The sequence below is a fragment of the Pseudomonas sp. E6002 genome (genome assembly GCF_013385565.1).
Lineage (GTDB): Bacteria > Pseudomonadota > Gammaproteobacteria > Pseudomonadales > Pseudomonadaceae > Aquipseudomonas.
The window spans coordinates 248576-301190 of record NZ_JACAPT010000001.1; the positions used below are offsets into that span (position 1 = coordinate 248576).

At 60.9% G+C, this 52615-nt stretch carries 54 protein-coding genes and 1 tRNA gene (1 of these 55 only partly in view); 37 read left to right on the top strand and 18 right to left on the bottom strand.

Annotated elements, in window-relative coordinates; genetic code table 11:
* Positions 1 to 84, top strand: partial view of an amidotransferase gene (locus HX815_RS01270; RefSeq protein ID WP_087692757.1) — the final stretch only. The gene continues 645 nt to the left of window position 1, outside the view; the window shows 84 of its 729 coding nt (coding positions 646-729); its start codon lies off the left edge, out of view; the stop codon is at positions 82 to 84.
* Between the two features lie 165 nt (positions 85 to 249).
* On the opposite strand, the gene HX815_RS01275 is transcribed toward HX815_RS01270, so the two are convergent.
* The 3 genes from HX815_RS01275 to HX815_RS01285 all read right to left on the bottom strand — a co-directional run bounded on the left by HX815_RS01275 (position 250) and on the right by HX815_RS01285 (position 2953).
* The gene (locus tag HX815_RS01275; protein ID WP_004371189.1) at positions 250 to 1221 is read right to left on the bottom strand and encodes a magnesium and cobalt transport protein CorA; all 972 of its coding nucleotides are present in this window, start codon (positions 1219 to 1221) and stop codon (positions 250 to 252) included.
* A 71-nt stretch (positions 1222 to 1292) separates the two neighbouring features.
* On the bottom strand, positions 1293 to 2048 hold the full coding sequence (locus tag HX815_RS01280; protein ID WP_177027707.1) for a 1-acyl-sn-glycerol-3-phosphate acyltransferase: 756 nt from the start codon (positions 2046 to 2048) through the stop codon (positions 1293 to 1295).
* A gap of 215 nt (positions 2049 to 2263) precedes the next feature.
* Positions 2264 to 2953, bottom strand: a complete 690-nt coding sequence (locus HX815_RS01285) for a crotonase/enoyl-CoA hydratase family protein (protein WP_102604813.1) — start codon at positions 2951 to 2953, stop codon at positions 2264 to 2266.
* Positions 2954 to 3286: 333 nt separating this feature from the next.
* Between HX815_RS01285 and HX815_RS01290 the strand changes: the two genes are divergently transcribed.
* The 3 genes from HX815_RS01290 to HX815_RS01300 all read left to right on the top strand — a co-directional run bounded on the left by HX815_RS01290 (position 3287) and on the right by HX815_RS01300 (position 4183).
* A tRNA-Ser gene (locus HX815_RS01290) sits at positions 3287 to 3376 on the top strand.
* Positions 3377 to 3487: 111 nt separating this feature from the next.
* Entirely contained in the window at positions 3488 to 3721 is a 234-nt protein-coding gene (locus HX815_RS01295; protein ID WP_087692755.1) for a DUF4160 domain-containing protein, read from the top strand.
* Between the two features lie 3 nt (positions 3722 to 3724).
* A complete protein-coding gene (locus tag HX815_RS01300) occupies positions 3725 to 4183 on the top strand; it encodes a DUF2442 domain-containing protein (protein ID WP_087692754.1) in 459 nt (152 codons plus the stop codon).
* A 75-nt stretch (positions 4184 to 4258) separates the two neighbouring features.
* On the opposite strand, the gene HX815_RS01305 is transcribed toward HX815_RS01300, so the two are convergent.
* From HX815_RS01305 to HX815_RS01325, 5 genes are all read right to left on the bottom strand, one after another.
* Positions 4259 to 4528, bottom strand: a complete 270-nt coding sequence (locus HX815_RS01305) for a short-chain dehydrogenase (RefSeq protein ID WP_087692753.1) — start codon at positions 4526 to 4528, stop codon at positions 4259 to 4261.
* Positions 4529 to 4771: 243 nt separating this feature from the next.
* Positions 4772 to 5125, bottom strand: coding sequence for a gamma-glutamylcyclotransferase family protein (locus tag HX815_RS01310; RefSeq protein ID WP_087692752.1), 354 nt, complete (start codon positions 5123 to 5125; stop codon positions 4772 to 4774).
* 17 nt (positions 5126 to 5142) lie between these two features.
* Positions 5143 to 5805: a M24 family metallopeptidase gene (locus tag HX815_RS01315; RefSeq protein ID WP_177027708.1), complete on the bottom strand. Its 663-nt coding sequence runs from the start codon at positions 5803 to 5805 to the stop codon at positions 5143 to 5145.
* A 68-nt stretch (positions 5806 to 5873) separates the two neighbouring features.
* A complete protein-coding gene (locus HX815_RS01320) occupies positions 5874 to 6452 on the bottom strand; it encodes a DUF4337 domain-containing protein (RefSeq protein ID WP_008434886.1) in 579 nt (192 codons plus the stop codon).
* A 54-nt stretch (positions 6453 to 6506) separates the two neighbouring features.
* Positions 6507 to 7391 carry a LysR family transcriptional regulator gene (locus tag HX815_RS01325; protein ID WP_032899338.1) on the bottom strand — a complete coding sequence of 295 codons (885 nt, stop codon included), beginning with the start codon at positions 7389 to 7391 and terminating at the stop codon, positions 6507 to 6509.
* A gap of 96 nt (positions 7392 to 7487) precedes the next feature.
* On the opposite strand from HX815_RS01325, the gene HX815_RS01330 reads away from it, so the two are divergent.
* Positions 7488 to 8456, top strand: coding sequence for an SDR family oxidoreductase (locus tag HX815_RS01330; protein ID WP_177027709.1), 969 nt, complete (start codon positions 7488 to 7490; stop codon positions 8454 to 8456).
* Here the strand turns inward: HX815_RS01330 and HX815_RS01335 are convergent.
* Entirely contained in the window at positions 8443 to 8799 is a 357-nt protein-coding gene (locus tag HX815_RS01335) for a DUF2784 domain-containing protein (RefSeq protein ID WP_177027710.1), read from the bottom strand. The genes HX815_RS01330 and HX815_RS01335 overlap by 14 nt on opposite strands.
* A gap of 24 nt (positions 8800 to 8823) precedes the next feature.
* Positions 8824 to 9720, bottom strand: a complete 897-nt coding sequence (locus HX815_RS01340) for a LysR family transcriptional regulator (RefSeq protein ID WP_004371170.1) — start codon at positions 9718 to 9720, stop codon at positions 8824 to 8826.
* Between the two features lie 97 nt (positions 9721 to 9817).
* Between HX815_RS01340 and HX815_RS01345 the strand changes: the two genes are divergently transcribed.
* Positions 9818 to 10666, top strand: coding sequence for an oxidoreductase (locus HX815_RS01345; RefSeq protein ID WP_177027711.1), 849 nt, complete (start codon positions 9818 to 9820; stop codon positions 10664 to 10666).
* 104 nt (positions 10667 to 10770) lie between these two features.
* Positions 10771 to 11457, top strand: a complete 687-nt coding sequence (locus HX815_RS01350) for an HAD-IA family hydrolase (RefSeq protein ID WP_004371166.1) — start codon at positions 10771 to 10773, stop codon at positions 11455 to 11457.
* 117 nt (positions 11458 to 11574) lie between these two features.
* Here the strand turns inward: HX815_RS01350 and HX815_RS01355 are convergent, their stop codons facing one another.
* Together HX815_RS01355 and HX815_RS01360 are read right to left on the bottom strand one after the other, a co-directional pair.
* Positions 11575 to 11967 carry a YbaN family protein gene (locus HX815_RS01355; protein WP_004371165.1) on the bottom strand — a complete coding sequence of 131 codons (393 nt, stop codon included), beginning with the start codon at positions 11965 to 11967 and terminating at the stop codon, positions 11575 to 11577.
* A gap of 20 nt (positions 11968 to 11987) precedes the next feature.
* Positions 11988 to 12575, bottom strand: coding sequence for a YecA family protein (locus HX815_RS01360; RefSeq protein WP_004371163.1), 588 nt, complete (start codon positions 12573 to 12575; stop codon positions 11988 to 11990).
* Between the two features lie 276 nt (positions 12576 to 12851).
* On the opposite strand from HX815_RS01360, the gene recQ reads away from it, so the two are divergent.
* Positions 12852 to 14978 carry a DNA helicase RecQ gene (recQ, locus tag HX815_RS01365; RefSeq protein WP_004371161.1) on the top strand — a complete coding sequence of 709 codons (2127 nt, stop codon included), beginning with the start codon at positions 12852 to 12854 and terminating at the stop codon, positions 14976 to 14978.
* A gap of 121 nt (positions 14979 to 15099) precedes the next feature.
* Positions 15100 to 15534, top strand: coding sequence for a MarR family transcriptional regulator (locus HX815_RS01370; protein WP_004371158.1), 435 nt, complete (start codon positions 15100 to 15102; stop codon positions 15532 to 15534).
* A gap of 131 nt (positions 15535 to 15665) precedes the next feature.
* Here HX815_RS01370 and HX815_RS01375 read toward each other — a convergent pair whose 3' ends face one another.
* A complete protein-coding gene (locus HX815_RS01375; protein WP_177027712.1) occupies positions 15666 to 17855 on the bottom strand; it encodes a patatin-like phospholipase family protein in 2190 nt (729 codons plus the stop codon).
* A gap of 83 nt (positions 17856 to 17938) precedes the next feature.
* Between HX815_RS01375 and HX815_RS01380 the strand changes: the two genes are divergently transcribed.
* Entirely contained in the window at positions 17939 to 18226 is a 288-nt protein-coding gene (locus HX815_RS01380; RefSeq protein WP_003214624.1) for a SelT/SelW/SelH family protein, read from the top strand.
* Here the strand turns inward: HX815_RS01380 and HX815_RS01385 are convergent.
* Positions 18220 to 19110, bottom strand: a complete 891-nt coding sequence (locus HX815_RS01385; protein ID WP_177027713.1) for a DMT family transporter — start codon at positions 19108 to 19110, stop codon at positions 18220 to 18222. The genes HX815_RS01380 and HX815_RS01385 overlap by 7 nt on opposite strands.
* Positions 19111 to 19264: 154 nt before the next feature.
* Positions 19265 to 20056 (bottom strand): AraC family transcriptional regulator, encoded by a 792-nt coding sequence (locus HX815_RS01390; protein ID WP_102606513.1) that lies wholly within the window; start codon positions 20054 to 20056, stop codon positions 19265 to 19267.
* Positions 20057 to 20189: 133 nt separating this feature from the next.
* On the opposite strand from HX815_RS01390, the gene HX815_RS01395 reads away from it, so the two are divergent.
* Positions 20190 to 20999 (top strand): UDP-2,3-diacylglucosamine diphosphatase, encoded by an 810-nt coding sequence (locus tag HX815_RS01395; RefSeq protein WP_003214618.1) that lies wholly within the window; start codon positions 20190 to 20192, stop codon positions 20997 to 20999.
* A gap of 149 nt (positions 21000 to 21148) precedes the next feature.
* On the opposite strand, the gene HX815_RS01400 is transcribed toward HX815_RS01395, so the two are convergent.
* The 3 genes from HX815_RS01400 to phhA all read right to left on the bottom strand — a co-directional run bounded on the left by HX815_RS01400 (position 21149) and on the right by phhA (position 23597).
* Positions 21149 to 22345, bottom strand: a complete 1197-nt coding sequence (locus HX815_RS01400; RefSeq protein WP_177027714.1) for an amino acid aminotransferase — start codon at positions 22343 to 22345, stop codon at positions 21149 to 21151.
* Positions 22345 to 22701 carry a 4a-hydroxytetrahydrobiopterin dehydratase gene (locus tag HX815_RS01405; protein WP_003214616.1) on the bottom strand — a complete coding sequence of 119 codons (357 nt, stop codon included), beginning with the start codon at positions 22699 to 22701 and terminating at the stop codon, positions 22345 to 22347. Before HX815_RS01405 ends, HX815_RS01400 begins: the two co-directional genes overlap by 1 nt.
* A gap of 104 nt (positions 22702 to 22805) precedes the next feature.
* Positions 22806 to 23597 carry a phenylalanine 4-monooxygenase gene (gene phhA / locus HX815_RS01410; RefSeq protein ID WP_177027715.1) on the bottom strand — a complete coding sequence of 264 codons (792 nt, stop codon included), beginning with the start codon at positions 23595 to 23597 and terminating at the stop codon, positions 22806 to 22808.
* 266 nt (positions 23598 to 23863) lie between these two features.
* On the opposite strand from phhA, the gene HX815_RS01415 reads away from it, so the two are divergent.
* The 26 genes from HX815_RS01415 to HX815_RS01540 all read left to right on the top strand — a co-directional run bounded on the left by HX815_RS01415 (position 23864) and on the right by HX815_RS01540 (position 52488).
* Positions 23864 to 25429, top strand: a complete 1566-nt coding sequence (locus tag HX815_RS01415; protein WP_003214613.1) for a sigma-54-dependent phenylalanine hydroxylase transcriptional regulator PhhR — start codon at positions 23864 to 23866, stop codon at positions 25427 to 25429.
* Between the two features lie 307 nt (positions 25430 to 25736).
* Positions 25737 to 26477: a flagellar basal body rod protein FlgF gene (locus tag HX815_RS01420; protein WP_003214611.1), complete on the top strand. Its 741-nt coding sequence runs from the start codon at positions 25737 to 25739 to the stop codon at positions 26475 to 26477.
* A 63-nt stretch (positions 26478 to 26540) separates the two neighbouring features.
* The gene (flgG, locus tag HX815_RS01425; RefSeq protein ID WP_003214609.1) at positions 26541 to 27326 is read left to right on the top strand and encodes a flagellar basal-body rod protein FlgG; all 786 of its coding nucleotides are present in this window, start codon (positions 26541 to 26543) and stop codon (positions 27324 to 27326) included.
* A 53-nt stretch (positions 27327 to 27379) separates the two neighbouring features.
* On the top strand, positions 27380 to 28075 hold the full coding sequence (flgH, locus tag HX815_RS01430; RefSeq protein WP_003214607.1) for a flagellar basal body L-ring protein FlgH: 696 nt from the start codon (positions 27380 to 27382) through the stop codon (positions 28073 to 28075).
* Positions 28076 to 28102: 27 nt separating this feature from the next.
* Positions 28103 to 29191 carry a flagellar basal body P-ring protein FlgI gene (locus tag HX815_RS01435; protein WP_032899355.1) on the top strand — a complete coding sequence of 363 codons (1089 nt, stop codon included), beginning with the start codon at positions 28103 to 28105 and terminating at the stop codon, positions 29189 to 29191.
* A gap of 4 nt (positions 29192 to 29195) precedes the next feature.
* On the top strand, positions 29196 to 30458 hold the full coding sequence (gene flgJ / locus HX815_RS01440; RefSeq protein WP_003214604.1) for a flagellar assembly peptidoglycan hydrolase FlgJ: 1263 nt from the start codon (positions 29196 to 29198) through the stop codon (positions 30456 to 30458).
* Positions 30459 to 30468: 10 nt separating this feature from the next.
* Positions 30469 to 32505: a flagellar hook-associated protein FlgK gene (flgK, locus tag HX815_RS01445; protein ID WP_008434859.1), complete on the top strand. Its 2037-nt coding sequence runs from the start codon at positions 30469 to 30471 to the stop codon at positions 32503 to 32505.
* A gap of 14 nt (positions 32506 to 32519) precedes the next feature.
* The gene (locus tag HX815_RS01450) at positions 32520 to 34103 is read left to right on the top strand and encodes a flagellar hook-associated protein 3 (RefSeq protein ID WP_003214602.1); all 1584 of its coding nucleotides are present in this window, start codon (positions 32520 to 32522) and stop codon (positions 34101 to 34103) included.
* A 303-nt stretch (positions 34104 to 34406) separates the two neighbouring features.
* Complete coding sequence (locus tag HX815_RS01455; protein ID WP_003214601.1) at positions 34407 to 35336, top strand: ketoacyl-ACP synthase III; 930 nt, start codon at positions 34407 to 34409, stop codon at positions 35334 to 35336.
* Positions 35337 to 35602: 266 nt separating this feature from the next.
* The gene (locus tag HX815_RS01460; RefSeq protein WP_177027716.1) at positions 35603 to 37063 is read left to right on the top strand and encodes a flagellin; all 1461 of its coding nucleotides are present in this window, start codon (positions 35603 to 35605) and stop codon (positions 37061 to 37063) included.
* 74 nt (positions 37064 to 37137) lie between these two features.
* Complete coding sequence (locus HX815_RS01465) at positions 37138 to 37497, top strand: flagellar protein FlaG (protein WP_102369676.1); 360 nt, start codon at positions 37138 to 37140, stop codon at positions 37495 to 37497.
* Positions 37498 to 37577: 80 nt separating this feature from the next.
* Positions 37578 to 38957: a flagellar filament capping protein FliD gene (gene fliD / locus HX815_RS01470; RefSeq protein WP_177027717.1), complete on the top strand. Its 1380-nt coding sequence runs from the start codon at positions 37578 to 37580 to the stop codon at positions 38955 to 38957.
* 129 nt (positions 38958 to 39086) lie between these two features.
* Positions 39087 to 39482: a flagellar export chaperone FliS gene (fliS, locus tag HX815_RS01475; protein ID WP_003214591.1), complete on the top strand. Its 396-nt coding sequence runs from the start codon at positions 39087 to 39089 to the stop codon at positions 39480 to 39482.
* Positions 39483 to 39506: 24 nt separating this feature from the next.
* Entirely contained in the window at positions 39507 to 39803 is a 297-nt protein-coding gene (locus HX815_RS01480) for a hypothetical protein (RefSeq protein WP_008434847.1), read from the top strand.
* A 171-nt stretch (positions 39804 to 39974) separates the two neighbouring features.
* Entirely contained in the window at positions 39975 to 41450 is a 1476-nt protein-coding gene (locus HX815_RS01485; RefSeq protein WP_003214588.1) for a sigma-54 dependent transcriptional regulator, read from the top strand.
* 110 nt (positions 41451 to 41560) lie between these two features.
* The gene (locus HX815_RS01490; protein WP_218168885.1) at positions 41561 to 42772 is read left to right on the top strand and encodes a PAS domain-containing sensor histidine kinase; all 1212 of its coding nucleotides are present in this window, start codon (positions 41561 to 41563) and stop codon (positions 42770 to 42772) included.
* Positions 42773 to 42778: 6 nt separating this feature from the next.
* Positions 42779 to 44161: a sigma-54 dependent transcriptional regulator gene (locus HX815_RS01495; RefSeq protein ID WP_087694335.1), complete on the top strand. Its 1383-nt coding sequence runs from the start codon at positions 42779 to 42781 to the stop codon at positions 44159 to 44161.
* A gap of 129 nt (positions 44162 to 44290) precedes the next feature.
* Positions 44291 to 44623: a flagellar hook-basal body complex protein FliE gene (gene fliE, locus HX815_RS01500; protein ID WP_003214581.1), complete on the top strand. Its 333-nt coding sequence runs from the start codon at positions 44291 to 44293 to the stop codon at positions 44621 to 44623.
* A gap of 14 nt (positions 44624 to 44637) precedes the next feature.
* Positions 44638 to 46413: a flagellar basal-body MS-ring/collar protein FliF gene (gene fliF / locus HX815_RS01505; protein WP_008434839.1), complete on the top strand. Its 1776-nt coding sequence runs from the start codon at positions 44638 to 44640 to the stop codon at positions 46411 to 46413.
* Complete coding sequence (gene fliG, locus HX815_RS01510; RefSeq protein ID WP_003214577.1) at positions 46406 to 47425, top strand: flagellar motor switch protein FliG; 1020 nt, start codon at positions 46406 to 46408, stop codon at positions 47423 to 47425. The genes fliF and fliG overlap by 8 nt, the downstream gene beginning before the upstream one ends.
* A 10-nt stretch (positions 47426 to 47435) precedes the next feature.
* Entirely contained in the window at positions 47436 to 48200 is a 765-nt protein-coding gene (gene fliH, locus HX815_RS01515) for a flagellar assembly protein FliH (protein WP_008434837.1), read from the top strand.
* On the top strand, positions 48190 to 49548 hold the full coding sequence (gene fliI / locus HX815_RS01520) for a flagellar protein export ATPase FliI (protein WP_087694334.1): 1359 nt from the start codon (positions 48190 to 48192) through the stop codon (positions 49546 to 49548). Before fliH ends, fliI begins: the two co-directional genes overlap by 11 nt.
* A 3-nt stretch (positions 49549 to 49551) precedes the next feature.
* Entirely contained in the window at positions 49552 to 50001 is a 450-nt protein-coding gene (fliJ, locus tag HX815_RS01525) for a flagellar export protein FliJ (protein WP_008434833.1), read from the top strand.
* Positions 50002 to 50089: 88 nt separating this feature from the next.
* Positions 50090 to 50395, top strand: a complete 306-nt coding sequence (locus HX815_RS01530) for an STAS domain-containing protein (protein WP_177027718.1) — start codon at positions 50090 to 50092, stop codon at positions 50393 to 50395.
* Positions 50392 to 52110, top strand: coding sequence for a fused response regulator/phosphatase (locus HX815_RS01535; RefSeq protein WP_177027719.1), 1719 nt, complete (start codon positions 50392 to 50394; stop codon positions 52108 to 52110). The genes HX815_RS01530 and HX815_RS01535 overlap by 4 nt, the downstream gene beginning before the upstream one ends.
* 30 nt (positions 52111 to 52140) lie before the next feature.
* Positions 52141 to 52488: an Hpt domain-containing protein gene (locus HX815_RS01540; protein ID WP_003214564.1), complete on the top strand. Its 348-nt coding sequence runs from the start codon at positions 52141 to 52143 to the stop codon at positions 52486 to 52488.
* The last annotated feature ends 127 nt before the right edge of the window (positions 52489 to 52615 follow it).

Below are 52615 nucleotides of genomic sequence, written 5' to 3' on the forward strand. Positions count from 1 at the left end.
CTGGAACGAGACCACCACGGCGTCACCGTGGCGGAATGGATGATGCGGTTTGTGGCGCACAAACCAAAAGCAGGAGCGGCCTGAAACCGTCCAGGGCAAGAAGCACGCTCTTCAAGGCAAAGCAGATTAATGTAGGAGCTGGCTTGCCTGCGATAGCATCACCTTGGTGTAACTGACAAACCGAGGTGCCTGCATCGCAGGCAAGCCAGCTCCCACACTTTTGATCTTCAGCAAATTGAGCTGGGTTTGTTACAGCCAGCCTGAACGCTTGAAGCTGGCCCACAAACTTGTACACCCCACCGCAATAAACCCCAGCACCGCAAAATAGCCGTAGTGCCATTGCAGCTCCGGCATGTTCTGGAAGTTCATCCCGTAAATCCCGGCCACCGCCGTCGGGAACGCCAGAATCGCTGCCCACGCGGCAAACTTGCGTTGCACCACGCTTTGGCGCGAGGCTTCCAGCAACACCCCAATCTCGATGGTCTGGCTGGCGATATCCCGCAAGGTGGTCAGGTCTTCCATCTGCCGGGTGACGTGAATCTGCACATCGCGAAAGTACGGACGCATGTTCTTGTCGATAAACGGGAAGCTCAGTTTCTGCAATTCCTGACTGATCTCCACCATCGGTGCCACATAGCGCTTCAGTCGCAGCACATCGCGGCGCAGGCCGTGGAGCTTCTGGATATCCGCTTCACTCAGGGAGTTGCACAACACGTTGCGCTCCAGTTCATCGACCTCGGCATGAATCGCCTCGCTCACCGGCTGGTAGTTCTCGGTAACAAAATCCAGCAGCGCATAGAGTACGAAATCTTCCCCATGCTCCAGCAACAGCGGTCGCGCCTCACAGCGCTGGCGCACATAGCCGTAGGATGCCGAGTGGCCGTTGCGGGCGGTGATGATGTAGCCGTTGCCGGCAAAGATATGGGTTTCGATAAACTCCAGCTTGCCGTTATCGCGCACCGGCGAATAGGTCACGATAAACAGCGCGTCGCCGAAGGTTTCAAGCTTGGGGCGGCTGTGTTTTTCCAGGGCGTCTTCGATGGCCAGTTCGTGCAGGTTGAACTGGCGCTGCAGGTTGGCCAGTTCCAGTGCGCTGGGCTCTTCCAGGCCGATCCACACAAAGTGGTCAGGCTTGGCGGCCCACGCGGCGCCTTCGTCGAGGGTGATATCAGTGACTTTCTTTCCGGCGCTATAGACGGCGGCCGCAACAACTCTACCCATAGTGCTGATCGCTTCTTCTTGAATGGCAGATGACAACTGTCAGGCAGCTTAGCTGCCCTGCCCAATCAGAGTCAGCAAATTCGGCGGGGTTCAGCCGTGATTGCAGGTGTGGTTTGCAGCTCGCGGTCCATCGCCTCGATGCAGTCGCGCATTTGCTCGCGACAGGTCTGCATTAACAGCGGCATGTCATCCATCGTCAGCCCCTTCGTAGGAATCGGCGGCAACGAGCGAATCAGAATATCGCCACTGTTCCAGCGATTGAGCTTCATCTGCTTCACATAGGTGCTGACACACACCTGCACAATCGGCACGCCTGCGGCGATCGCCATCTGGAACGCGCCTTTCTTGAACGGCAGCAGGGTTTCACCGAAGTTGCGCGTGCCTTCCGGGAACACCCAGATCGAGGTGTCGGCATGCGCCAAGGTGTGGGTGGTGGTCAGCATCGAACGCCGCGCCTTGTGCGCATTGCCCCGGTCGATCAACACATTGCCCGCCAGCCAGAACAACTGTCCGAACAACGGCACCCACTTCAGGCTCTTCTTGCCGATACACACCGTGCGGTACGGCACCACGGTGCCGAACACAAACAGGTCGTAGTTGGATTGATGGTTGGCGATGATCACGCAACTGCTGGGCTTGTTACGCAGCGAGTCGACATCGGCCTTCACTCGCAGGCGCAATAGCCACATCGCCGGCACCGCATACAGGCGCGCGCAGTAACGGCTGTTGTCCGGATTGAACGGCCGACAGATCCCCAGCAGCACGCCCAGTACGCCCGCAATCATAAAATGCAGGCCCATCAACAACATGCGTAACAAAAAAAGCATCGACACAGCCCATCGGGACAAAAGGTGGCGCAGTGTACGGATGTGCACTGTATTCGGCAATTGCCCCTATAGAGTCAGAAGATAGGCGATGTTTAAGCGCATGTTTCAACATGCTGTGACAGACACTGTCTAGAGCGGTTGTAGGCAAACCGGAATTCTTTGTAAGAAAAAGCCCGACTCAAGGTCGGGCTTCGATTCAGCAGGCGTAGGTTTAATTAACCCAAGTGGCCTTGGTCCTGAATGATCGCGTCATCCAGGGCTTCCAGCAGCGCCTTACGCACCTTCAGCTTGGTGTGCTTGTGGGCGTTCATATTGATCTTCTTCAACTGGCGAGCCGCTTCCAGTGCGGCTGCCTGCAACGCTTCCGGCGCCACCACCTTGTCCAGGAACCCGGCGCTCAACGCGTCCTGCGGGTTAAACATCTCGGCATTGATCACCGAACGGTGGAACGCCGACTTGCGCAGACGATCCCGCGCCAGCTCGATCCCGGCGTGGTGCATGGTCATGCCGATCATCACTTCATTCAGGCCAATGCTGAACGGTCCGTCTACACCGATCCGGTAATCCGCCGACAACAGCAGGAATGCCCCCTTGGCCACCGCGTGCCCGGGGCACGCCACGATCACCGGGAACGGGTGCGACAACAGGCGGCGGGCGAGGGTGGAGCCTGACGTCACCAGGCTCACGGCTTCTTTAGGGCCGGCGGTCATCACCTTCAAATCATAGCCACCGGACAAAATCCCCGGCGTGCCCGTGATGATCACCACCGCCCGATCCTTCTCGGCCTGATCCAGCGCTTGATTAAACGCACTGACCACTGCCGGCGAAATGGCATTCACCTTGCCGTTGCTCAGGGTCAGGGTCGCGATACCGTCTTCGAGGTGGTAGGCAATCAACTCACTCATGACGCGATTCCTTGTAATGCTTGTAATAGAAGGACAGACGGCAGACGTTACCCACCGCGCCCGCCCTGGTAAAGCGCCATGACTGACTACCCAGTCAGACTTTTCCCCCATGCCCACCCGCAGGCGGCCTTCGGCAAGGCGCAGCAGCTACTATAGACAAGCGCCGCGAGTGCCCGAGAATGGCAGAATCGCCGTGGTGTGCGTGGCGCCGCAGAGGGCTGGAACGGCATAACCGCCTAAGCGCATGAAAATTCTGAAAAAAACCTTTGCCATCGGAAAAGCTTTCGACTACATTAGCGCGCCTCGACAGACTGAATCAGTTTGACGAGATACGGTGAAGTGTCCGAGTGGCTTAAGGAGCACGCCTGGAAAGTGTGTATACAAGAAATTGTATCGAGAGTTCGAATCTCTCCTTCACCGCCAAATTCGATGTAAACAAAACCCCTGGTTTCGAGAGAAGCCAGGGGTTTTGTGGTTTCTGGGGTTTGAATACAGGGTTGTGCTAGAGAAAAATTTTCTCTAGCATCTGTCCCCATGGCTACCCTTCACAGTGAACGAAACTGGAAAATAAAAATCTATCCCGACGACCACGCGCCGCCGCACTTTCACGTGCAAACGCCGGACGGAGAGTCGTTGGTTCAGATAGAAGGGCTGGTGGTTCTCGGCAAAGGTGCCGAAACCAAGGCCTTGAAAGCTGCCCTGCTTTGGGCAAAAGTCCATACCACTGATCTTTGGCGCGTATGGAATGAACAAAACCGGAGGAACTGACTTATGACCAGCAAGCTTCGCATCTCTGCTGTGCAACCAGTTGCCGGCAAGCATGCCATCGAAATTGAGTGGAATAACGGTAAGCGGCACACCGTTGATCTCACTGATCACATAAATACCTTCCCGATTCTAAAACCCCTTCAGGACTTGGCTCTATTTGGTCGGGTTGAAGTCGGTGAGTGGGGCTTTGACGTGACTTGGGGCAATGACCTGGAGTTGTCCTCCGTCACCTTGCATCGTTTGGCGCTGGAACAGTCCGGCGAGGTCATGCTGACGCAGGACTTCAGAAAGTGGATGCTCAGCAACAATCTGTCGCTCTCCGCTGCGGCTGTGGAACTAGGCTTCACTCGTAGGACCATTACTTCCTACAGCAGCGGGGCCGCTCTGATTCCCAAGCATGTAGGGTTGGCGTGTAAGGGGTGGGAGTACGAGCATAAGGCTCGTGGCACACGTTGCGTTTAGGTTGGGTAATGTTCGCAAAAAGGGATGACTGAGAGGTCGTCCCTTTTTCGTTTTTGCGGGGTCAAGCCAATGGGTTCAGGAATACTGCGCTGCCATCCTCCGACCTATGACATCCAGCAGATCGCATCCATCGCGTAACGGAATTGCGCAGAGCAAGGAAAAGTCGCCCAGCACGACCGTATCACTACTGATTTCTGCACGCAGCGCCAGGTTTTCTAGAACTTGGGTTACGGCGCGAATCCGATAGTTTGCAGCATCAAGCAGGACATCCAGCGGTGCTGTTGTGTCTACGAAAAGGGCGGGTGTGGTGCAGTCGTTGCTGGTGAGTGCCATATATTGATTCATACGGGAGTCCATCTGAGACAAATAGAAAAATAGCTAACCTTTTTTCAAGTTAGACCTTCATAAAACAGCCGCCGCCTGAAAAACTGGTTCGCAGAGTTTTAGTTTTCAGATTTGTCTTCGAGTCGCCAAACTCGGTCGCCATGACGGCGACCGAGGAACTATAGACCTAGCATTACGAGGCGGGCAGGGCATGCTTTCAGATTGATCTGTAGGAAATCACTCCGACTGACCAACTGCACCCCCTCAAGCCTGCACATACACCCAAGCCGTCAACCCCGAAGCCAACCCCACCGAAACCCGCTTATAGTCCGACACCTCATACGCATCCGCCGCCGCCAGCTCCTTCTCGGTAATCTGAAACACCATCCCCTCAACACTGTCTTCATTGCGCCCGCTGGGAGCAACGATCGGATGATGGGTCTTGCCGCTGGCCGCCAATACCTCAGGATCGGTAATCTCCACCCAGCTTTTTGAATACCCCAGCATCGCATCCTGCTGACCCACCAACTCCCGCCCAAAGTTGGACAGTTGCACAGCCTTGTCCTGCAGCGTGCCGTAGGAAAACAACAGCACGGGAAATTCGGTCGAGCGTTCCATCTTTATTCCTTGAAAAATTAAGCCAGCAAATCTTCGTAAAACGCACCATAAGCCGCGCTCGGGTGCGCAATCTGGATCTCCAGGATCCACAGCCCTTCATTCGGATACTGGTCAAAATCCCCAAGATCACCGCCACGGTAAATCGCATGGGGGAAATCGCTGACGCGGTGCCCTTTGATGTCGAGGTTCAGCACCCAACCCATTTCCTTCGCTTGCTCTTCGGCAAAACGATACAGCTCCAGGCCGACGACTTTGTCGTTCCTCCAGCGCCGCTCAACCCGATCAAACAGCGCTTTTGCCGCGCTCGCACATGCCTTCATCTCGGGGTCGTTACCGGTGCTGAATGTCGCCCCCGCATCACCTTCATGGCCTTGCCACACGGCGCCCATGTCGATGAAGTAGATGTCGTTTTCCCCCAGCACCGGGTCGCCGTCGGAGCGTTCCTTGAAGGTCTTGAGGGTGTTGGCGCCAAAGCGCACCAGCAGGGGGTGCCAGATGCGCTGCATGTCGAGGTCGGCGAGGACTTTTTTGCCGAGTTCGCGGGCTTCGGATTCGAGCATGCCGGGGCGGATGAGCCTGGACAGCGCTTCGATGGCGCGCCAAGTCATGGCCTGGGCGTAGCGCATTGAGTCGATGCTGTAGGCGACGCCCACAGCTTCCTTGAATGATTGTGCGGTCACCGGCTTTTCCTCGGCTTTATAGTGTCAGGCGTTATGCGTTTTACTATATAGCGATGGCAGGATGGAACCTAAATATGCAACCACGCCATCCCACCCAACACCACACTCACACCACCGGCGGTATACGCCATGCGCTTCAACCATTCCTTCCTTGTCAGCAAGGTAATCGCCGCCAACGAAATCGCGATCTGAATCGCGGTCATCGCCTGTGCCCAGCGGTGATGTTGGTGCAGTGCCTGTTCGGACTTTTCATCCCATTCTTTCGAGGTGGCTTCAAGCTTTTCGGCTTGTTTGCGCACGTCTTCCTTCTGGGTTTTATAACGCTCGATCTCGTCGGTGTAGTGCTTGGCGTCAACACCCGGAATATGCGTTGCCAGCTCCGCAAGGTTCTGCCGGCTGGATTTGGCCTGGTAGTAGTTCCACTGGTTGGCGGCTTCGGTCTTGAAGATGGCGGCGTTGTTTTTGTCCATCGCCGCTTCGCTTTCGGTGGAGCCGGCCTGGTAGCTGAGCATGGCGCCGACGGTGGCCATGATGGCGGTCATCACGGCGATGCGGCTGGCGAAATTGTCCCCGCTGCGGTGGGCATGTTCGGTGGCGTGTTCGACGTGTTTTTCGTGGGGGCTGGGGACTTCGAAGGCTTCGGACATGGGGGCGTCTATGAAGGGTTTGAGGGACTCTGATTCTTCACCAGCGAAGCTGTCTCAATCCTGTACGTAATGCTGCAAACCGGCCACCAGGGCGTCAAAGGTGACGCGGCAGCGCGGGCTGTTGCGCAGGTCTTCGTGCATGGTGACCCAGGTGTCCAGTTGCAGGGCAAATGCGTCCGGCAGCACTCGGCTCAGGCGGGCGTCTTGCCGGGCCAGTTTGACCTGGCAGCCACCGATACCGGCACCGGCGCGGATCAGGGCCAGTTGTGCGAGGTCGCTGTCGCTGCTGAGGGAAAAGGCGCTGCGGTCGAAGCCTTTGACGGCCAGGCTGCGGATGAAGGCGCTTTCCTGGTCGTAGCCGATGACTGAATGAGCTGAGAGATCATTCAGGCTCTGGGGTGTGCCATGTTGTTGCAGGTAGTCGTTGCGCGCATGCAGGCCGACTTCAATAACGCCGATCCTTTTCGCCAGAAGTTGTTCCTGGCTGGGTCGGACCATTCGCACAGCGATGTCGGCCTCCAGTTGCAGCAGGTCCAGCAGGCGATTGCTCAGCACCAGTTCGACCCTGAGGTGCGGGTGCTGTTGGCGCAGGCGGGTGATGATCGGCGGCAGGACTTCCACGCCGATCACTTCGCTGGCAGACACTCGTACCACGCCGCGCACTTCGGGGCCTTGGGGCGACGCGGCGCGCTCGAGTGCGGCGGCGGTGGTTTCCATGGTTTCGGCATGGGTGCGCAGGGTGAGGGCGACCGCCGTGGGCAACAGGCCGCTGGCGGAGCGGGTGAACAGCACCACGTTGAGGGATTTTTCCAGCGCAGCGATGTGCCGCCCGACCGTGGGCTGCGTGATGCCGAGCTGCCGTGCGGCCCCCGACAACGATCCTTCCTTGAGTACCCCGAGGAACGACCGGTAAAGCTCCCAACCAATATTTGATGCCATGCATAAATGTATAGCGTCTGGATGATCTTCGGCAATTCCTCTATAGCTCGCCGGCGAACAGAATCGCCCCATCACACAACCCTCAGGGGAAAAAGCATGAACAAGGTTCTGGTAATGGGCGCGACAGGCGGGATTGGTGGTGAGGTGGCACGGCAGTTGTTCGCTGCGGGCTGGCAGGTGTGCGCCCTGACGAGGGATGTGGATAAGGCTCACAAGCAGAATGCCGATTTCACCTGGATAAAAGGTGATGCGCTGAACCGTGGGGAAGTCGTCGCAGCGGCCCGGGGTTGTTCGGTGATCGTGCATGCGGTGAATCCGCCCGGTTACCAGCGCTGGGCGGAGCTGGTGCTGCCGATGATCGACAACAGCATCGCGGCGGCAGTCGCGGAAGGGGCGACGATTGTCTTGCCGGGCACGGTGTACAACTTCGGGCCTGATGCATTCGCGCGGTTGGAGGAAGATTCGCCGCAGCATCCCCTTACCCGCAAGGGCGCGATCCGGGTAGAGCTGGAGCAGCGTTTGCTTGAGGCGACCCGGCAGGGCGCACGAGCGCTGATCGTGCGGGCAGGCGATTTTTTCGGCGCCAAGGCCGGCAGCAGCTGGTTTTCCCAAGGCCTGGTCAAACCCGCAAAACCGGTGGCCAGCGTGAGTTATCCGGGAGCGCCAGGCGTGGGGCATCAGTGGGCTTACCTGCCTGATGTGGCGAGGACCATGGTCGAGTTGATTGCACGCCGCGACAGCCTTGATGCCTTCGCCCGCTTTCATATGGCGGGGCACATAGATGCGGACGGTCGGCAGATGAGCCAGGCGATTCAGCGGGTGGTGTCACGCAGGACCGGCCAACAGCCTTCTGTACGTGCTTTCCCGTGGTGGCTGCTGAAACTGGCCGCGCCCTTTGTCACCACCTTCCGCGAGATGCAGGAAATGCGTTACCTGTGGCAAACCGAGGTGCGCATGGACAACCGCCGCCTCGTACAGATATTGGGCAGCGAACCGCACACGCCTTTGGACGAGGCGGTTGAGGCGACATTGGTGGGTATCGGCTGCTTGCCTAAGCGCGCCTGATCAATCGCACATACACCGCGATGTTGATCAACAGCACCAGCGCGCCCAGCCCCAATTGAATCTGCGGCGTCAGCCCGGCCGGGTAGATCATGGCCAGGATGTAATGCTCGATAAACCCGCCGCCATAACCGTCCTGCCCGGCCAGGTGGCGAAACAGGTTTTCCCAGCGGGTCAGCGGGCAGGGCAGGTGGAACACTTCCACCGCAACGCCCCAGGCAGCAGCGGGCAAGTGCAGCCACATCACGGGCCGCCATCTCAGGGCGAGCAAACCGCCAAACAGCACGAACAGAATGAACGACAAATGAAACAGCACCAGGCCGTCGGCGGCGAAGCGGTAGAGCATGATGGGGTTCGCTTTTTGAATGGATCAGGTCCCGAATTCTTCCTTCAGGAACTCGATAAACACCCGCAATTTCTTCGGCGTGTTCGTACGGTTGAAGTAATACAAATACAGCGCGCTGTGGGCAATCCAGTCGTCCAGCACCTCCACCAACTCACCGCGTTGCAGGTACTGCTCGACGCTGGAGCGCGCCACGTAGGCAAAGCCAAACCCGTCCAGCGCACCGCGCACCATCAATTCAACATCGTTGGTCGCCAGCCGGCCTTTTACCGTAACCCGCATCTGCTTGCCGGCTTTTTCAAAGTCCCAGCGGTGCAGCGAGCCGGTCTGCGCACTGCGGTAGTTGACGCACTCATGCTCGAGCAAGTCGTGGGGATGAGTGGGCAGTTTGCGCCCCTGCAAATACTGCGGCGTGGCGACGATGACGAATCGCAACTGCGTCGCCACCGGCACCACCACCATGTCTTCGGCCAGCACATGGTCATAGCGGATGCCCGCGTCAAAACCCTGGGCGACGATGTCCACCAGGCTGTTGTCCACCGCCACTTCCAGGTTGATGCCCGGGTATTTGCGCAGGAAGCGCTGGAGCAACGGTTGCAGGACCATTCGGCTGGCGGTGGAGGGAATGTTCAGGCGCAAGGTGCCGGCGGCGTCGACCGTCGCCGCTGCTACGCTGTGCAGGCTGGTTTGCAGTTCTTCCAGCAGCGGCGTGATCTTCTGGATCAACTGCTCGCCGGCCTCGGTCACGCTGACGCTGCGGGTGGTGCGGTTTAGCAGTTGCACACCCAACTGTTTCTCGAGGGCGCGCACGCGATGGCTGACGGTCGACACCGACAGGCTGCTGGCGTCGGCCGCCTGGGTGAAGCTTTTCGAGCGGGCGACCTGCAGGAACAGTCGCAACTGCTGAAAATCGGGCGTGTCCATTGTGTGGTATTTCCGAAAGGGCCTTGCAGATTATGCATCTTTTTAGCAAGAACAGCGGCGCGCATACTTTTCCTACACACACGAGGATTGGCCCTTTATGACGACTTCCACCGCAAAACCCGTCTGGTTCATCACTGGCTGCTCCACCGGTTTCGGCCGCCAGCTGGCGTTGCACACCCTGAGCCTCGGCTACCCGACCGTGGTCACCGCGCGTAATCCGCAGCAGGTGCAAGACATCGTTGCCGGTCACGAAGAAAACGCCCTGGTCCTGACGCTGGACGTTACCGACCAGGCCCAGGTCGAGGCGGCTGTCAAAGCGGCTGAAGAACGTTTCGGCCATATCGACGTACTGGTCAACAACGCCGGTGTCGGCTACTTCGGCTCCTTCGAAGAAAGCGACCTGGATGACGTGCGCAACATGTTCGAAATCAACGTGTGGGGCTTGAGCGCCATGACCCGCGCGGCCTTGCCCGGCATGCGCGCCCGGCGCTCGGGCAGCATCGTGAACATTTCCTCGGTGGGCGGTGTGGCGGCGTTCCCGTCGCTGAGTTTCTACAATGCGACCAAGTTTGCGGTGGAGGGCCTTTCCGAGGCGCTGTCCCAGGAAGTCGCGCCGTTGGGGATCAAGGTGTTGCTGGTCGAGCCGGGCCCGTTCCGCACCGACTGGGCCGGGCGTTCGGCCAACGAGGCGGCTCACGGGATTGTCGACTACAAGGAAACGGCGGTGGCACGGGCCAATATGGTTCGCAACTACAGCGGCAAGCAGCCGGGTGATCCGGTGCGCGCGGCGATTGCCATCGTCAAGGCGGTGGAGGCTGAGCAACCGCCATTGCGCCTGTTGCTGGGCAAGGCTGCGTTGACCTTTGCGCGGACCAAGGTGAAGGCGCTGAGTGCGGATTTTGATGCGTGGGCTGAGGTAACTGAGGGGGCGGATTTTCCCGAGTGAAGCACTGACTGGATTCGGCACAAGGCCGTAACGGTTGCTTGCAGGTAACGCTGGCCGTTATTGTGCTGAATCCTTTTAGTCCTTTTGCCCACGGATCTGTAGTGATGAATGCACCGCGTACCGCTGTCCCGATCAAGGCTGTCATTTTCGATATGGACGGGTTGTTGCTGGATACAGAAGGCATCTACACCGAAGTCACACAGATCATTGCCGAACGCTATGGCCGTACCTATGACTGGGGGATCAAGCAGCACATCATTGGTCGCGGCGCCCAGGACCTGGCGGATTACGTGGTCAAGGCGCTGGACCTGCCGATTACCCCCGCAGAATTCCTGGTGATCCGCGAGCCGCTGATGAGCGAGCGTTTCCCCAAGGCCTTGGGCATGCCGGGTGCTGAGGCGCTGGTGCGGCACTTGAAGGCGCATAACATTCCGATTGCCGTGGGCACCAGTTCGTCGCGCAATTCGTTTGGCCACAAGACCACGCTGCACCGTGAGTGGTTTGGGCTGTTCGACACCATCGTCACGGCGGATGACCCGGAAGTCGGGGCGGCCAAGCCGGCGCCGGATATCTTCCTGACGGCGGCGCGCCGCTTGGGTGTGGCACCAGAGGATTGCCTGGTGTTTGAGGATTCGCCGTTTGGCGTGACAGCGGCGAAGGCTGCGCACATGACCGCGATTGCGGTGCCGGATGAGGCGATGGCGGACAGCAAGTATCACCATGCCGACCAGATTATTCGCAAGTTGGCTGACTTTGATTTGGCGGCGTATGGCTTGCCGCCGATGCGTTGATCCCTCTGAAGCGACTGGATTAAAAATGTGGGAGCGGGCTTGCTCGCGAATACGGTGTGTCAGCCGATACATGTGCTGACTGATCCACCGTATTCGCGAGCAAGCCCGCTCCCACATTTAGTCCTGCGGTGCCTTGGGCAAGGTCTTCTGCCGCAAAATATAAACCGTCACCAACACCGCACTGGTCAGCATGAACCCTCGCGCCCAGATCAGCGGCACCAGGTAGCAGGAAAACCCGATACTCACCCACATCAACCCAATGGCATACACCTTGCCCTTGAGCGGAATCCCGTTGCCATCCAGATAGTCACGAATCCACGGCCCCAGGCGCGGGTGTTCCACCAGCCAGTGGTAGAAGCGCGGGGAGCTACGGGCAAAGCAGGCGGCAGCCAGCAGAAGGAAGGGGGTAGTGGGCAGCACCGGCAGGAAGATGCCGATTACCCCGAGCGCCACGCTCAACCAGCCGATGGCCAGCAGAACGTAACGCAGGATCACGGAACGGTTGCCCATGGGCGCCACGGGCAAAGGTCTTAGTGGTGGCGAGGCTTGAGGATCGCCGGCTTTTCGTCAGGTGCGTTGCACAGCAGGTACAGGGCGGTCAGCGCTTCCGGGATCTGAACGATCATGTCGTCCATCAGGTTGGCGTCGGCGGCGATGTCGGAGAACTCAGGTTGCTCGTCGAACAGGCCGGAACCGACCATGATCGGCAGCAGCATTTCGCTGACTTCTTCTTCAGCCGTTTCGAACCAGGCCTCTTCACGCAGGAACACGCCTTCCATGAAACCGATGCACCAGCCGCGCAGTTCGGAGTCGTCCGGGTCTTCGCCCAGGTCCAGGTCGCAAGGCAGTTCGAACTCTTCATCGGAAGCCAGTTGGCGGCCAATGTGAGCCTTGAGGGCCAGCAGGGTCGATTCGATTTCTTCGCGCTGGGCGGCATCACTGTAGTGAGGCTCTTCGGAGAACAGGGCGTCGATCCATTCACGGTCGGGAACGACATCGGAGCATATCGACAGCGCGGTCAGATAGCCGTGGGCGGCCACGTAGTCCAGCGCCTCGTCGTGCAGCTCATCGGCATCGAGGAAGGCTTGCAGGCGGGTTAGTTGCTCAGCGAAGGACATTGACGGACTACCTTGGGAATAAACGATGGGCAATTCTAGGCTTTCTTGAGCTGCCAGGCCAGCCGCAGCACAGATTGGAGAGGTATTTGAGCCCGGCGGCAATTCACCAACGGCACCCTTTGCCGGGTAACGCTCGGGTATACTGCCGCGTTTTGTGATGCCCCTGCAGGCCAAGCGCCAGTCGCGGGAAAAGTTCGCTTACGGATTATTTCCCGCTCAAGCGTGCTTTTTCGACCAGCCTGTACAGAGGGATTTCGGCGATATTTGGAGTTTTTCATGCTCGAGCAGGCTCAACGCGTCCTCAAGGACATCTTCGGCTACGACAGTTTTCGTGGCCGCCAGGGTGCGATCATTGAGCGCGTGGCCAACGGCGGCGATGCCCTTGTCCTGATGCCTACCGGCGGCGGCAAGTCGCTGTGCTTCCAGGTACCGGCACTCCTGCGGGAAGGGCTTGCGGTGGTGGTGTCACCGTTGATCGCCCTGATGGACGACCAGGTGGCCACCCTTGAAGAGCTCGGCGTGGCGGCTGCTTCGCTGAACTCCACCCTCAGCGCCGAACAGCAGCGCGACCTCGCTGCCCGGATCAAGCGCGGCGAAGTGAAGATGCTTTACCTCGCCCCCGAGCGCCTGGTGCAGCCACGGATGCTGGCGTTCCTGCAGAGCCTGGAAATCGCCCTGTTCGCTATCGACGAAGCCCACTGTGTGTCCCAATGGGGCCACGATTTCCGTCGTGAATACCTGCAACTGGGCCAGCTGGCGGAACTGTTCCCCAACGTCCCGCGCATCGCCCTGACCGCCACCGCCGACAAGCGGACCCGCGAAGAAATCGTCGAGCGCCTGCACCTGCAGAACGCCGAGCGCTTCCTCTCGAGCTTCGACCGGCCGAATATCTTTTACCGCATTGTGCCCAAGGAACAGCCGCGCAAGCAGTTGCTGGCGTTCCTCTCCGATCGGCGCAGCGACGCCGGCATTGTCTATTGCCTGTCGCGCAAGAAGGTCGATGAGGTCGCCGCATTCCTCAGTGAACAAGGATACCCGGCACTGCCGTATCACGCGGGTTTGCCCAACGAACTGCGGGCCTACCACCAGAAGCGCTTCCTCAACGAGGAAGGCCTGATCATGGTCGCCACCATCGCGTTCGGCATGGGCATCGACAAATCCAACGTGCGCTTCGTGGCCCACATGGATTTGCCCAAATCCCTTGAGGCGTACTACCAGGAAACCGGGCGTGCCGGCCGTGACGGCCTGCCGGCGGATGCCTGGATGGTCTACGGCCTGCAAGACGTGGTGATGCTCAAGCAGATGCTGCAGAACTCCGAAGGCGACGAGCGCCACAAGCGCCTGGAGCAGCACAAGCTCGACGCGATGCTGTCGCTGTGTGAAGAAACCCGCTGCCGTCGCCAGACCTTGCTCGCCTACTTCGACGAAGACATGCCCAAGCCCTGCGGCCACTGCGACAACTGCGTGGACGGCGTGCAGACCTGGGACGCTACCGAGCCGGCGCGCCAGGCGTTGTCGGCGATCTACCGCACCGGTCAGCGCTATGGCGTCGGCCACCTGGTGGACGTGTTGCTGGGCAAGGACAATGAAAAGATTCGCAGCTTCGGCCACGAAAAACTCTCGGTCTACGGTGTGGGCAAGGCTCGCGCCGAAGGTGAGTGGCGCTCGCTGTTCCGGCAGATGGTCGCCCGTGGCCTGGTGGACATCGACCTGGAAGGCTACGGCGGCCTGCGCCTGAACGACAGTTGCCGGCCGCTGCTCAAGGGCGAAGTCAGCCTGGAGCTGCGCCGCGACCTCAAGCCGCAAACCACCGCCAAGAGCAGCACCAGCCAGGCCAGCCAACTGGTGCGCTTCGAAGAGCGCGAACAGTGGGAAGCCCTGCGCGCGCTGCGTAAGAAGTTGGCGCAGGAACACAGTGTGCCGCCTTACGTCATCTTCCCGGACTCCACCTTGCTGGAAATGCTCCGCGACCATCCCACTACCCTCGGCGAGATGGCCAGGGTCAGCGGCGTCGGTGCGCGCAAGCTGGAGCGTTATGGCCAGGCCTTCCTCGAAGTGCTCGGCGGCCAGGTCGAGGCGCCAAAAGAGGTCGCCGATATCCGCCACGAGTTGATCAGCCTCGCCCGTGCCGGCATGACCCCGATCCAGATTGCCGGGCAGCTGCAGTGCTCGGAAAAGAACGTCTACACCTTGCTCGCCGAATCCATCGGCAAGCAGCAGTTGTCGTTGGAGCAGGCCCTTGATCTGCCGGAAGATTTGCTCGGTGAAATCCAGGATGCATTCCTGGATGGAGAAGGCGAATTGCCACCTGTTTCCGAGATTGCGCCGCTGTTTACCGGCCGCGTTCCCGAGGGCGTTTTGTACTGCGTAAGGGCCGCTTTGCAGTCGGAATTCGAGATTTGATGTGCCAATTACGACAATGTAACGAATCAGTACATACCGGGTCTTGCCTACTGGCATGGGTCATGCTTAGCTGACTAATAATTAGCCACACTTTATTTTCAGTCTAATCCATGAGTTTTTTATGCCGTTAACCGATCAACACCGTTTTGGCATGCAGTTGGCGCATATGTCCCGAGGATGGCGTGCCGAGCTGGATCGCCGCTTGGCAGGTTTGGGCCTGTCCCAGGCACGCTGGCTGGTGCTGCTGCACCTGGCCCGTTTTACCGAACCGCCTACCCAGCGTGAGTTGGCGCAGAGTGTCGGGGTAGAGGGGCCCACCTTGGCCCGTTTGCTCGACAGCCTGGAAAGCCAGGGCCTGGTGCAACGCCAGGCCGTGGTGGAAGACCGCCGCGCCAAGCGCATTGTGCTGTGCGACACCGCGAAGCCGCTGATCGAGCAGATCGAGACCATCGCCACGGCCTTGCGCCATGAGCTGTTTGTGGGTGTTGATGAAGAGGATCTGCGGGTGTGCATGCGGGTGCATGAACACATCCTCGGAAATCTCGAGAAGTCCTGACCCCAAGTACACAGAAGATAAAAAATGTGGGAGCGGGCTTGCTCGCGAAGGCGGAGTGTCAGTGAATACATGCGCTGACTGACACACCGCCTTCGCGAGCAAGCCCGCTCCCACATGGGTTTGCGGCGTAGTTAGAAGGTTTGCCCCAGGTTCAGGTACACCGCCTGCTGACTGTCATCGTTAAACCCATAACTGAAATTCAACGGCCCCAGTGGCGTATCAAACCCCAGGAAAATACTGGCGGCGTTGATGTACCCGCTGTCGTATTCATTGTCGTTGTTCCACGCTCTCCCACGTTCCAGTGATGCGCCCAGGTACAACGGGAAATCCAGCGGCAAATAAGACCGCGGCGTCAGCCGGCGATAGTAGACCGCGCGCATCAGGCTGATGTTCTGCCCGGCAATCGCATCCTCCCGGAAGCCCGACAGCTGCCGCGCGCCCCCCAGCAGGAAGCTGGAAATCACCACGTCCGACTTATCCAGGGTGCGCCCATAGCGCCCGCCGAGGATCAGTGTGTCCGGCCCGCTGCTCATGGCCTTGTCCAGCTTGAACTCCCACTGGCGATAGCGCTGGTCCGAACCCAGCCCCGGTTCGAACTCCCGGAAGGCCAGGCCAATGTCTTCGCCGGTATGGGGGAAGTACACGTTGTCGAACGAGTCGAAGGAGTACTTCAGCTCATAGAAACCCTCGCTGAAGTTGATGCTCGGTGAATTCCGGTCGCCAATGCGCACATCCGCCTTGCCCCAGGCCTCGCCGACGCCGAAACGAATCTCGCCGCTGTTGCCGATCTGCCGGCCCACGTTCAGGCCGAAGCCGTAGCGTTCCAGGCGGTATTCGGAGATCGGGTTATTGTCTTCAATCAGTTCGACGTTCTGTGCCTGGGCACTGATATAGGGCGCGACGAAGTAGCGTGAACCGGTGTCCATCGGCTGATAGAACTCGCTGTACAGCTCCTGCTTGTCCCCGATCTGCACCCGCGTCAGCCATTCGGCGCCGAGGCGGTTGATGCCGTTCATGCGGTAGCTGGCGCCGAGGTTGAAGGCGCTGTCGCCGCGCATGTCATCCGACAGGTTCAGGCCCAGGCGCAGGTAGTCGGTGCCGCTGCGTTTGCCCCGGGCGCTGATGACCAGGGTGTTGTCCTTGCCCTTTTTCACCACGCGGTATTGCACCTGTTCGAAGTAATCCAGGCCGTACAGAGTGCCCATGTCGGTTTGCAGGCGGGCCAGGTCCAGGGGCTCGCCGAGGTTCTGGCGGATGTAGTAGCGGATCACCTCGTCGCCCACTTTGGAGTCGTTCTCCACCTTGATCGCGGTGATCACCGGGTTGCGCTCGCCGGCCGTTCGCGCGGCCACCAGCGACGGGTCCACCGGTTCGGCCGGGCGCAGGTGCGCCAGGCGCACGTCGAGTGCGCGGGTGGCGCGGTAGCCCGCGTCGATCATGTCCTTGGCGCGCCCGAAATCCGTCACCCCGTAGGCGGCCAGGGGCGGCTGGATCAGCACGTCGCGGGGCGCCAAGGCCTTGAGTTGTTCTTCGGAATTGCGCCGGGTCATCAGGGTGATGGACTGGTTGAGCACGTCCACCACGGTGTTGAGTTGCTTGCGTGAGCGCAGCGGGGTGCCGATGTCGACGACGATGGCGATGTCGACCCCCATTTCCCGCGCCACATCCAGCGGGATGTTATCGGTCATGCCGCCGTCCACCAGCAGCCGGCCATCCAGTTCCACCGGGGCAAATACCGCCGGGATCGACATGCTGGCGCGGATCACCTGGGGCAGGTGGCCTTTGCGGAACACCACTTTTTCACCACTGGTGATGTCGGTGGCCACGGCGCGGAAGGGGATCGGCAGCTTGTCGAAATCCCGCACGTTACTGGTGTGGGCGAACATGCTTTCCAGCAGCAAGGCCAGGTTCTGACCCTGGATCACCCCCAGTGGCAGGCCGAGGCTGCCGTCGTCGCGGAAGCTGAGTTTCTGTTTGACCAGGAAATCCCGGTCATCCTGCTTGCGCCGGAATGGCACGTCTTCCCGCGGTGGCGCGTCAGACAGGGCGAGCTTCCAGTCGATGTTCAGCGCGAGTTTTTCCAGCTCGTCGATCTTGTAGCCAGAGGCGTACAGCCCGCCGATCACCGCACCCATGCTGGTGCCGGCAATCGCATCGATGTGGATGCCCTGTTCTTCCAGGGCCTTGAGCACGCCAATGTGCGCCAGGCCACGGGCGGCGCCGCCGGAGAGGACCAGGCCGATCTTCGGGCGCGGATTTTCGACGGCTTGGACGAGGACAGGGAACAGGCACAGCAACAGGCAGGACAACAGGCGGCGCATCATCAATCTCAAGGCAGGACGATAAAGGCCGGTATTATAGCCACTCGATCCTTTCAACCCGCCAAGCAGGAGCCAGTCAATTCATGTCAGCGGCCAAGCCCGAGATTGTCATCACCTATTGCACCCAGTGTCAGTGGCTGCTGCGCGCCGCCTGGCTGGCCCAGGAATTGCTGAGCACGTTCGCCGATGACCTCGGCAAAGTGGCCCTGGAGCCGGCCACCGGCGGTGCGTTTCGGATTACCTGCGACGGTGTGCAGATCTGGGAACGCAAGGCCGACGGTGGCTTCCCGGAAGCCAAGGTGCTCAAGCAAAGAGTGCGCGACCAGATCGACCCGCAACGGGACCTGGGGCATAACGACCGTACTCAGTGAACCTCGGCCGTGGTGGCCGGCTGCTTGGCCGGTTTGGCGCTGCCCATCAGCCCGGACACCACGATGGCGACGATGATCAGCGCGCCGCCCATCAGCATGCGCAGGGTTGGCGTTTCAGCAAACAGCAGCCAGGCCGCGGTGATGCCGTACACCGGCTCCATGGCAAACACCACCGCCGCCGTGCGGGCCTTGAGCACCGCGAGGCTGGCGACAAACAGGCTATGGGCCAGGCCGGTGCAGAACACCCCGAGCAGGCCGATCCACAGCCAGTCCAGTGGCCGCACTTCGGCCAGCCCGGGCGCGGCGACGGGCAACAGGCACAGCGCTACCACCACGTTCTGGCACAAGGCGGCCTGCACCGGCGGGATGCGCCCACTGGCGCGGTTGTTCAGCGACAGCAGCGAGAACAACAACCCGGAGCCGACCGCCCACAACAAGCCGCTGGTGGCTTGGCTGGCGAGATTGAAATCCGGCGTGACCAGCACCAGCCCGATGCTCACCAGCACCACCAGCAGGATCTCGTTGGCGCGAATCCGCTCGCGGAAAATCAAGCCTTCGAGAATCACCGTGAACGCCGGGAAGGTGGCGAAGCCCAGGGTGGCGATGGCCACACCGGCGACCTTTACCGCAATAAAGAAACTCACCCAATGCCCGGCCAGCAGCAGGCCGCTGACCAGCAGGCGGCGCCAGTCGCGGGCTTGCAGCTTCTTCCAGGGCGTGTTGCTGGCAAAGCGCGCAAAGATTGCCAGGGCAATGACCGCGAACGCGGCGCGGCCGAACACGATAATCGCCGGCGAAGCGGCCGCCAGTTTGCCGAACACACCAGTGAGGCCAAACATCAATGCGCCGATATGCAGGGCGCCGAGGGCTGTGCGGGGAGTCATTGCGATCCTTAAACGACGGGTTTACAGGATCGCAGTCTAGAGGGTTGCAGGCGTTCGCGTCTGTCGTTGGGCTCGCGGCTTTTGTCGCAGGACTCTTGCTTGGTGAAGATCCCTGTGGGAGCTGGCTTGCCTGCGATGCAGACAACTCGGTCGTTCAGATAGCGCGCGGTGATGCTATCGCAGGCAAGCCAGCTCCCACACCGGGCGGTGCTCGTCTGAAGGCTCGGGGCGAGAGGCCAAACTCGCGCAACATCGCCGCAGCAAATGCACTTTGCGAACCATAGCCCACCCGCGCGGCAATCTCGCCGATCGGCAGCTGGCTGTCGCGCAGCAGGCCGCGGGCCATCTGCAAGCGCCGGGTGCGTATGTAGTCCATCGGCGTCTGCCCGCTTTCCGCGATAAACCGTGCATGCAGGCGGGCGACGGACAGGTCGGCGAGCTTCGCCAGGTCCGCCACTTGCAGTGGGTGCGCGGCGTGCCGCTGGATATGCGCATCGAACGCGGCATAGGGCAGGCGCTTGCCCACCGGCGGCTGCGCAAGGTTGAGGCTGGCCAGCAGCAACACGGCGCCTTGCTGGGCGATCAGCGGGTCGTCCACCGGGCTGCTCGCCAGCCATTGCACCAGTTGGCTTTGGCGATTGTCGAGGGTCAGGTGTGCGCACCGGTCGAGCAAGCGGCGGCTGGCGTCGGCATGCTCGCCCAGGGACTGCGCCAGCCAGTGCTCATCGGGCACGTCCAGCACCAGGCAGCGGCTGCCATCTCGACTGCGGCACGCGTGATGGGCGGAGTAGGGCAGCACCATCACACTGCTGTGCTGCACCTGGCCGCCCCGGCCATCCACCTCGAAGTCCAGGTGCCCGGACAGGCCAAACACCAGCTGTGCATGGTCGTGGCTATGGGCGATAGGCGCATCGGGGTAGTGGCGTAGCGTGAGGTTGGGTCTCATCGCAGTCTCCTGGGCAGGCCCGCAGTTTACATCGCTTCGCCGCCTGCGGGCGCTGTCATCAGACTGACGCAACACTGTCATGGGCTATTAATCCCGTGGGCGCAAGCTCGCGAAAACACCGTGAGGCATGCCCATGACCAGCGCCGAACTCGCCAAACCCAGCCGCAAGCAGCGCGTGCGTACCCTGTGGATTTCCGACGTGCATTTGGGCACCCGGGATTGCCAGGCCGAACACCTCTCGCATTTCCTCAAGGGCTACCACGCCGACAAGGTCTACCTGGTGGGCGACATCATCGACGGCTGGAAGCTGCGCAGCGGCATGTATTGGCCCCAGGCCCACACCAACGTGATCCGCCGCCTGCTGACCATGAGCAAGCGCGGCACCGAGGTGATCTACGTCACCGGCAACCACGATGAATTCCTGCGGCGTTATTCGAAGCTGATCCTTGGCAATATCCAGTTGGTGGACGAAGCGGTGCACGTGACTGCCGATGGCCGGCATTTGCTGGTGATCCATGGCGACCAGTTCGACGTGATCACCCGGTACCACCGCTGGCTGGCGTTCCTCGGCGATTCGGCCTACGAATTCACCCTCACGCTCAACCGCTGGTTGAACCACTGGCGGGCGCGCTATGGCTACGGCTATTGGTCGTTGTCGGCGTACCTCAAGCACAAGGTCAAGACGGCGGTGAGCTTTATCAGTGATTTTGAAGAAGCGATCGCCCACGAAGTGACCAAGCGCGAGCTGCATGGCGTGGTGTGCGGGCACATCCACCATGCGGAGATTCGCAAGGTGGGCGAGGTGGACTACCTCAATTGCGGGGATTGGGTGGAGTCGTGCACAGCGCTGATCGAGCACTGGGACGGGCATATCGAGCTGTATCGATTGGCGGATGCCCAGGCGAAAGAGGCGCAACTAAAGGCCGAAATGGTCGCGGGCTAAGCCTCAAACCCACAGACTCACAGACTCACTCAGTCTAAATGTGGGAGCGGGCTTGCTCGCGAATGCGGAGTGTCAGTCACCAGATAATTCGACTGACCCACCGCCTTCGCGAGCAAGCCCGCTCCCACATTTGGAGCCGGTTTCTTCAGTCAGGTGTGGGAAACATCTGCGATCGCTTCGGCCAACAGCGTCAACCGCGTCGCATCAATCCCCGCCACGTTCGCACGCCCGGAATTGACCATATACACGCTGTGCTTGTCCCGCAGTTGCTTCACCTGGTCCGCACTCAACCCGGTATAGGAAAACATCCCGCGTTGCGCCGCGATGTGCGCAAACCGCTCCGACAACCCATGGGGCGCCAACGCCTCCACCAGCCCGGAACGCAGCTGCGCAATCCGCGCCCGCATCGCTTCCACTTCCTCGGCCCACTGCTTTTTCAGCCCGGCGTCACCGAGAATCGTCGCCACCACAGCAGCACCATGGTCCGGCGGCGTCGACCACAAGTTCCGCGCAATAAACGCCAGTTGGCTGCGCACATCCGTCAGCTTCTCGGCGTTCGCGGCGCACACAATCAGCGCGCCCACACGGTCGCTGTACAGGCCGAAGTTCTTCGAGCAGGAACTGGTGATCAGCACTTCAGGCAGCTCAGCCGCGAACAGCCGCACGGCCCATGCATCCTGTTCCAGGCCATCGCCAAAACCCTGATACGCAAAGTCGATCAGCGGCAGCAACTGACGTTCCTGGACGATCTTCAGCACCTGGCGCCAGTCATCGTGGGACAGGTCGAAACCGGTCGGGTTGTGGCAGCAGGCGTGCAGCAGCACCACATCGCCCTCAGGCACCGTCGACAGGGTGGCCAGCATTGCCGCTACGTCCAGACGATTGTCGCTGCCCACGTACGGGTAATGGCTGACCTTGAGCCCGGCCTTGGCGAAGATGGTTTCGTGGATCGGCCAGGTCGGGTTGCTCAGCCATATGCCACGGCCGGGCAGGCTGTGGGCGATAAAGTCGGCGCTCAGGCGCAGCGCGCCGGTGCCGCCAGGCGTCTGGGTGGCGCCGGCGCGGCGTTCACTCAGCAGTGGCGAACCGGCGCCCAGCACCAGCTCGCTGATCAGCGAGCCGAACGCGGCGTTGCCATGGCCGCCGATGTAGGTCTTGGTGGTTTGTTGCTCCACCAGGCGCTGCTCGGCCAGTTTCACCGAATGGGGGATCGGCGTCAGGCCCTGGTCGTCCTTGTACACGCCCACGCCGAGGTCGAACTTGAGCGGGTTCGGGTCCTGGGCATACAGCTCCATCAGCCCGAGGATCGGGTCTCCGGGCACCCGGCCAATTGCGTCGAAATGCATTACTTGCGGCCCTCGGCATCCTTGGCCACTTCGTCGGTGCGCGCGGCCATGATGAAGTCGTTGCGGTGCAGGCCCTTGATGGAGTGGCTCCACCAGGTCACGGTGACTTTGCCCCACTCGGTGAGCAGGCCCGGGTGATGGCCTTCAGCTTCGGAGATCACGCCCACGGCGTTGGTGAAGGCCAGGGCGAATTTGAAATTCTTGAACAGGAAGACCTTTTCCAGCTGCATCACGCCATCGCGTACTTCGATGTTCCAGTCGGGGATCTGCTTGATCAGCACCGGCAACTCTTCGTCGCTGACTTGCGGGGCGTCGGCGCGGCAGGCTTCGCAGTGGGCTTGGTTCAACGTGGTCATGTGGGTATTCCTGAAATCGAGTATTTGGAAACGGTCGTCAGTAGCGTCACCCTAAAGCAACGCGGGGCCAGGGAACAGACTCACCTGGCCCTAAAAGCCGCAGTTCAAGCCGCTTTTGGCTTGGGCGGGAACTTCGGTGCGTGCAGCCCCAGCAGCATCCCGCGTTCGACCATGCCCATGATGTCTTCCTGCGCCACTTCGAACAGGCGCTTGAGGTTGGGCAGGGCGAAGTACACGGGTTGCAGGATGTCGATGCGATACGGCGTGCGCATCGCTTCGAGCGGGTCGAAGGCTTGATGCTCGGGCACGTCCGAGAGGCAGTACACGGTCTCCTTGGGCGAAGACAGGATGCCGCCACCGTAGATGCGCCGGCCTTCGGGCGTGTCCACCAGGCCGAACTCGATGGTCATCCAGTACAGGCGCGCCAGGTACACGCGCTGTTCCTTGGTGGCGGCCAGGCCGAGCTTGCCGTAGGTGTGGGTGAATTCCGCGAACCAGGGGTTGGTCAGCAGTGGGCAATGGCCGAAGATCTCGTGAAAAATGTCCGGTTCCTGCAGGTAATCCAGCTCTTCACGGGTACGAATAAACGTCGCCACCGGAAACTGCTTGTTGGCGAGCAATTCGAAAAAAGTCTGGAAGGGGATCAGCGCCGGCACCCGGGCGACTTGCCAGCCCGTGGTCTCGGCCAGCACTTTGTTGACTTCCGCCAGCTGTGGAATGCGGTCGTGGGGCAGGCCGAGCTTGTCGATGCCGTCCAGGTATTCCTGGCAGGCGCGGCCCTCGATCACTTTCAGTTGGCGCGTGATCAGGGTGTTCCACACCGCATGTTCTTCGGGCGGGTAGTCGATAAAACCGTTCGCGTCGGGCTCGCGGGCCACGTACTGCGTCTGCTTCATACTGCTCTCCTGCTAGGCATTCGTTCTTGTTATGTCCTGGGATGAGCCTATTGATACGCCGCCTGGGCCAGGAAGCCATCCTCCTGTGCCACGCTTTTGTAGGAAAAGTTACTGAGATTCGTAAAGTTTTCGTTACGGATGAAGCGATTCGTTCTCCATGTGGCGTATTTTGGGTGTGAATCGCCTCGCAGCTGTCACATAATCTTGACGATTATCTGCGGCCGGCGGCAAAAAGACGCAGCGACTCCACTTCTTCGGGCCTTCTCATGCGTATCAAAGTGCATTGCCAGAACCGCATCGGCATCCTGCGGGACATCCTCAACCTGCTGGTGGAGTACGGCGTGAACGTTGCCAAGGGCGAGGTCGGTGGCGAGCACGGCAACGCCATTTACCTCTATTGCCCGAACCTGGTGAACCTGCAGTTCCAGGCATTGCGCCCGCAGTTCGAGGCGATTGCCGGGGTATTTGGCGTCAAGCGGGTAGGGCTGATGCCCAGCGAGCGTCGGCATATGGAGCTCAACGCGCTGCTGGGGGCGCTGGAGTTTCCGGTGCTGTCCATCGACATGGGCGGCTCCATCGTCGCGGCCAACCGCGCGGCGGCGCAGTTGCTCGGAGTACGGGTGGATGAGGTGCCGGGCATTCCGTTGTCACGCTACGCCGAAGATTTCGATTTGCCGGAACTGGTACGGGCCAGCAAATCGCGAATCAACGGCCTGCGGGTCAAGGTCAAGGGCGATGTATTCCTGGCCGATATTGCGCCGCTGCAATCCTCCGAGCATGACGACAGCGAAGCCATGGCCGGCGCCGTACTGACCCTGCACCGCGCCGACCGGGTGGGTGAGCGTATCTACAATGTGCGCAAGCAGGAGCTGCGCGGCTTCGACAGCATTTTCCAAAGCTCCAGGGTCATGGCCGCCGTGGTGCGTGAGGCTCGGCGCATGGCGCCGTTGGATGCGCCTCTATTAATAGAAGGCGAAACCGGCACTGGCAAAGAGTTGCTGGCCCGCGCTTGTCACCTGGCCAGCCCACGCGGCCAGTCGCCGTTGATGGCGCTCAACTGCGCCGGTTTGCCCGAGTCCATGGCCGAGACCGAGTTGTTCGGGTATGGTCCCGGCGCCTTTGAAGGGGCGAGGGCGGAGGGCAAGTTGGGACTGCTGGAGCTGACGGCGGGCGGTACGTTGTTTCTCGACGGCGTCGGCGAAATGAGCGCGCGGTTGCAGGTGAAGTTGCTGCGCTTTCTGCAGGACGGCTGCTTTCGCCGTGTAGGCAGTGATGAAGAGGTGTACCTGGATGTGCGGGTGATCTGCGCGACCCAGGTGGACCTTTCCGAACTGTGCGCCCGGGGCGAATTCCGCCAGGACCTTTACCATCGTCTCAATGTGCTCTCGCTGCATATCCCGCCGCTGCGCGAGTGCCTCGACGGTTTGCCGCCGCTGGTGGAGCACTTCCTGGATCAGGCCAGCCGGCAGATCGGCTGCCCGCTGCCCAAGCTCGCACCGGCGGCGATGGAACGCCTCAGCCATTACCACTGGCCGGGGAATGTGCGGCAGTTGGAGAACGTGCTGTTCCAGGCGGTTTCGCTGTGTGAGGGCGGCACCGTCAAGGCCGAGCACATTCGCCTGCCGGACTATGGCGTGCGCCAGCCGCTGGGGGATTTTTCCCTGGAAGGCGGGTTGGAGGAGATCGTCGGGCGCTTTGAAAAGGCGGTGCTGGCGCAGTTGTATGCCGAACATCCCAGCAGCCGGCTGTTGGGCAAGCGGCTGGGCGTGTCCCACACCACTATTGCCAACAAGTTGCGCGACTACGAAGTCGTCAAAGCCGAACGCGGTTAAACCTGTGGGAGCGGGCTTGCTCGCGAATGCGGTAGGTCAGTCGATACATAGGGTGACTGTCACACCGCATTCGCGAGCAAGCCCGCTCCCACATGGGTTCTTTGTCGGTCTTGATACCTGCACTTGCCGTTAGCGGCATAAGTCCGCCGTTTTTTCGACTCTCTTCCTGCTGCCCTCAGCTGCCACCTGCCGGCAAACCCCCGCCCCGCCTGGACTTTCCCTCATTTCAAAAAGTTGGTTCGCAAATTGCTTAAGCCTCATCAGTACAGCGGTGGGCGGCAAGCGTCCGTCAGAAAGAGGAAAGAGCGTGGATAAGTACCTTTACGTGGCAATGACCGGCGCCAGCCAGAATGCACTGGCGCAGAAGGCCCACGCCAACAACTTGGCGAACGTTTCCACCAATGGTTTCCAGCGTGACCTGGAACAGGCACGCTCGATGCCGGTGTTCGGTGACAGCTTTCCGGCGCGAGCCTTTGCCTTGACCGAGCGCCCAGGCACGGACTTTTCCCCTGGCGCGATGATTGAAACCGGCCGTGACCTCGATGTGGCCGTCAGCGGTGACGGCTGGATGGCCGTGCAAAACCCGGATGGCGGCGAATCCTACGTGCGCAGCGCCAGCATGAACGTCGATGCGCTGGGCGTGCTGCGGGCCGGCAACGGCATGCCGATCATGGGCAACGGCGGCCCGATTGCCGTGCCGCCCCAGCAGCAGATCGAAGTCGGCCAGGACGGCACCATCAGCATCCGCGCCATGGGCGAAGGCCCGCGGGTGATGGCTGAAGTGGACCGGATCAAGCTGGTGCAGCCCGACCTCAAGAACATGACCAAGGGCCTCGACGGCACCATCCACACCAAGGATGGCCAGCCGGCCCAGGCCGATGCCAACGTCAAGCTGACGTCGGGCTTCCTGCAGGCGAGCAACGTGAACGCCGTCGAAGAAATGACGGCAGTCCTGGCCCTGTCCAAGCAGTTCGAATTGCACATCAAGATGATGAACAGCGCCAAAGAAGACGACCAGGCCATGACCCGCGTCCTGGCGATGAGCTGATAGCAGCCACACACTAATTTTTGTAGCGCGGCGCCATAAAACAGGCGCACGAAGGAGAAGAACATGCTTCCGGCTCTATACGTTGCCAAGACAGGCCTGTCCGCCCAGGACACCAACCTGACCACCATTTCCAACAACCTGGCCAACGTGTCGACCACGGGTTTCAAACGTGACCGCGCCGAGTTCCAGGACTTGCTCTATCAGATCAAGAAGCAGCCTGGCGCCCAGTCGACCCAGGACAGCGAATTGCCGTCGGGCCTGCAACTGGGTACCGGTGTGGCAATCGTTGGCACCCAGAAGAACTTCAGCGCCGGTAACCTGCAGCAGACCGGCCAGCCGCTGGACCTGGCAGTCAACGGCAAGGGTTTCTTCCAGATCCTGCAGCCGGACGGCACCACCACCTACACCCGTGACGGTACGTTCCACCTGGACTCCAACGGCCAGGTCGTGACCGCCAATGGCTTCGCGCTGGAGCCGGCGATTGTCGTGCCGAACAACGCCCAGACCTTCACCGTCGGCAACGACGGCACCGTGTCGATCACCGTGGCCGGCAACCCGGCCTCCCAGGTGATCGGCAACCTGCAAACCGCCGACTTCATCAACCCGGCCGGCCTGCAGGCGATCGGTAACAACCTGTTCCTGGAAACCGCGTCCAGCGGCGCGCCGCAAATCGGCACCCCGGGCCTCAACGGTTTTGGTACCACCCTGCAAAGCACCCTGGAAACGTCCAACGTCAGCACCGTTGAAGAGATGGTCAACATGATCACCACTCAGCGCGCCTACGAGATGAACTCCAAGGTGATTTCCACCGCCGACCAGATGCTTTCGTTCGTAACGCAGAATCTGTAATCAAGTCTATGGGGCGCCCTTGAAGGCGCCTGCAACACCGTGAGGTATGGGTCATGAATCGCTATGTTTCTGTTCTGGCATTGAGTGGGATTGCTGTGCTCGCGGGCTGTGTCGCCCCGACGCCTAAGCCCAATGACCCGTACTATGCGCCGGTGTTGCCGCGCACGCCGTTGCCGGCGGCCGCCAACAATGGCTCGATCTACCAGGCCGGGTTCGAACAGAACCTGTACAGCGACCGCAAGGCCTTCCGGGTGGGTGACATCATCACCATCACGCTGAACGAGAAGACCCAGGCGAGCAAGAACGCCAACTCGCAGATCGGCAAGACCAGCAAGACCAGCATCGGCCTGACTTCATTGTTTGGCGGTGTACCGAACACCAACAACCCGCTGGGCAGCGGTGACCTGAGCCTGGACGCCGGCTACAGCGGCGACCGCGCCACCAACGGCAAGAGTGCGGCAGGGCAGGGCAACAGCCTGACCGGCTCGATCACCGTGACCGTGGCCGACGTGCTGCCCAACGGCATCATTGCCGTACGCGGCGAGAAGTGGATGACCCTCAACACCGGTGACGAACTGGTGCGCATTGCGGGCATGGTTCGCGCCGACGATATCTCCACCGACAACACCGTGCCGTCGACACGGATTGCCGATGCACGCATCACCTACTCGGGTACGGGTTCGTTTGCTGACGCCAGTCAGCCGGGCTGGTTTGACCGTTTCTTCCTTAGCCCGCTGTTCCCTTTCTAGGTGATCACTTTGAACTTCAAACAGCTGATGGCTGCGATGTTGCTGCTGGCCCTGAGCGCAGGCGCCCAGGCCGAGCGCTTGAAAGACATCGCGAGCATTTCCGGCGTGCGGTCCAACCAGCTGATCGGCTACGGCCTGGTGGTGGGGCTTAACGGCACGGGTGACCAGACCACCCAGACCCCGTTCACCCTGCAGACCTTCAACAACATGCTCTCGCAGTTCGGCATCAAGGTACCGCCGGGCTCGGGCAACGTGCAGTTGAAGAACGTCGCTGCGGTGTCCATCAGCGCTGACTTGCCGCCGTTCGCCAAGCCGGGGCAGGTGGTCGATATCACCGTGTCGTCCATGGGTAACTCGAAAAGCCTGCGCGGCGGCACCTTGCTGATGACGCCGCTAAAAGGTATCGACGGCAACGTCTACGCGATTGCCCAAGGCAACCTGGTGGTGGGCGGCTTTGACGCCGAAGGCCGTGACGGTTCGAAGATCACCGTCAACGTGCCGTCGGCCGGGCGGATTCCCGGCGGTGCCTCCGTGGAGCGCACGGTGCCCAGCGGCTTCAACCAGGGCAACAGCCTGACCCTGAACCTCAACCGTTCGGACTTCACCACCGCCAAGCGCGTGGTCGACAAGATCAATGAGCTGCTCGGCCCGGGCGTGGCCCAGGCCATCGATGGCGGCTCGGTTCGTGTGACGGCACCGCTGGACCCAAGCCAGCGTGTGGACTACCTGTCCCTGCTGGAAAACCTTGAGGTTGACCCGGGCCAGGCGGTGGCGAAAGTCATCATCAACTCGCGGACCGGCACCATCGTGATTGGCCAGAACGTCAAGGTTTCGCCAGCGGCCGTGACCCACGGCAGCCTGACCGTGACCATCACCGAAGACCCGATCGTCAGCCAGCCTGGCCCGTTGTCCAACGGCCAGACTGCCGTGGTCCCCCGTTCGCGGGTGAATGCCCAGCAAGAAGCCAAGCCGATGTTCAAGTTCGGCCCCGGCACCACCCTGGACGAGATTGTCCGTGCGGTGAACCAGGTGGGCGCAGCGCCCGGCGACTTGATGGCGATCCTCGAAGCATTGAAACAGGCCGGCGCCTTGCAAGCCGACCTGATCGTGATCTGACGCCATGGCCATGGACATGCGCAAGAGCGGCCTGACCAGCACGGCGGATTCGGGTTCCTATTCCGACCTCAACCGGCTTAACCAGTTGAAGGTCGGCGACAAGAACAGCGACGGCAACATGCGCAAGGTCGCGCAGGAATTTGAGTCGCTGTTTCTCGGCGAGATGCTCAAGTCCATGCGTTCGGCCACCGAAGCCCTGGGCAAGGACAACCCGCTGAATACCCCGGCGGCCAAGCAGTACCAGGAAATGTACGACCAGCAGTTGGCGGTTTCCCTGTCTCGCGAGGGCGGTGGTATCGGCCTGGCGGACGTGCTGCTGCGCCAGATGCAGAAGAACAAACCGGTGGACGCCCAGGCGGCCACCCTGCAAGGCCCGGCTGCGCCCGCGAAGAAGGTGGATGTGCCGACTGAAATTGCCGCCGGTACCAAGGCCGATGGCCCGCTGGGCCGCAGCAATGGTCAGCGGCCATTGTGGGCATACCGCGTGGCGGTGCCTGAAGGCACCAACTCCCACGCCAACGACATGGCGCTGATGAACCAGCGACGCATCTCGTTGCCGAGCAAGCTGACGGATCGCCTGCTGGCCGGCATCGTGCCGGGTGCCGAGGCTTCCACTGCCGCCAAGGCCGCGCCGCTGCGCAACAGCGCTGCCGATGATGGCGTGGTCAACAGCACCGCCCGCAGCCTTGCCGCCATACCGCCTCGCGGGCAGATGCAGGTTTACGGCCGCGCCGTCGCCCAGCCACCGCTGGCACCGGCGAAGAAAGCCTTCAGCTCGCAGGATGAATTTGTCGCCACCATGTTGCCGATGGCCAAGCAGGCCGCTGCGAGGATTGGCGTCGACCCACGCTACCTGGTGGCCCAGGCCGCCCTGGAAACCGGTTGGGGTAAATCGGTGATGCGTGCCGAGGATGGCACCAGCAGCCACAACCTGTTCGGCATCAAGGCCGGCCAGAGTTGGCAGGGCGAACAGGCCCGGGCGATCACCAGCGAGTTTCGCGATGGCGCGATGGTCAAGGAGACGGCGCAGTTCCGTTCCTACAATTCCTACCAGGACAGCTTCCATGACCTGGTCACGTTGCTGCAAAGCAATGATCGCTATAAAGAAGTTGTGAAATCAGCCGACAACCCGGAACAGTTTGTGCGCGAGTTGCAAAAAGCCGGTTATGCAACCGACCCGGATTACGCCAGCAAGATTTCGCAGATCGCAAAAACGATGAACAGCTACCAGAACTACGCTGCCGCGGGCGCTTCCACTCATTTATAAGGTCTGAATCATGAGTTTGCTCAATATCGGGATGTCGGGGCTCAATGCCGCCCAGGGATCGTTGTCGGTCTTAAGTAACAACATCGCCAACGTCAACACCCCGGGATACTCGCGTCAACAGAGCGCTCAGACCGCGAATGCGTCGAACGCCTACGGCGGCGTATTTATCGGCACCGGTACGACCCTGGCGGACGTGCGTCGGGTGTACAACCAGTTTCTCACCACGGCTTACCAGAACAGCACGGCACTCGACAGCGATGCCAACGCCTACCTGGACCAGGCCAGTGCCATCGACAAGACCTTGTCGGATTCCAACACCGGCATGTCTTCGGTGCTCAGTGCCTTCTTCGCGGCGGCGCAGACGGCTTCTGCCACCCCGGGCGACGTGTCCGCGCGCCAATTGCTGCTGACCAGCGCCCAGACCCTGAGCAACCGCTTCAACTCCATTTCCGGCCAGTTGAACCAGCAGAAACAAACGATCAACAGTCAGTTGAGCACCATGACGGATCAGGTCAACAAGCTGACGTCCTCGATCGCCTCGCTCAACAAGCAGATTGCCCAGGCCCAGGGGACTTCCAGCAGTGCGCCGGCCAACCTGCTGGACTCGCGTGACGAAGCGGTGCGCTCGCTCAACGAGCTGATCGGCGTTACGGCCACGGAAAAAAACGGACAGTTCAGTATTACGACCGGTACGGGGCAGTCGCTGGTGGAAGGCGGGATATCCAATAATATCTCTGCGGTACCGAGTAGCACCGACAATAGCCAGTACACCATCCAGCTCTCGATGGGCGACTCGTCCATTGACCTTGGCAATGTGGTCACCGGCGGCAGTATCGGTGGCTTGCTGCGCTATCGCAGTGACGTGCTGATGCCGGCCATCAATGATCTGGGGCGCATCGCGATTGCCACGGCAGACACGATCAACAACCAGTTGGGCCAGGGCCTGGACCTCAACGGCGAATTCGGTTCGTCGCTGTTCACCGATATCAACAGCGCGGCGGCGATTTCCCAGCGCAGCCAAGGGGCCGCCGGCAACAGCGCGGGGTCTGGCAACCTGAATGTCACGATCAAGGACAGCAGCCAGCTGACGACCTACGACTACAAAGTCACGTTTACCAGCGGTAACCAGTACAACGTCGTCCGCTCCGACGGCAAGGCCATGGGTTCGTTCGACACCACCACCACGCCACCGCCAGTGATTGATGGCTTTACCCTGGCACTGGACGGCAAAGGGCCCATGGCTGCCGGTGACAGCTTCAAGGTCAGCCCCACGGCCAACGGGGCCACGGGCATCGGTGTCGATCTGAAGGACGTCAACAAGCTCGCCTTCGCGGGCCCCTTGGCGGGGAACGCAAGCAAGACCAACACCGGCACCGGTACGTTCACACCGCCTCAGCTGACTGTGCCGCTGGATATTCATGGCGGCGCTGATACCGCCCAGTTGCGCGCCGGCATCGAAAACTCCATGCCGGTAAAAATGCTCTTTGGCAAGCCGGCCGCCGACGGCACCCAGTCGTATACGGTGAGCGACGCGCAAGGCAATCCGATCGGCAGTGGCACCATCATCCCGGGCCAGGGCAACAAGATCAGCATCAACGTACCGATGCGCGATGCCTCCGGTGCGTTGATCCCGGGCAAAAGCTTCAGCTTCGACACCACGGTCGGCGGCTCGCCTGCCAATGGTGACAGCACGACTTTCTCGTTCAACGCTTCGGGCACCTCCGACAACCGCAACGCCCAGCAATTGCTGGACTTGCAGACCAAGGCCACCGTGGGCGCCAGCGACGGCAGCCCGGGTGTGAGCCTGGTCAGCGCCAACGCCCGACTCGTGTCGCAGGTGGGCTCAAAAGCCAGCCAGGCCGCTACCGACTCCACCGCGACGGGTGCGCTGTTGGCAGCGAACAAGGCGGCCAGCAACTCGGTGTCCCAGGTCAACCTGGATGAAGAGGCGGGTGACATGATCAAGTTCCAGCAGTACTACACCGCGTCGTCGCAGATCATCAAGGCTGCGCAAGAAACTTTCAGCACACTGATTAATGCCCTTTAAAGGAGTCTGGGACGATGCGTATTTCTACACAGCAGTATTTCGACACCAGCGCCAGCAAGTACCAGACGAACTATTCCGGTGTGGTGAAAGCCCAGGACCAGGCGAGCAGCGGTATCCGGGTGCAGACCGCCTCCGATGACCCCGTCGCCGCCGCGCGCTTGCTGCAATTGCAGCAACAGAAAGACATGCTTGGCCAGTTCAACGGCAACATCAACACCCTGCAGAACTCGCTGACCAACGAAGAATCGGTGTTAAAGAGCATCAACACCGCCTTGCAGCGCGGTAATGAACTGGCGCTGCGTGCGGCCAACCAGTCCCTGAGCGATGACGATCGTAAATCCATCGCCAGCGAAGTGGGCGCGCTTGAGGATCAGGTGCTGGGCTTGCTCAACTCCAAGGATGCCAACGGCAACTACATGTTTTCCGGGTCGAAAACCGACACGCCGCCTTACATCCGCAATAACGACGGCACCTACACGTATCAGGGTGACGAGACGCCGCTGAGCTTGCAGATCTCGGACAATCTGTCGATGGCGGGGGGCGACACCGGTAAGTCGATGATGGAAAGTTCGACCAACACCGGTCGCACCCAGGCTACGTTGTTGCCGCCTGCGGTCAATGACGGCAAGGTCGCGGTATCGGCGGGCACGGTGACCTCCGGTGTCACCTACACCAAGAGTTTTACCGACGGCCAGCCCTACAAGCTGACCTTCAGCAGCAGCACGCAGTATTCCGTGACCGACAAGGACGGTAACGACGTTACCTCGGAGATTCCCGGCAACGGCACTTTCGACGCGACCAAAGAGGGCGCATCCAGCGTCAACCTGCGCGGCGTCAAGTTCGATATCAGCCTGACGCTCGGCGCGGACGTTGCGCCCGGCGCTGACTCCGACGCACTGGTGGCGGGCAAGGCGTTCACCCTGCAATCCAAGCCGGACACCTTCAGTGCTTCGCGTTCGCCAGGCAACGCGTCGACTGCACAAGTCACCGGTGGCCAGGTGACGGATCAGGCGGCCTACGCCAGCACCTTCCCTGATACCGGTGCGGTGATCAAATTCACCAGCGGCACCACGTATGAGGTGTATGCGCAGCCCTACAGTCCGAACAGCAAGACCATCGCGACCGGCACCATGGCTGCCGGTGCCACCTCGATCAACGCGGCCGGCGTGACGTTCGACATCAGTGGTGCGCCAGGGGCGGGCGACCAGTTTGCGGTCAGCGCCGTCAGCAACAAGAACGAAAACGCCCTGGACACATTGAGCCAATTGCGCAAAGCCCTGGAAACGCCGGCTGACGGCAACCTGGTCGCGCAGAACAACCTCAAGGATGTGGTGGCCAAAACCATCGGCAACCTGAACAACGCCAGTTCACAGATTGACCAGGTGCGCGGCTCCATCGGTGCTCGCCAGAATGCCCTGGATCTTCAAACGGATGAAAACACCAGCCTGGGGACTGCCAATACCAACACCATGAGTTCCCTGGGCAACGTTGACATGGGTCAGGCGGCGATCAACCTGCAGCTTCAGCAAACCATGCTGCAGGCCTCTCAGTTGGCCTTTGTGAAAATCTCTCAGTTGAGCCTGTTCAACAAAATGTGATGTCTGCAGCTGCAAACCGGCGGCTCACCCTGGAAACGGGGTGGGCCGTTGTGGTTTTTGGCGTTTGTATGTCCCCGTGTTTCGCACAAAGCGCAGAAAATTGAGTGACCTGTGAGTCATAAAGCGCATCTTCACTGTATCGTGTGAAAAGGATAGGTCGTCGCCAGGTCTCTGCGAGGGCCTGCCGCCAGGGTAAAAAGGCGGTTTTCGGCGAGTTTTTTGCGGGGTCATCCCCATTATTGTCAGCACCCGGCGACGTGTCTCGCGGGGTGTTCTCCAGCTATTTAGTATTGGGAAGCCACAATGATTGGCATAAAAAGCATCGCCAGTTACGTGCCGGCAGACGGGATTGATAACTACGCCCAGGGTGCCAAATTCGCCAAGGATGAAGAATTCATCATTGGCAAGATCGGTTCGGCGTTCCTGCCGCGCAAGGATGCCGCGCAGGAAACCTCCGATCTGTGCGTCGAGGCGGTCAACGCCTTGTTTGCCAACAACCCCGATTTGAAGCGCGAGTCCATCGATGCGCTGATCGTCGTTACCCAGAATGGCGACGAAGAGGGCTTGCCTCACACCGCCGCCATCGTCCAGGACAAGCTGGGCCTGCCGACGCACGTGGCGGCCTTCGATATTTCCCTGGGCTGCTCGGGCTACGTCTACGGCATCTATGCGATGAAGGGCTTCATGGAGGCTACCGGCCTGAAGAACGGCCTGCTGGTGACCGCCGATCCGTACTCGAAGATCGTCGACCCTGAAGACCGCAACACCACCATGCTGTTCGGCGATGCCGCTACCGCCACCTGGATGGGTGAAGACGCGCCGTGGCAGTTGGGCAAGTCCAAGTTCGGCACTGACGGTTCCGGTGCGCCGCACTTGAAGGTCAGCGATGGCGTGTTCTTCATGAACGGCCGCCAGGTGTTCAACTTCGCCTTGCTCAAGGTGCCGGCGCATTTGCACGAGCTGCTCAACGAATCGGACCTCAAGGCTGACGAGATCGATGCGTTCTGCATCCACCAGGGCAGTGCGGCGATTGTCGACGCCGTGGCCCGGCGTTTCGAAGACGCGCCGGTGGACAAGTTCATCAAGGACATGGTCGAGACCGGCAATACCGTGTCCTCGAGCATTCCGCTGCTGCTGGAAAAGCACATGCTCGACTCCACCTGGAAGCGCGTCGCCATCAGTGGTTTTGGTGTGGGGCTGTCCTGGGGCTCGGCGATTTTGCACCGCCCTTGACGACTTAAAGGCGCTGCACAAAAAAACGCCCATGATCGAAAGATCATGGGCGTTTTTTATTTGGCGCCAGAAAGCCAACAATTGCTGGGGTTTGGGCTATCGTAAATGCTTGAATTAAAAGGGGTGGCACGGCGCCAGTAAAAAAAATCAAAAAAGTCCTCAAGCAACCTGCTTTCACGACGATAACTATTACGAAGGTTCTCTAGGCCACACCCGGCGGTTGCCAGGGCCGGAAGCCGCAGTACACCACCCACGAGGATTTCGTCATGGCATTAACAGTAAACACCAACCTTGCTTCGTTGACCGTTCAGAACAACCTGAACAAGGCTTCCAGCGCCCTGCAAACTTCCATGCAGCGCCTGTCCTCCGGCCTGCGTATCAACAGCGCCAAAGACGATGCGGCCGGCCTGCAAATCGCTGGTCGTCTGACCAGCCAGATCAACGGCCTGGGCGTTGCCATCAAGAACGCCGGTGACGGTAACTCCATCGCGCAAACTGCTGAAGGCGCGATGCAGCAATCCACCAACATCCTGCAGACCATGCGTTCCCTGGCTCTGTCGTCCGCTAACGGCTCCCTCAGCGCTGACGACCGTAAGTCGAACCAGGCTCAGTACGCGGCTCTGACTTCTGAATTGACCCGTATCGCTTCTACCACCACTTTCGGTGGTCGTAACCTGCTGGACGGTTCTTTCGGTACTACCGCTTTCCAAGTGGGCGCCAACGCCAACCAGACCATCAACATGAGCCTGGGCAACGTAGCGGCTAACAACATTGGTTCGCAGCAGCTGCTGTCTTCTGCTCAAACGCCAACTGCTAACGGTATTGCAGCCGGTACCATCAGTGTGACCGGTGGCGGCCAGACCTCTGCTTCGCTGACCATCGCACAGGGTGCTTCGGCCAAGGATATCGCTGCCCAACTGAACGGCGCAGTCGGCGGCCTGCAGGCCTCCGCCAGCACTGAACTTAAGTTCACTGTACCTGCCAGCTTCCCGGCTGCTACTCCAAACGGTAAGTTCGACCTGACAGTCGGTAGCGGTCCTAGCGCCACTACTGTTTCGTTCACCGGTATCACCAGCGCTGCTGACCTGGCCGACCAACTGAACTCCAACGCTGCCAAGCTGGGCATCAGCGTTAACTTCGACCAGTCGACCGGCTCTCTGTCGATCAAATCCGACTCGGGTGAGAACTTCACCTTTGATAACGCTGACGCTGGCGGTCAGCTGATGAGCATCGCTACCAAAGGCGGCGACGGCAAGTTCAACGCGACTGCTACCCCACTGGATGCAGGTCCGCTGGTTGCTACCGGCGCTATCTCGTTGAACTCCAGCTCGAGCTACTCGCTGACTGGTACCGGTGGTGGTGTTGCTGGCTTGTTCGCTGCAACCGGTACCAACGCAGTCAACTCGGCTAAAGTCGTTGTCAGCAACACTGACGTGACCACCGCTGCCAACGCTCAGAGCGCTGTTGACGTGCTGACCCAGGCACTGTCCACCATCGACTCCCAGCGTGCTGACCTCGGTGCTGTACAAAACCGTTTCGACAACACCATCGCCAACCTGCAGAGCATCTCGGACAACTCCACTTCTGCCCGTGGCGTGATCCAGGACGTTGACTTCGCTGCTGAAACCGCTCAGCTGACCAAGCAACAGACCCTGCAACAGGCTTCGACTGCGATCCTGTCCCAGGCGAACCAACTGCCATCCGCTGTACTGAAGCTGCTTCAGTAATAACGGCGCTTGGTAACTGACGGAAGGGCGCGTTTACGTGCCCTTTTGTCTTTTGTCTAATGAGGTGATTGGTCATGGACATGAGCGTCAAACTGAACCTGTCTTACCCTGCGGCAGCGCCACAGAATGCACCTGCTCCTGTCAGTGCCGATCCGCAGAAGCCCAAGGTGGACGCCGTTGCTGGCGCGAAAGATGCCCAGCAGCCATCGAGCCACACCGACTTGAAAAAAGCGGTCAACGACATAAACGAATTCATCCAGGCTGCCCAGCGCAAACTGGATTTTTCCATTGATGACTCCACCCACCAGGTTGTGGTCAAGGTCATTGCGACCGAAAGCGGTGAGGTCATTCGCCAGATTCCTTCGGAATTGGCCCTGAAACTCGCCCAGAGCCTTCATGACGCCAGCAGCTTGCTGTTTGACGCCAAGGTCTAAACTGGCATGAACTTTGTTGCGAAAACTGCCTAGAGCGTGATTCGTCAATAAAGCATCAGCCCCGGATTAGGAGAAAGACGATGACAGTCGTAGCAGGTCTAACGGTCAACGGCCCGGGTACGGGCATCGACGTTCAAGGTCTTGTTAAGTCGTTGGTGGGGTCGCAAACCGCACCCAAGCAAGCGCAGATCGACAGCCAGACCAAAACATCCACTGCGCAACTGACTTCGATCGGCAAGATCCAGGCGGCTCTGGACGCGTTCCGGGGCGCGTTGGACACCATGACCAAGACTGTTAACTTCAGCGGCTTGAGTTCGACGCTGTCGAACGACAAGCTCGCGACGGTCACGTTGGGCCCAGGTGCCGCCGCCGGCAACTTTACGCTGGGTGTCACCCAATTGGCCACGGCGTCAAAGGTCTCCACGGCAGTAATTCCTGGCGGGCCGACGGCCGTTGTCAATTCCGGGGTCTCGGCGACGGTGTTTACGGTCTCCCAGTCCGGCAAGAATTACAGCGTCAGTGTGCCACCGGGCGGAACCCTGCAGCAGGTGCGCGATTCGCTCAACTCGCAGTACGGCAACGCGGGCTTGAGTGCCAACATCCTGACTGACTCCAACGGTTCGCGGTTGGTGGTCACATCGTCGACGACCGGTGTCGGTAGCGACATCACCTTCAAGGGTTCCTCGGGCCTGGATACGGGTGCGACGGTTGTGGGCTCGGCGCCGCAGAACGCCATATATAACCTTGATGGCAGCCCTCAAGAGTCCAAGAGTAATACCCTGCCCGACGCAATCAGTGGTGTGAGCATTACCTTGACGGGGGTTTCGGGGACCGATGCCCCTTCGACGATCAAAGTGTCTGCGAACAGCGCAACCCTGAAGTCGGCAGTCAAGGGCTTCACAGATACCTACAGTGCGTTGGTCAAGGCTGTGAATGCCGAGACTCAGGTCACCACCAATGCCGACGGTTCCGTCACGCCAGGCCCGTTGACCGGGGACAGTTCGGTGCGCAGCATGATGGCGTCGATCCGCAACGTGATGAACTCGGTGACCGGTAGCGGCTCGTTTTCATCCCTGGCGCAGTTTGGCGTGACCACGGACCAGACAGCGGGCACCCTGAGCGTCAGTGATGTGGCGTTTGACAAGGCGGTCCTCACTAATGGCTCCGACATCAACAGCATCTTCACCGGGCCCAGCGGACTGTTGGCAAGCCTGACGAATGCCACCGCCAACTTTGCGCTGAGCAAGACCGGGGTGTTCGCCGAAAAGTCTTCGACGCTGCAGGATAACCTCAGGGATTTGACCAACCAGCAGACCGCCCTGAACACGCGTTCTGATGCCCTGACGGCCTCCCTGACCCTGAAATACAACGCCATGGACTCCCTGGTCGCGCAGCTCAAGGCTCAGGGCGACAGCGTCATGACCACGCTCAACTCGCTGAACAATCCGAAGTCCACCTGATTGGCGGATGGATAAAGCCCGCCGAAGGCGCTGAGTCAAAGCGCCAGGCGGGCTAAAGTTTTGTGTAACACCGTCGACATAATAATCAGCGTCCACCCTTTTAGCTGTCGCCTGTCACGAGGTAGAAACATGAATCCCATGAGAGCCCTTCGCCAATACCAGAAGGTCAACACCCACGCCCAGATCTCCGAAGCCAGCCCGCACCGCCTGGTGCAGTTGCTGATGGAAGGCGCACTGGATCGTATGGCGCAGGCCAAGGGTGCGATGGCTCGCGGTGATATCGCGCAGAAGGGGTTGATGCTGGGCAAGGCGGTGGACATCCTCGTCGGGTTGCGTGACGGCCTGAACCCCGAGAAGACCCCGGACCCGATTGCACTGCAGCAGTTGGATAACCTGTATGCCTTCATGACCATGCGCCTGCTGGAAGCCAACCGTCAGAATGACGCTGCGATGATCGATGAGGTCGCAGGTCTGATGATTACGCTCAAGGAAGGCTGGGATGGTATTGCCACAGAGGTACAGTAGGCCGTAAGGCCTGAGGACGATGTCATGAGCCAAGCATTGCAAAAAATCGACGAGACCCGTGAGGCGCTGTCCGAGGCGTTGGCTGAACGCAACTGGGGGGCGATCGGCGAACTGGATTTGGGCTGCCGCGCGTTGATCGATGCTGCGCTCAACGAGGATTCGGCGGATGAGGCAGCCATTCGGGCAAAACTGGAAGACTTGCTTTCGGTCTACCAGCAGTTGCTTGAGGCGACGACAGGGGAGCGACAGGCTATTTTCGAAGAGATGTCGCAGTTCAACCGAGCTAAACATGCGTCAAAGGTTTACCATATGTTCGGCTGAAGGCTCAGTTAATCCGAACACCGCGCGTCATAAATTTGACTGTGCACGATTTTTTGACTTAACTAGTGCTATTTTCAGACGTCAGAAAGCCGTAGCGCAGAAAATGCCTACAGCAATCTAGATTGCCCCAACTCGAGGGCATTAGAGTTTTACTAGGGAAGTTGCTATTGCATGTGGCGTGAAACCAAAATTCTGCTGATCGATGACGATAGCGTTCGGCGCCGCGATCTGGCGGTGATCCTGAATTTTCTTGGCGAAGAAAATCTACCCTGCGGCAGCCACGACTGGCAGCAGGCGGTCAGCTCTTTGTCGTCGAGCCGCGAAGTCATTTGTGTGCTGATCGGGACGGTAAACGCTCCTGGTGCAGTTCTGGGCTTGTTAAAGACACTGTCGACCTGGGATGAGTTCCTTCCGGTGTTGCTGATGGGCGATATTTCTTCCGTGGACCTTCCGGAAGACCAGCGCCGCCGCGTGCTTTCCACCCTCGAAATGCCCCCCAGCTACAGCAAATTGCTCGACTCCCTGCACCGTGCCCAGGTCTACCGCGAGATGTACGACCAGGCCCGCGAGCGCGGCCGTCACCGCGAACCCAACCTGTTCCGCAGCCTCGTCGGCACCAGTCGTGCGATCCAGCACGTGCGCCAGATGATGCAGCAAGTGGCCGACACCGACGCCAGTGTGCTGATCCTTGGCGAGTCGGGCACTGGCAAGGAAGTGGTCGCACGCAACCTGCACTACCATTCCAAGCGTCGTGACGGGCCGTTCGTGCCGGTCAACTGCGGGGCGATCCCGGCAGAACTGCTGGAAAGCGAACTGTTCGGCCACGAGAAGGGTGCCTTTACCGGGGCGATCACCAGCCGTGCCGGGCGTTTTGAACTGGCCAACGGCGGCACCCTGTTCCTCGACGAAATCGGCGACATGCCGCTGCCGATGCAGGTCAAGCTGCTGCGGGTATTGCAGGAGCGCACCTTCGAGCGCGTGGGCAGCAACAAGACCCAGAGCGTCGACGTACGCATCATCGCGGCCACCCACAAGAACCTCGAAAGCATGATCGAGGTCGGCAGCTTCCGCGAAGACCTGTACTACCGCCTCAACGTATTCCCGATCGAAATGGCGCCCCTGCGCGAGCGCGTCGAAGACATTCCGTTGCTGATGAACGAGCTGATCTCGCGCATGGAACACGAAAAGCGTGGTTCGATTCGCTTCAACTCGGCGGCGATCATGTCCCTGTGTCGCCACGGCTGGCCGGGCAACGTCCGCGAGTTGGCCAACCTGGTGGAGCGCATGGCGATCATGCATCCGTACGGGGTGATCGGCGTGGTCGAGCTGCCGAAGAAATTCCGCTACGTCGACGACGAAGACGAGCAATTGGTGGACAGCCTGCGCAGCGACCTGGAAGAGCGCGTGGCCATCAACGGCCACACACCGGACTTCGGCTCCACCGCCATGCTGCCGCCGGAAGGCCTGGACTTGAAGGACTACCTCGGCAGCCTCGAACAAGGCCTGATCCAGCAGGCACTCGACGACGCCAACGGTATCGTCGCCCGTGCCGCCGAGCGCCTGCGCATCCGTCGTACCACCCTGGTGGAGAAGATGCGCAAGTACGGCATGAGTCGCAAGGAAGGTGATGAACAGGCGGATGATTGACGCCTGTTTTTCAACTGACTGAAAACTAAGCCTATTTTTTTAGGCACGGGTATTGCTACAGCACTCGCAACGTTCCGTTTAACTGACGGTCAGCCAAGCGAGAGAGCATGATGCCCCACGCCGCCCAACTATCTTCGGTCCCTGACACTCAGGGGCCGGCCCCCTCCGTAGAGCAGATCAGCCGCCTCGGGCTTGAACAGGCTTTTTCCCTGTTCAACCAGATGTCGAGCCAGTTGACTGACTCCTACAGCCTGCTGGAAGCCCGGGTTTCCGAGCTTAAAGGCGAGTTGGCCGTGGTCAGTGCGCAGCGCATGGAAGAGCTGGCCGAGAAAGAGCGACTGGCCAACCGTCTGCAAAACCTCCTCGACCTGTTGCCCGGTGGCGTGATCGTCATCGACGAGCAGGGCCGTGTGCGCGAAGCCAATCCGGCGGCCTGCAACATGCTTGGCCTGCCGCTGGAAGGCGAGCTGTGGCGCGAGGTCATCACCCGCTGCTTTGCCCCGCGGGAAGACGACGGCCACGAAATCTCCCTCAAGGATGGGCGCCGCCTGTCCATCGCCACGCGTTCCCTGGATGCCGAGCCCGGCCAGTTGGTGTTGCTCAACGACCTGACTGAAACCCGGCACCTGCAAGACCAGTTGGCCCGCCATGAGCGCCTGTCGTCTTTGGGGCGAATGGTCGCTTCCCTGGCCCACCAGATTCGTACGCCATTGTCGGCCGCGCTGATTTACGCCAGTCATTTGACTGATGAGCAATTGCCCGCCGCCACCCACCAGCGTTTTGCCGGCCGCCTCAAGGAGCGCCTGCATGAACTGGAGCATCAGGTGCGCGACATGCTGGTGTTTGCCCGCGGCGAATTGCCGCTGACCGATCGCGTCACCCCGGCCGCCTTGATGCAGTCACTGCAAGCGGCGGCGGCCACTCATATCCAGGAAGCGTCAGTCCGTTGGCAGTGCGACAGCCATTACGGCGAGTTGCTGTGCAACCGCGACACCCTGGTGGGCGCGCTGCTCAACCTGATCGAAAACGCGACCCAGGCCAGCGGCCCCGGGGCGCGGCTCAAGGTGCACCTGTACAACCGTGGCGACACCCTGCGCCTGAGCATCAGCGACAGCGGCAGCGGGATTGACCCGGTGGTGCTGCAGCGCCTCGGCGAGCCTTTTTTTACCACCAAGACCAACGGGACCGGCCTGGGCCTGACCGTGGTCAAGGCAGTCGCCCGTGCACATCAGGGAGAATTGCAGCTGCATTCCCGGTTGGGTCGTGGCACGTGCGCGTTGATCACGCTGCCGCTGTTTTCATGCGCCGACAGCGCGGAGTAAAAGGTCATGGCTATCAAGGTTTTATTGGTTGAAGACGATCGCGCCCTGCGTGAAGCATTGGCTGACACGCTGTTGCTGGCGGGCCATGACTATCGGGCGGTCGGTTCTGCCGAAGAAGCCCTGGACGCGGTGGAGCAGGAGTCCTTCAGCCTGGTGGTCAGCGACGTCAACATGCCGGGCATGGACGGACACCAGTTGCTCGGCCTGTTGCGTGCGCGCCAGCCGCAACTGCCGGTGCTGCTGATGACCGCCCACGGCGCCGTGGAGCGTGCCGTCGACGCCATGCGCCAGGGCGCTGCGGATTACCTGGTGAAACCCTTCGAACCCAAAGCCTTGATCGAACTGGTCGCCCGGCATGCCCTCGGCACCCTGGGCGCTGCCGAGGGTGAAGGCCCGATTGCCTTCGAACCGGCCAGCGCGCAATTGCTGGAACTGGCGGCCCGTGTTGCCCGCAGCGATTCCACCGTGCTGATCTCCGGCGAGTCCGGTACCGGCAAGGAAGTACTGGCGCGCTACATCCACCAACAATCCCATCGTGCCAGCCAGCCGTTCATTGCGATCAACTGCGCGGCCATTCCCGACAACATGCTCGAAGCCACCTTGTTCGGCCATGAGAAGGGCTCGTTCACCGGCGCCATCGCGGCGCAGGCCGGCAAGTTCGAACAGGCTGACGGCGGCACCATCCTGCTCGACGAAATCTCCGAAATGCCCCTGGGCCTGCAAGCCAAGTTGCTGCGGGTATTGCAGGAGCGCGAAGTGGAGCGGGTGGGCGCACGCAAGCCGATCCAGCTGGACATCCGTGTGGTCGCCACCACCAACCGCGACCTGGCGGGCGAAGTGGCGGCGGGGCGCTTCCGTGAGGACCTGTTCTACCGGCTCTCGGTGTTCCCGTTGGCCTGGCGCCCGTTGCGCGAGCGCCCGGCCGACATCATCCCGCTGGCCGAGCGCCTGCTGGGCAAGCACGTCAATAAAATGAAGCATGCCCAGGCGCGCCTGTCGGCCGAGGCCCAGGCCTGTCTGATCAGTTACCCGTGGCCCGGCAACGTGCGGGAACTGGACAATGCGATCCAGCGTGCGTTGATTTTGCAGCAGGGCGGCCTGATCCAGCCCCAGGATTTCTGCCTGGCCATGGGCGCGGGCGCAGCGCCGCAGCCGAGCCTGGCTGCCGCGCCACAGGTCGAAGCCGTGCCTGCCGAATCCGCCGGCGCCCTGGGCGACGACCTGCGTCGCCGGGAATTCCAGATGATCATCGACACCCTGCGCTCCGAGCGCGGGCGCCGCAAAGAAGCCGCCGAGCGCCTGGGCATCAGCCCGCGCACCCTGCGCTACAAGCTGGCGCAGATGCGTGACGCCGGGATGGACGTGGAAGCCTATCTCTACGCCACCTGAAAATTCTCAAAGCCGACAGGGCCAGTCGCCTTTTCTTACAGAATGCCACGGAGCTGGCACCCTTGTTGCTACCACCCCTGTAATCGCTGTGTAGTGTCAAAAAATTGCGGGTCGTCGGAGAGAAAGTTCATGAGCCAAGGTGTTGAGTTCAATCGGTTGATGTTGGATATGCGGTCCATGCAAATGGATGCCATGGCTCAACCGAAATCCGCCGCGCAAGCCGTACCGGAATTGGGCCAGAGCAGCTTTGCCGACATGCTCGGCCAGGCCATCAACAAAGTCAGCGACACCCAGCAGGCATCCAATCAGTTGGCGACCGCCTTCGAGATCGGCAAGAGCGGCGTGGACCTCACCGACGTGATGGTCGCCTCGCAAAAAGCCAGCGTTTCATTCCAGGCCTTGACCCAGGTGCGCAACAAACTGGTTCAAGCCTATCAAGACATCATGCAGATGCCGGTTTAAGGACGATTTGAGTCATGGCAGAAGCACTCGTGGATAACGCACCCGCCAAGGCAGACGGCAAGCCGCCGCTGTTTGGCCTGTCGTTCCTGGAAAACCTCTCCGAGATGACCATGTTGCGTCAGGTAGGCCTGATGGTCGGCCTGGCTGCCAGCGTGGCGATTGGTTTTGCCGTGGTGCTGTGGTCCCAGCAACCGGATTACCGTCCGTTGTACGGCAGCCTGGCGGGCATGGATTCCAAGCAGATCATGGAAACCCTGGCGGCGGCAGACATCAGCTACACCGTCGAACCGAATTCCGGCGCCCTGTTGGTCAAGGCCGACGATGTGGCCCGTGCGCGGATGAAACTGGCGGCTGCCGGCGTAACCCCGTCCGACGCGAATATCGGCTTTGAAATCCTCGACAAGGACCAGGGCCTGGGGACCAGCCAGTTCATGGAAGCCACCCGCTACCGTCGCGGCCTGGAAGGCGAACTGGCGCGCACCATCTCCGCCCTGAACAACGTCAAGGGCGCCCGCGTGCACCTGGCGATTCCGAAAAGCTCGGTGTTCGTGCGTGATGAACGCAAGCCCAGCGCCTCGGTCCTGGTCGAACTCTTTGCCGGCCGCTCCCTTGAGCCTGGCCAGGTATTGGCGATCATCAACCTGGTGGCCACCAGCGTTCCTGAATTGAGCAAGTCGCAGATCACCGTAGTCGACCAGAAGGGCAACCTGCTGTCGGACCTCGCGGAAAACTCCTCGCTGACCATGGCCGGCAAGCAGTTCGACTACAGCCGCCGTATGGAAAGCATGCTGACCCAGCGGGTGCACAACATCCTGCAACCGGTGTTGGGCAATGATCGCTACAAGGCTGAAGTGTCGGCCGACGTCGACTTCAGCGCCGTCGAATCGACCTCCGAGCAGTTCAACCCGGACCAGCCGGCCCTGCGCAGTGAGCAATCGACCACCGAACAACGTACCGCCAGCAATGGCCCGCAAGGCGTGCCGGGTGCCCTGAGCAACCAGCCACCCACCCCGGCCACTGCCCCGCAAACCACCGGTGGCGCTGCCGCTACCGCAGGCGCGGTGCAGCCTGGCCAGCCGCTGCTGGACGCCAACGGCCAGCAGATCATGGACCCGGCCACCGGCCAGCCCATGCTCGCGCCGTACCCGGCCGACAAGCGCAACCAGTCCACCAAGAACTTCGAGCTTGATCGTTCGATCAGCCACACCAAGCAGCAACAGGGTCGGATCAATCGCCTGTCGGTGTCGGTGGTGGTGGATGACCAGGTCAAGGTCAATGCCGCAGACGGCGCCATCACCCGCGCCCCATGGAGCGCCGATGAATTGGCGCGCTTCACTCGCCTGGTACAGGACGCGGTGGGCTTCGATGCCAGCCGTGGCGACAGCGTCAGCGTGATCAACATGCCGTTCTCCGCCGAGCGTGGCGAAGTCATCGCCGAGGCAGCGTTCTATACTCAGCCGTGGTTCTGGGACATCGTCAAGCAAGTGCTCGGGGTGTTGTTCATCCTGTTGCTGGTGTTCGGCGTACTGCGCCCGGTGCTCAACAACATCACCGGCCACGGCAAGAAGCAACTGGCCCTGGCCGGCGGCGACGTCGAACTGGGTGGCATGGGCGGCCTCGATGGCGAACTGGCCAACGACCGCGTGAGCCTCGGTGGCCCGCAAAGCATTCTGTTACCGAGCCCGAGCGAGGGTTATGACGCTCAGTTGAACGCAATCAAGAGCCTGGTGGCCGAAGACCCGGGTCGTGTGGCCCAGGTCGTGAAAGAGTGGATTAACGCAGATGAGTGATAGCCGAGCTGCAGTAGCCAAACTCTCCCGGGTCGACAAAGCCGCCGTGCTGTTGCTGTCCCTCGGAGAAACCGACGCCGCCCAAGTGCTGCGCCACATGGGGCCCAAAGAGGTTCAGCGTGTCGGCGTGGCCATGGCGCAAATGCGCAATGTGCACCGCGAGCAAGTCGAGCAGGTGATGAGCGAGTTCGTCGAGATCGTCGGCGACCAGACCAGCCTGGGCGTCGGCTCCGACAGCTACATTCGCAAGATGCTCACCTCGGCCCTGGGCGAAGACAAGGCCAACGGCCTGATCGACCGTATCCTGCTGGGTGGCAACACCAGCGGCCTCGACAGCCTGAAGTGGATGGAACCGCGGGCCGTGGCCGATGTGATCCGCTACGAACACCCGCAAATCCAGGCGATCGTGGTGGCGTATCTCGACCCCGACCAGGCCGGTGAAGTGCTCGGCCACTTCGACCATAAGGTGCGCCTGGATATCATCCTGCGCGTCTCGTCGTTGAACACCGTGCAGCCAGCGGCCCTGAAAGAACTGAACACGATTCTCGAGAAGCAGTTCTCGGGCAATTCCAACGCTTCGCGCACCACCCTGGGCGGCATCAAGCGTGCGGCCGACATCATGAACTTCCTCGACAGCTCGGTGGAAGGCCAGTTGATGGACTCGATCCGCGAGATCGACGACAGCCTGTCGGTGCAGATCGAAGACCTCATGTTCGTGTTCAACAACCTCTCCGACGTCGACGACCGTGGCATCCAGGCGTTGCTGCGGGAAGTCTCCTCCGACGTGCTGGTGCTGGCGCTCAAGGGCTCCGACGAAGGCGTCAAGGAAAAGATCTTCAAGAACATGTCCAAGCGAGCTTCCGAACTGTTGCGCGACGACCTCGAGGCCAAGGGCCCGGTGCGCGTCAGCGACGTGGAAACTGCACAGAAGGAAATCCTCACCATTGCCCGCCGTATGGCCGAAGCCGGAGAAATCGTTCTCGGTGGGAAGGGCGGCGAAGAAATGATTTAAGGCGCCGCGCATGTCGAACAAAGATGAGACGCCCAGCGATCTGATTCGCGCACGGGACGTCGGAGGGTTCGACGTCTGGTCGCTGCCCAGTTTCGACCCGCATCGCCCGGAGCCTGAGCCGGAGCCGGTAGAAGAACCCCCGGCCGAGATGGAAGAAGTGCCGCTGGAGGAAGTCCAGCCACTGACCCTGGAAGAGCTCGAAAGCATTCGCCAGGAAGCCTACAACGAAGGTTTCTCCACCGGCGAGAAGGACGGTTTTCGCAGCACCACTCTCAAGGTCCGCCAGGAAGCCGAGGCCGCGCTGAGCGTCAAGCTGGCCAGCCTGGAAACCCTGATGGGCAGCCTGTTCGAGCCCATCGCCGAGCAGGACTCGCAGATTGAAAAAGCCATGGTCGGGCTGGTGGAGCACATCACCCGCCAGGTGATTCAGCGCGAATTGGCCCTGGACTCCACGCAAATCGAAAGCGTGATGCGCGAAGCCCTCAAGCTGCTGCCCCTGGGCGTCGGCAACGTGCGGCTGTACATCAACCCGCAGGATTTCGAACAGGTCAAAGCCCTGCGCGAGCGCCATGAAGAAACCTGGCGCATCGTCGAAGACGCTGCGCTGCTGCCCGGTGGTTGCCGGGTCGAGACCGAGCACAGCCGCATCGATGCCACGGTGGAGACGCGCATCACGCAGATCATGGCCAAGCTGTTCGATCAGTTGCACGAGCAGGCGCTGCACCCGGCAGAGCCGGACTTGAGTGTCGAGCTGGACACCCCCGATGCGCCTTGATCGCACCAGCTTCGCCAAGCGCCTGGGTGGCTATGCCGAAGTCACCGAGTTGCCCGGCCAGCCGATCCTGGAGGGCCGCCTGCTGCGCATGGTCGGCTTGACCCTGGAAGCCGAAGGCCTGCGCGCCGCCATGGGCAGCCGCTGCATGGTGATCAACGACGACAGCTACCACCCGGTGCAGGTCGAAGCCGAAGTGATGGGGTTCTCCGGCAGCAAAGTATTCCTGATGCCCGTCGGCAGCGTTGCCGGCATTGCCCCCGGCGCTCGCGTGGTGCCGCTGGCCGACACCGGCCGCCTGCCGATGGGCATGAGCATGCTCGGCCGCGTGCTGGATGGCGCCGGGCGCGCCCTCGACGGCAAGGGCGGGATGAAGGCCGAAGACTGGGTGCCGATGGACGGCCCGACCATCAACCCGCTCAAGCGCAACCCCATCAGCGTGCCGCTGGACGTGGGCATTCGCAGCATCAACGGTTTATTGACGGTGGGCCGCGGCCAGCGCCTGGGCCTCTTCGCCGGTACCGGCGTGGGTAAGTCGGTGCTGCTGGGGATGATGACGCGCTTTACCGAGGCCGACATCATCGTGGTCGGACTGATCGGCGAGCGGGGCCGCGAGGTGAAGGAATTCATCGAGCACAGCCTCGGCGAAGAAGGCCTCAAGCGTTCGGTCGTGGTGGCCTCACCGGCGGATGACGCGCCGCTGATGCGCCTGCGCGCCGCGATGTACTGCACGCGCATCGCCGAATATTTTCGCGACAAGGGCAAGAACGTCCTGCTGCTGATGGACTCCCTGACCCGTTTCGCCCAGGCCCAGCGGGAAATCGCCCTGGCCATCGGCGAGCCGCCGGCCACCAAGGGCTATCCGCCGTCAGTGTTCGCCAAGCTGCCCAAGCTGGTGGAGCGTGCCGGTAACGCCGAAGCCGGTGGTGGTTCGATCACTGCGTTCTACACCGTACTCTCCGAGGGCGATGACCAGCAGGACCCGATTGCCGACTCGGCGCGGGGCGTGCTCGACGGGCACATCGTGCTGTCCCGGCGCCTGGCCGAAGAAGGGCACTACCCGGCCATCGACATCGAAGCCTCCATCAGCCGGGTGATGCCGTCGGTGGTCACCCCGGAGCACATGATGCGCGCGCAGCAGTTCAAGCAACTGTGGTCGCGTTATCAACAGAGCCGCGACCTGATCAGCGTCGGCGCCTATGTGGCCGGCGGCGATCGCGAGACCGACCTGGCGATTGCCCTGCAACCGCAACTGGTGACGTACCTGCGCCAGGGCCTCAACGACAAGATCAGCATGGGTGAAAGCGAGGCACACCTGGGCACCATCTTCGCGCCGGCGCCAGGCGGATAAACCATGGCCAACACTCGCGCCGCGCGCCTTGCCCCGGTAGTGGACATGGCCGAAAAAGCTGAAAAGACCGCCGTCCAGCGCCTGGGGTACTTCCAGGGCCAGGTTCGCCTGGCGGAAAGCAAGCTGGGGGATCTGGAGCGCTTTCGCGGCGAGTATCAGCAGCAGTGGATCGAGCGTGGCAGCAAGGGCGTCTCCGGGCAGTGGCTGATGGGCTACCAGGGCTTTCTCAACCAGTTGGAAACCGCCGTCGGCCAGCAGCGCCAGAGCCTGGCCTGGCACCAGGCCAACGTCGACAAGGCCCGCGACAGCTGGCAACAGGCCTATGCCCGGGTCGAAGGCCTGCGCAAACTGGTGCAGCGCTACATCGACGAAGCCCGTGCACTGGAAGACAAGCGCGAGCAGAAATTGCTGGATGAATTGTCCCAGCGTCTTCCCCGCCAAAACCCCTATTAACCACGCCCTCGCCGCCACATGGATTTGCCCACTTCCCCATCACCTGCTACACCTTGTTGCACATTGCCAATGACAAGGAAGCAGTCGTATGTCAGTCGAATCAGAAGTGTCCCTGGACGGGACGAAGTTGACGATCACCGTCAGGGGGCGATTCGATTTCGGTAGCCACCAGGCCTTTCGTGATGCCTACGAGCGGTTCTACAAGGTGCCCGAGATCTACGTGGTGGACTTGAAGGAAACCACCTACATGGACAGCTCGGCCCTGGGCATGCTCCTGCTGTTGCGTGACCATGCCGGAGGCGACAATGCCGAAGTGCAGGTGATCAACGCCAACTCCGATGTGCGCAAGATCCTGGCCATTTCCAACTTCGACAAACTGTTCGACCTCACTTGAGCGTCCTGGCCCCGGTCCTCGAGGCGCTGACGGTGTTGATCGCCGAAGACAGCGCCGCCGACCTGTTGTTGCTGTCGACCATCGTGCGCCGCCAAGGCCACCAGGTGCTGACCGCCAGCAACGGCCAGGAAGCGGTCGATGTGTTTACCCGTGAACGGCCGCAGTTGGTGTTGATGGACGCCCTGATGCCGGTGATGGACGGCTTCGAGGCGGCCCGCCAGATCAAGCAGCGGGCGGGGGAGGCGCTGGTGCCGATCATCTTCCTCACCTCCCTGCGCGAGAGCGAAGCCCTGGCCCAGTGCCTGGATGCCGGGGGTGACGACTTCCTGGCCAAACCCTATAGCCAGGTGATCCTGGCGGCAAAGATCAATGCCATGGATCGCCTGCGTCGCTTGCAGGCCACGGTGTTGCAGCAACGCGACCTGATCGCCCGGCACCACGACTACCTGCTGCAGGAGCAGCGAGTGGCCAAGGCGGTGTTCGACAAGGTGGCCCACTCGGGCTGCATCAACGCCGCGCCGAATATTCGTTATGTGCAGTCGCCCTACGCGCTGTTCAACGGCGATTTGCTGCTGGCCGCGTACACGCCGTCGGGCGATATGCATGTGCTGCTGGGGGACTTTACCGGCCACGGTTTACCGGCGGCGGTCGGCGCCATGCCCCTGGCGGAAGTGTTCTACGGCATGACTGCCAAGGGCTACGGATTGGCGCAAACCCTGCGGGAGATGAACGCCAAGCTCAAGCGCATCCTGCCGGTGGACATGTTCTGTTGTGCCACCTTGCTGTGCCTCAGCGCCCAGCGACGGGTGGTGGAAGTGTGGAATGGCGGCATGCCCGACGGCTACGTGCATGACGTCACCACCGGCAAGCGCACGCCGCTGGTGTCGCGGCATTTGCCATTGGGCGTGCTGGCGGCCGAGGCGTTTGATGACCGCACTGAAGTCTGGCCGATGGCGCTGGGTGACCGGGTGTTTTTGCTGTCGGATGGTGTGCTGGATACCGCCGATGCCCATGAACAGTTGTTTGGCGCCGAGCGGTTGCAGCAGGTGTTTGCGGCCAATCGCGAGCCGGACCGGTTGTTCGAGGAGATCGAACAGGCCCTGGCGGGTTTTCGCGGTGAGGTGCGCGATGACATCAGCATGGTGGAGATCAGCCTGCAGGCGGATGAGCCGTTGCGTTCGTCGTCGGTGGTGTATTCCGACAGTGGGCAGTCGTCGCCGCTGGATTGGTCGGTAAGTTTTGAGTTTCGTGCCGAGACGCTCAAGTCCTACAACCCTTTGCCGTATTTGTTGCAGTTGCTGTTGGAGATTCATGGGCTGCGGGAGCAGAGCGGGGCGTTGTACAGCGTGATGGCAGAGTTGTATTCCAATGCGCTTGAACATGGTGTGCTGGGGCTGGATTCGCGGCTCAAGCGGGATGCGCAGGGGTTTGCTGCGTATTACCGCGAGCGTAATGAGCGGCTGGCGCGGTTGGATAGCGGGTATGTGCGGGTGCACCTGGATGTGGTGCCGACCGGGGAGGGGGGGTGTCTGACGCTGCGGATCGAGGACAGTGGGGCCGGGTTTGATGTGGATAAGGTGCTGGCCAGGCCGCTGGATGTTGACCGTCTGTCTGGTAGGGGGTTGAGCCTGGTGCGCCAGTTGAGCAGCGATGTAGGCTGGTCTGACGGCGGGCGGTGTGTGTGCGTGGAGTTTTCATGGAAGGCTCTGGCATAATCCGCCGATTCTTGATCAAGGAGCGAACAAGTGGCAGAGATTCATCTGGACCCCGATGTGCTGACTGGCTTGCAGGAGGTCATGGAGGGCGAGTATCCGAAGCTGCTCGACACTTTTCTCGATGACTCGCAAAAGCGGGTAGAGGCGTTGCGCCGGGCTCGGGATGATGCCAAGGCGCTTGGGCGGATTGCGCATAGCTTCAAGGGGAGTAGCGGTAATCTTGGGGCGGTGCGGTTGGCTGAGCTTTGTCAGTTGCTCGAGGATAAGTCCGCCAAGCCTGTGGTTGCGGATTTGGCGCAGTTGGTGGATGAGATTGACCATGAATTCGCGCTGGTGCGGCCGTTGTATGAGCATGAGCGGGGGCGGTTTCAGCTCTGACGCTTTTGGTGTGTATATCCGTTTCTTCGGTAACGGCGGCTTATGGTTTCGCTCTTGCAGCGAGTCACTTTGCAAAAGCGGCACAGTAACCAAAGCGCTCTGCCCCATCAAAAACCAGAGCGAAAGC

What these genes read in the sequence shown, in the direction of transcription:
- HX815_RS01275 (WP_004371189.1), bottom strand. Translation starts at nt 1,221, where the DNA reads ATGGGTAGAGTTGTTGCGGCCGCCGTCTATAGCGCCGGAAAGAAAGTC.
- HX815_RS01280 (WP_177027707.1), bottom strand. Translation starts at nt 2,048, where the DNA reads ATGCTTTTTTTGTTACGCATGTTGTTGATGGGCCTGCATTTTATGATT.
- HX815_RS01285 (WP_102604813.1), bottom strand. Translation starts at nt 2,953, where the DNA reads ATGAGTGAGTTGATTGCCTACCACCTCGAAGACGGTATCGCGACCCTG.
- HX815_RS01295 (WP_087692755.1), top strand. Translation starts at nt 3,488, where the DNA reads ATGGCTACCCTTCACAGTGAACGAAACTGGAAAATAAAAATCTATCCC.
- HX815_RS01300 (WP_087692754.1), top strand. Translation starts at nt 3,725, where the DNA reads ATGACCAGCAAGCTTCGCATCTCTGCTGTGCAACCAGTTGCCGGCAAG.
- HX815_RS01305 (WP_087692753.1), bottom strand. Translation starts at nt 4,528, where the DNA reads ATGAATCAATATATGGCACTCACCAGCAACGACTGCACCACACCCGCC.
- HX815_RS01310 (WP_087692752.1), bottom strand. Translation starts at nt 5,125, where the DNA reads ATGGAACGCTCGACCGAATTTCCCGTGCTGTTGTTTTCCTACGGCACG.
- HX815_RS01320 (WP_008434886.1), bottom strand. Translation starts at nt 6,452, where the DNA reads ATGTCCGAAGCCTTCGAAGTCCCCAGCCCCCACGAAAAACACGTCGAA.
- HX815_RS01325 (WP_032899338.1), bottom strand. Translation starts at nt 7,391, where the DNA reads ATGGCATCAAATATTGGTTGGGAGCTTTACCGGTCGTTCCTCGGGGTA.
- HX815_RS01330 (WP_177027709.1), top strand. Translation starts at nt 7,488, where the DNA reads ATGAACAAGGTTCTGGTAATGGGCGCGACAGGCGGGATTGGTGGTGAG.
- HX815_RS01335 (WP_177027710.1), bottom strand. Translation starts at nt 8,799, where the DNA reads ATGCTCTACCGCTTCGCCGCCGACGGCCTGGTGCTGTTTCATTTGTCG.
- HX815_RS01340 (WP_004371170.1), bottom strand. Translation starts at nt 9,720, where the DNA reads ATGGACACGCCCGATTTTCAGCAGTTGCGACTGTTCCTGCAGGTCGCC.
- HX815_RS01345 (WP_177027711.1), top strand. Translation starts at nt 9,818, where the DNA reads ATGACGACTTCCACCGCAAAACCCGTCTGGTTCATCACTGGCTGCTCC.
- HX815_RS01350 (WP_004371166.1), top strand. Translation starts at nt 10,771, where the DNA reads ATGAATGCACCGCGTACCGCTGTCCCGATCAAGGCTGTCATTTTCGAT.
- HX815_RS01355 (WP_004371165.1), bottom strand. Translation starts at nt 11,967, where the DNA reads ATGGGCAACCGTTCCGTGATCCTGCGTTACGTTCTGCTGGCCATCGGC.
- HX815_RS01360 (WP_004371163.1), bottom strand. Translation starts at nt 12,575, where the DNA reads ATGTCCTTCGCTGAGCAACTAACCCGCCTGCAAGCCTTCCTCGATGCC.
- recQ (WP_004371161.1), top strand. Translation starts at nt 12,852, where the DNA reads ATGCTCGAGCAGGCTCAACGCGTCCTCAAGGACATCTTCGGCTACGAC.
- HX815_RS01370 (WP_004371158.1), top strand. Translation starts at nt 15,100, where the DNA reads ATGCCGTTAACCGATCAACACCGTTTTGGCATGCAGTTGGCGCATATG.
- HX815_RS01375 (WP_177027712.1), bottom strand. Translation starts at nt 17,855, where the DNA reads ATGCGCCGCCTGTTGTCCTGCCTGTTGCTGTGCCTGTTCCCTGTCCTC.
- HX815_RS01380 (WP_003214624.1), top strand. Translation starts at nt 17,939, where the DNA reads ATGTCAGCGGCCAAGCCCGAGATTGTCATCACCTATTGCACCCAGTGT.
- HX815_RS01385 (WP_177027713.1), bottom strand. Translation starts at nt 19,110, where the DNA reads ATGACTCCCCGCACAGCCCTCGGCGCCCTGCATATCGGCGCATTGATG.
- HX815_RS01390 (WP_102606513.1), bottom strand. Translation starts at nt 20,056, where the DNA reads ATGAGACCCAACCTCACGCTACGCCACTACCCCGATGCGCCTATCGCC.
- HX815_RS01395 (WP_003214618.1), top strand. Translation starts at nt 20,190, where the DNA reads ATGACCAGCGCCGAACTCGCCAAACCCAGCCGCAAGCAGCGCGTGCGT.
- HX815_RS01400 (WP_177027714.1), bottom strand. Translation starts at nt 22,345, where the DNA reads ATGCATTTCGACGCAATTGGCCGGGTGCCCGGAGACCCGATCCTCGGG.
- HX815_RS01405 (WP_003214616.1), bottom strand. Translation starts at nt 22,701, where the DNA reads ATGACCACGTTGAACCAAGCCCACTGCGAAGCCTGCCGCGCCGACGCC.
- phhA (WP_177027715.1), bottom strand. Translation starts at nt 23,597, where the DNA reads ATGAAGCAGACGCAGTACGTGGCCCGCGAGCCCGACGCGAACGGTTTT.
- HX815_RS01415 (WP_003214613.1), top strand. Translation starts at nt 23,864, where the DNA reads ATGCGTATCAAAGTGCATTGCCAGAACCGCATCGGCATCCTGCGGGAC.
- flgG (WP_003214609.1), top strand. Translation starts at nt 26,541, where the DNA reads ATGCTTCCGGCTCTATACGTTGCCAAGACAGGCCTGTCCGCCCAGGAC.
- flgH (WP_003214607.1), top strand. Translation starts at nt 27,380, where the DNA reads ATGAATCGCTATGTTTCTGTTCTGGCATTGAGTGGGATTGCTGTGCTC.
- HX815_RS01435 (WP_032899355.1), top strand. Translation starts at nt 28,103, where the DNA reads ATGGCTGCGATGTTGCTGCTGGCCCTGAGCGCAGGCGCCCAGGCCGAG.
- flgJ (WP_003214604.1), top strand. Translation starts at nt 29,196, where the DNA reads ATGGCCATGGACATGCGCAAGAGCGGCCTGACCAGCACGGCGGATTCG.
- flgK (WP_008434859.1), top strand. Translation starts at nt 30,469, where the DNA reads ATGAGTTTGCTCAATATCGGGATGTCGGGGCTCAATGCCGCCCAGGGA.
- HX815_RS01450 (WP_003214602.1), top strand. Translation starts at nt 32,520, where the DNA reads ATGCGTATTTCTACACAGCAGTATTTCGACACCAGCGCCAGCAAGTAC.
- HX815_RS01455 (WP_003214601.1), top strand. Translation starts at nt 34,407, where the DNA reads ATGATTGGCATAAAAAGCATCGCCAGTTACGTGCCGGCAGACGGGATT.
- HX815_RS01460 (WP_177027716.1), top strand. Translation starts at nt 35,603, where the DNA reads ATGGCATTAACAGTAAACACCAACCTTGCTTCGTTGACCGTTCAGAAC.
- HX815_RS01465 (WP_102369676.1), top strand. Translation starts at nt 37,138, where the DNA reads ATGGACATGAGCGTCAAACTGAACCTGTCTTACCCTGCGGCAGCGCCA.
- fliD (WP_177027717.1), top strand. Translation starts at nt 37,578, where the DNA reads ATGACAGTCGTAGCAGGTCTAACGGTCAACGGCCCGGGTACGGGCATC.
- fliS (WP_003214591.1), top strand. Translation starts at nt 39,087, where the DNA reads ATGAATCCCATGAGAGCCCTTCGCCAATACCAGAAGGTCAACACCCAC.
- HX815_RS01480 (WP_008434847.1), top strand. Translation starts at nt 39,507, where the DNA reads ATGAGCCAAGCATTGCAAAAAATCGACGAGACCCGTGAGGCGCTGTCC.
- HX815_RS01485 (WP_003214588.1), top strand. Translation starts at nt 39,975, where the DNA reads ATGTGGCGTGAAACCAAAATTCTGCTGATCGATGACGATAGCGTTCGG.
- HX815_RS01490 (WP_218168885.1), top strand. Translation starts at nt 41,561, where the DNA reads ATGCCCCACGCCGCCCAACTATCTTCGGTCCCTGACACTCAGGGGCCG.
- HX815_RS01495 (WP_087694335.1), top strand. Translation starts at nt 42,779, where the DNA reads ATGGCTATCAAGGTTTTATTGGTTGAAGACGATCGCGCCCTGCGTGAA.
- fliE (WP_003214581.1), top strand. Translation starts at nt 44,291, where the DNA reads ATGAGCCAAGGTGTTGAGTTCAATCGGTTGATGTTGGATATGCGGTCC.
- fliF (WP_008434839.1), top strand. Translation starts at nt 44,638, where the DNA reads ATGGCAGAAGCACTCGTGGATAACGCACCCGCCAAGGCAGACGGCAAG.
- fliG (WP_003214577.1), top strand. Translation starts at nt 46,406, where the DNA reads ATGAGTGATAGCCGAGCTGCAGTAGCCAAACTCTCCCGGGTCGACAAA.
- fliH (WP_008434837.1), top strand. Translation starts at nt 47,436, where the DNA reads ATGTCGAACAAAGATGAGACGCCCAGCGATCTGATTCGCGCACGGGAC.
- fliI (WP_087694334.1), top strand. Translation starts at nt 48,190, where the DNA reads ATGCGCCTTGATCGCACCAGCTTCGCCAAGCGCCTGGGTGGCTATGCC.
- fliJ (WP_008434833.1), top strand. Translation starts at nt 49,552, where the DNA reads ATGGCCAACACTCGCGCCGCGCGCCTTGCCCCGGTAGTGGACATGGCC.
- HX815_RS01530 (WP_177027718.1), top strand. Translation starts at nt 50,090, where the DNA reads ATGTCAGTCGAATCAGAAGTGTCCCTGGACGGGACGAAGTTGACGATC.